Here is a 55,929-nt window from a genome sequence, read left to right as displayed (position 1 = left end):
GACCTGCACCACGCCCGCCATGCGCTGGCCAGTTTGCAGCACCTGGTGGTGCAAGACATTTTCTTGACCGAGACCGCCTGGCTGGCCGATGTGGTGCTGCCCGCCAGCGCCTGGCCTGAGAAAACCGGCACCGTCAGCAACACCGACCGCACGGTGCAGATGGGCCGCCAGGCCGTGTTGCCGCCGGGCGATGCGAAACCCGATTTGTGGATCATCCAACAGCTGGCCCAACGCATGGGGCTCGGCTGGGCCTATGCGGGGGAGCACGATGGCGTGGCCGCGGTGTACGAAGAAATGCGCCAAGCCATGGCCCCTGCGATTGGCGGTATCGACTGGGCGCGGCTCAATGCGGGCTCGGTCACTTACCCCTGTGTGAGCGCTGAGGACCCGGGCCAGCCCATCGTTTTCCACGACCAATTCCCGACCCAGGATGGCCGTGTGCGCTTGGTCACAGCGGGACTGATCCCGGCCAACGAGCAGCCCGATGCCGAGTACCCCTTGGTGCTCATCACAGGGCGTCAACTGGAGCACTGGCACACCGGCAGCATGACGCGCCGCGCCACCGTGCTCGATGCGCTGGAGCCCGCGGCCACCGCATCCATGCATCCCACGGACATGGATCGCTTGGGCTTGCAAGCTGGACAACGCATCCGAGTGGCCTCGCGCCGTGGCCACGTCGATCTGGTTTTGCGCCAAGACAACGGTACGCCATTGGGGACGGTGTTCATGCCTTTCGCCTATGTCGAGGCGGCAGCCAATGAGTTGACCAACGCCGCCCTCGATCCCTTTGGGAAGATCCCGGAGTTCAAATACTGTGCGGTGCGGGTGGAATCTGCGATCACCGCATAATGCGGCGCATGACTTTGCAGCCCCTTCCTACTGCCCGCCCCCAATTCGACGTTGCTGTGCTCATGCGCCGCGAGCCGGTGCAAGGCCCCATGTCGCGTTGGCAGACTTGGCGCTGGGTGCTCGCGGATGTCGTGCCCCATGAAGCCGGTTTTGGTGCTGAGCCGCGCTGCTTGCGCCAAACTGAGCATGAAATTCTTTGGCTTTACCCGAACTGGAACGTGGCGCTTTTTCAAGATGACGCCGAAGGTTATTGGCTCAATGCCACTTCACCGACGCCCTGTTACTTTGTGATGTGGCGCTTGATCGATGCGCAAGACGGTGGTGAGCCTGTGGCTGTTCCACAAGCCGTGAGTTTGAGCTACCACGACGCAGGCCGGTGGTTGGATGCCCAGGAAACCGTGGAAACCATTCCTGTTGCGGCAGAAGTGGTGACTTGGATACAGGTTTTTGCAGAGCAACATTTTGTGCCTGAAGAGAAAAAACGCCAGCGTCCCCAGAGTTTTCAGCGCCTGACCGATCGGTTTGGGCAGCCTGTGTCGGTCAGCACCGACAGCAAGCGCAAGGGCGGAAGGCCCACCCCATGAGTGAAAATTTTTTCAGCCGCTGGTCGAGGCGCAAGCAAGGCCTTGAAACGCAAGAGCTGAGCCCAGCCTCAGCCGCCCCTGATGTTGCTGCGCCCGTCCATGAGGCCACAGTCCCTGCCGGATCGGTGGACGTCGCGGCGTCGAAGCAAGCCAAGTCAGCCGAGTCAGAGCCTCAACAGCCAATGCCTACGATTGCCGATGTTGAGAACTTGACCCCTTCTTCCGAATATCAGGGTTTCATGCGCCAAGGCGTGCCCGGCGAGGTGCGCAACGCGGCCATGAAGAAATTGTTCACCGACCCCCACTTCAATGTGATGGATGGCTTGGACATTTACATTGGCGACTACAACACCCCAGACCCTTTGCCAGCGGGCATGCTCGAAAAAATGGTGGGGGCCCAAATGTTGGGTTTGTTCACGCCCAAAGACCCGGACATCGCAGAAGGCTCGCCACTTGTGGCACAGTCCCCGCAATCTCATAACGACCTCGCACCGACCATGCAGCCGCCACCGGTGCTGCCAGTTTCCGAATTGACAGAACATGACGACCCTGATTTGCAATTGCAACCAAACGATGCCCCTGCAAGCCCAAGCTCTGGGCCAAGCACTGGGTGAAGACCTGACCCTGCACACCACTTTGTGTCGCCGCGAGGCGGGGCAATTCCAAAAAGCCGTGAAAACCGGCGAGACCGTGACAGTGGCCTGCACCCAAGAAAAGCGTTTGTTCAGTGAACTCGCTGAGCAAACCGAAGGCGCGATTTCCCCGATCCGATTCGTCAACATCCGAGAAACAGGGGGTTGGAGCGGTGAAGCCGAGCATGCGACACCCAAGATCGCCGCTTTGTTGGCCGCCGCTCGCCTGCCCGAGCCCGAGCCAGTTCCCACCGTCACTTACAAAAGCGAAGGCCGAGTGCTCATCATTGGGGCCATCGACGCCGCAGAACGCGCCGCTGCTCTTTTGGCCGACGCGATGCAGGTCACGATTTTTGCCCAAGGCCCCGGCAATGCGGGGGGCCACCAAGAACGTCGATTTCCCGTGGTGGCCGGTCGTCTGCAAGGACTCAAGGGCTGGTTGGGTGCTTTTGAGGTGTCATGGGACGCCAGCAACCCGATTGACCTGGACCTGTGCACCCGTTGCAACGCCTGCGTGGCCGCCTGCCCCGAGCAGGCCATTGGCCTCGATTACCAGGTGGACCTGTCACGCTGCACTTCGCACCGCGACTGTGTCAAGGTCTGCGAAGCTGCTGGCGCCATCGATTTCAGCCGTGATGCCCGTCCGCAAACCGAGCGCTTCGATGTGGTGCTGGACTTGCGGGGCGACCAAGCCTCGCCCACCTTCTCATCGCACGCCTTGCCCCAGGGGTATTTCCGCTGGGACGGGCAAGACCTCCAAACGCTGCTGAAGGTGCGTGAGCTGGTGGGTGAATTCGAAAAGCCCCGCTTTTTTTCCTACAAGCAAAAGCTTTGCGCCCACAGCCGCAATGAGCAAGTCGGCTGCAGCGCCTGCATTGACATCTGCTCGGCCGAGGCCGTGCGATCTGACAAGAGCCGCCAACAAATCGTGGTCAACCCCAACCTGTGCGTGGGCTGCGGTGCCTGCACCACGGCTTGCCCCACGGGGGCCCTCACCTACGCTTACCCGCGCCCGGCAGAGCAGGGCGCCAAAATCCGCGCACTGCTCTCGGCCTACCAGGCTGCTGGTGGGCGTGACGCCGCGCTGCTGTTGCACAGCCAAGAAAAAGGCCAGGGCTTGATTGACGAGTTGGGCCGGGGTGCACAGCTGGGCGTCATGCAAGGCGTGCCTGCCCGCGTGATGCCTGTGGCGCTGTGGCACACCGCCAGTGTGGGCATGGAGCTGTGGCTCTCGGCCGTGGCCTACGGTGCGCGACAAGTCATGGTGCTGATCACCGCCGAGGAAGCGCCGCAATACCGCGCTGCGCTCATGGAACAAATGGCGGTGGCCCAAAGCCTGCTCAATGGGCTGGGCTACACCGGGGTACATTTTCAGCTGATTGAAGCCAAAACAGCATCTTCTTTGGACGCAGACCTGCAGCGCCTGTGCGCCCGCAGCCTCAAGGCCTCCAGCTTGCCCACAGGTCCAACCACCGCCGCCCGCCATGCAGTGCAGGCCGAAAAGCGCAGCAACTTGGAGCTGGTGATCGACCACCTGATGGCCCAGTCACCCGTGATGGCCATGGACGAGGCCAGTCGCCCCAAAGCGCTCGATTTGCCTGCGGCTGGCTCGCCCCTGGGCTCCATCGTGGTGGACGGCAGCAAATGCACCTTGTGCATCAGCTGCGTGGGCGCATGCCCTTCGTCGGCATTGCAAGACAACCCGCTGCAACCAGAGTTGCGTTTTGTTGAGAAAAACTGTGTGCAGTGTGGCCTGTGTGTCAAAACCTGCCCTGAAAACGCAATCACCTTGCAGCCGCGCTTGTCGCTGCTGCCAGAGCGCACGCAAACGCGTGTTTTGCACGGCAGCCCCCCATATGCCTGCATCCGCTGCAGCAAACCGTTCGGCACGCTCAAAGGCATCGAAGCCATGCTGGGCCGCTTGGCTGGACACAGCATGTTCCAGGGCGCAGCTCTGGAGCGCCTGAAGATGTGCGGCGACTGCCGTGTGGTGGACATGTTCACGGACGAGAATCAGACGCGCGTTTCTGGTGTCAGTCCTTCCAAACCCGAATAAGCAATTGCCATGAGCCAAGACCTGAACCCATCCGCCAGCAGCCATGCGCTGGACGAAGAAACAGCCCGCGCCGAAATTTACGGTTTGTTGTCCCAGCTGTATTACGCCGCACCCAGCGATGAATTGCTGGGCCAGCTGCAGGTGGCTGTGACCGAGGCGCCCGATGCAGGCGGTTTTTTGGAAGAGCCTTGGCGTGAGTTGGTGGCCAGCGCCCGCAGTTTGAATCAGGCCCAAATTGCCGCCGAATTTAACAGCCTGTTTGGCGGTGTGGGCAAGCCCGAGGTGTATTTGTTTGGCTCGCACTACCTCAGTGGTTTTTTGAACGAAAAGCCCTTGGTGCGGCTGCGTGACGACTTGGCCGAACTCGGCTTGGGCAGAAGCGAAGGCATGTCAGAAACCGAAGACCATGTGGCTTATGTCTTCGAAGTCATGCGTTTTCTGATCGCGGGCGACGATGTGGCGGTGTCGAACCTCACCCGCCAGCAGGCTTTTTTCACCCAACACGTCCAATCCTGGCTGCCCGCACTTTGCCAAGTGCTGCAAACGCAGCCGCGTGCCGTTTTCTACGCCCGAGTGGCAGCTTTTACAGAAGCGTTCATCAGCGTGGAGTCGCAGGGTTTCGATTTGGTGGTTTGATTGAAAAATTTTCCGACCCGAAGTGAAAAAAAATAGCAAAGTTTGTTCGGGTTTTCACTTAGTGGCTGGCGCTCCATAACTCCCATAATCGTAACTGAGCGGTAATTTTTTACGCTTGGAAGTTTTATAACCACTGGAGACTCCTTTGACCGAAGCCCAAACCCCACGCCGTCGTAACCTCCTGAAGGGCGCCGCTGTCGCCGCAGGTGCCATTTCTGCCCCCATGATCGCATCGGCCCAAACCGGCCCGATCAACATGCGCTGGCAGAGCACTTGGCCCGCCAAGGACATCTTCCATGAGTACGCCTTGGATTACGCCAAGAAGGTCAACGACATGACCGGTGGCGATCTGAAGATCGAAGTGTTGCCTGCTGGTGCCGTGGTGCCTGCGTTTGGTTTGCTCGAAGCGGTCTCCAAAGGCACTTTGGATGGCGGCCACGGCGTGTTGGGTTACCACTACGGCAAGCAAAACGCTTTGGCTTTGTGGAACTCTGGTCCCGCTTTCGGCATGGACGCCAACATGATTTTGTCTTGGCACAAGTACGGCGGTGGTGCTGAGTTGTTGGCCAAGTTGTACGCTTCCATTGGTGGCAACGTGCAGTCGTTCTTGTACGGCCCCATGTCCACACAGCCACTGGGTTGGTTCAAAAAGCCAATCACCAAGTCGTCTGACTTCAAAGGCTTGAAGTTCCGCACCAACGGCTTGGCCATTGACCTGTTCACCGCCATGGGCGCTGCTGTGAACGCCTTGCCAGGCGGCGAAATCGTTCCCGCCATGGACCGCGGCTTGCTGGACGGCGCTGAATTCAACAACGCCACTTCCGACCGCATTTTGGGTTTCCCCGACGTCTCCAAAGTCTGCATGCTGCAAAGCTACCACCAGAGCGCCGAGACTTTCGAGATCATGTTCAACAAGACCAAGTACGACGCTTTGCCAGCCAAGATGAAGTCGGTGATCGCCATTGCTACAGAAGCTTCTTCGGCCGACATGTCATGGAAAGCCATTGACCGTTACTCCAAGGACTACATCGAGTTGCAGACCAAGGACAAGGTCAAGTTCTACAAAACACCCGATGCGATTTTGCAAGACCAGTTGAAAATCTGGACTGAAATTGTCGAGAAGAAATCTGCAGAAAATCCATTGTTCAAGGAAATCGTGGCCTCCCAGCGCGCTTTTGCACAACGCGCAGTCAAGTGGGATCAGGACACCAACATCAGCCGTCGCATGGCTGTGAACCATTTCTTCGGAGCCAAAGCGGCACCCGCGAAAAAAGGTTGATTTTTATTTGACAGTTATGTCAGCCATCCAGGTCTCCTGGATGGCTGATTCATTTATGTGGTTCCCTTATGCAAACCCTCTTGCTCTTTATTGACAAAGTCAGCACATGGATTGGCCAGTTTTTTTCCTGGTTGATCGTGGCCTTGACACTGATGATTTCCTGGGAGGTGTTCTCCCGCTATGTTCTGGACAGCCCCCACGCCTGGGCCTTCGATGTCATGAGCATGATGTACGGTTCCCTCTTTATGATGGCAGGCGCATACACCTTGTCCAAGAACGGCCATGTGCGCGGTGATGTGCTGTATGGCTTTTTCCCGCCACGCCTGCAGGCCTGGCTGGACCTGATTCTTTACCTGGTGTTTTTTATTCCAGGTGTGGTGGCTTTGGCTTATGCAGGTTATGGTTTTGCGGCCGAATCCTGGGCCATCAACGAACACTCCAACATCACGGCCGATGGCCCACCCATCTATCCCTTCAAAACCATTTTGCCGATTGCGGGTGCCTTCTTGTTGGCGCAAGGCTTGGTTGAAATTGTCCGTTGCATCGTCTGCATCAAGCAGGGTGAGTGGCCCAAGCGCGGTGATGACGTGGACGAAGTCGATGTCGAGAAACTCAAAGAAATGGTCAACGTGAAAGACGAAGACATTGCCAAGCTGGGCGAGCTCGTGACTGCCAAGGGAACACAAAAATGAAAAAAGAAGTCTGGTTTGGCCTGACCATCATGGCCATGGTCGTGTTGGCGGCATTTGTTTTGCTGCCTGCTCCGGCCGATATGTCCAATGGGCATTTGGGTTTGTTGATGTTGGCCTTGGTGGTGGTGGCGATCATGTTGGGTTTCCCCACAGCGTTCACCCTCATGGGCATGGGCATGATCTTCGCCTGGATCGCTTACCGAAGCGCCAACCCTGATCTGGCGGTTCAGCAAACGCTTGACCTCATGGTTCAGCGAGCGTTTTCGGTGATGTCCAACGATGTGCTGATCTCGATTCCTTTGTTCGTGTTCATGGGTTACCTCATTGAACGCGCCAACCTGATCGAAAAGCTCTTCAAGAGCATGCACCTGGCCATGGCCCGCGTGCCCGGTTCTCTGGCTGTCGCCACCATCGTGACCTGTGCCATCTTCGCCACGGCCACGGGCATTGTGGGCGCAGTGGTCACGCTCATGGGTTTGCTGGCGCTGCCCGCCATGCTGCGCGCTGGTTACAGCGTTCAGTTGTCGGCCGGTGCCATCACCGCAGGCGGTTGTTTGGGCATCTTGATTCCGCCTTCGGTCATGTTGATCGTTTATGGTGCCACGGCCGGTGTGTCGGTGGTCAAGTTGTACGCAGGGGCATTTTTTCCTGGCATCATGCTGGCCACTTTGTATGTCCTTTACGTGGTCATCATTGCCAAAATCAAGCCCAGCATGGCCCCGCCCATGTCGGCTGAAGACCGCATCGTGCCCTTGCCTGCCTTCGCGCAGGTGGTGTCCAAAGACATCAGCACCAATGTGCTGCCGGGCTTGATCGGTGCGATCAAGGGCAAACGCAATGCGGCTGTGCCCATGCGTGACTTGCTCAACCACTTGTTCATTGCTTTGCTGCCGCTTTTGGCTGTTGCAGCGATCATGGGCACCATTTATTTCAAAGTCACAGCACCTCTGCCAGTCGAGGCCGTGGAGGGCGTTGTGGCCATGGGTGGCGAGTTGTCTGACTCCGCGGACAGTGCCGAAGAAGAGGGTGAAAGCATCAGCGGTTTGGCTGAGCCTGAAGAAGACGGCTTGAAGCAGCCACCCGGAACAGAAGCAACACCTGTTGCAGCCGCGCCCAGTACAGAAGCTTCTCAAGAAGCCACGCCAGCACCTGCTGCTGTGACGGCCGCCGCTGAGGCGCCTGCTGCTGAGCGTCAAGAAGCACCCATGTCTTTCTGGATCGGTTTGGCCAGTTGCGCTGTGGCCTTGGCCATCTTTTATGCGTACTTCAGCTTTGTGCGCCTTGAGATTTTCAAGATGCTGCTGGGTTCGTTCTTCCCGCTGGCCCTCATGATCTTGGCTGTGCTGGGCACCATCGTGTTTGGCTTGGCCACGCCCACCGAAGCGGCGGCCATGGGTTCGCTAGGCGGCTTGTTGCTGGCTGCGGCTTACCGCAGGCTCAACTATGTCGTGCTTCGTGAGTCGGTTTACCTCACGGCCAAAACCAGTGCCATGGTGTGCTGGTTGTTTGTGGGCTCCAGCATCTTCTCGGCCGCGTTTGCGCTGCTGGGCGGTCAAGAGATCATCAACACCTGGGTGCTGGGCATGGACCTCACACCGGTGCAGTTCATGATCTTGGCGCAGGTCGTCATTTTCTTGCTGGGCTGGCCTTTGGAGTGGACCGAGATCATCGTGATTTTCATGCCGATCTTCATTCCTTTGCTGCCTCACTTTGGCATCGATCCGCTGTTCTTCGGCTTGTTGGTGGCACTGAACCTGCAGACGGCATTCCTGAGCCCACCTGTGGCCATGGCTGCGTTCTACCTGAAGGGTGTGAGCCCACCGCACGTCACGCTGAACCAGATCTTCGCAGGCATGTTGCCCTTCATGGCGATTCAGGTTTTTGCGATTGTGCTGCTCTACATGTTCCCGGCCATCGGCATGTGGTTGCCTGAAGTTCTTTACAAATAAAAAGAACACCGTGCGCCCACGTACACAAAGCCCAAATGGCTGGTGTGCGTGGGCGTTTTTTCGATCTTTGATGGTGTTGGTTGTCACCTGCTTGACGAAAATGAATTTGAACTAAGGGTTTTTACATACAAAGCCTGACGGGCAGACAGTAAGATCACCTATGTACCTTTTTGCCTAGGCCAAAAGTTCTGCTGAACCAACAGCTTGCCCATTTTTCCAGGAGTCTTTGATGTCATCTAAAACTTCCTCTCTTTCCCGTCGCAGCCTGTTTTCGGGCGCTGCCACTGTGGGTGCTGTGGCTGCTGCCACGGCCGTTTTGCCAGGTGTTGTCAAACAGTCGGCACCCGTCGCCGCTGCACTGCCCAAGCCTACACGGGGTGGTGGTTACACGTTGAGCGAGCACGTTCAGCAGTACTACCAGACCACACGCGTCTGATTTTTCGTCTCTCTTTCCTGTTCTTCCCCAACTGGAGCCCTCCATGTTGCTGACCAAAAAACAAACTGGCACCACGGGTGCCGCTTCGTCCCCCTTCATCCACAGCCTGCGCCGTGGTTTGTCGCAGGCTTTGCCCACACTCGATCGCCGCAGCTTTTTGCGCCGCTCGGGTCTGGGTGTGGGCGTGGGCTTGGCTGCTTCTCAATTGAGCTTGGTGCAAAAAGCACAAGCCGCCACTGGCGCATCCATCGTGGGCGCTGGCAAGGTGGAAGTCAAACGCACCATTTGCACCCACTGCTCAGTGGGTTGCGCGGTCGATGCTGTGGTGGAAAACGGCGTTTGGGTGCGCCAAGAGGCCGTGTTCGATTCGCCTATCAACTTGGGTGCCCATTGCGCCAAAGGTGCTGCGCTGCGCGAGCACGGTCATGGTGAATACCGCCTGCGCTACCCGATGAAGCTGGTCAAGGGTAAGTACGAGCGCATCAGCTGGGACACGGCCCTCAACGAAATCAGCGCCAAGATGTTGGAGCTCAAAAAAGCCAGCGGCCCAGACAGCGTTTACTACATCGGTTCCTCCAAGCACAACAACGAGCAAGCCTATTTGCTGCGCAAGTTTGTGAGTTTCTGGGGCACCAACAACTGCGACCACCAGGCCCGTATTTGCCACTCCACCACGGTGGCCGGTGTGGCCAACACTTGGGGTTATGGCGCCATGACCAACTCGTACAACGACATGCAAAACAGCAAGGTCGCTCTGTACATCGGCTCCAACGCCGCCGAAGCCCACCCTGTGTCGATGTTGCACATGCTGCACGCCAAGGAAAACGGCTGCAAGATGATCGTGGTCGATCCACGCTTCACCCGAACCGCCGCCAAAGCCGACGAGTACGTGCGTATCCGCTCCGGCACGGACATTCCTTTCCTGTTTGGTGTGCTTCACCACATCTTCAAGAACGGCTGGGAAGACAAAAAATACATCAACGACCGTGTTTATGGCATGGACGCGATCAAGACCGAAGTGCTGGCCAAGTGGACACCCGACAAGGTGGAAGAGGCTTGTGGTGTGAAAGAAGACCAAGTCTTCAAGATCGCCAAGATGCTGCACGAGAACAACCCCGGCACCATCGTCTGGTGCATGGGCCAGACCCAGCACACCATCGGCAACGCCATCGTGCGTGCTTCTTGCATCTTGCAATTGGCATTGGGCAACGTCGGCAAGACCGGCGGTGGTACCAACATTTTCCGAGGCCATGACAACGTGCAAGGCGCGACCGACGTCGGTCCGAACCCCGACTCATTACCCGGCTACTATGGCTTGGCTGAAGGCTCCTGGAAGCACTTCGCCAACACCTGGGGTGTGGATTTCGAGTGGATCAAAAAGCAATTCGCCAGCCCCGCCATGATGGGCAAGAACGGCATCACCGTGTCCCGCTGGATTGATGGTGTGCTGGAGAACAACGAGCTGATCGACCAAGACAGCAACCTGCGCGGCGTGTTCTATTGGGGTCATGCCCCCAACTCGCAAACCCGTGGCCTTGACATGAAGCGTGCCATGGACAAGCTGGACTTGTTGGTGGTGGTCGATCCTTACCCATCGGCCACAGCCGCCATGGCCGCGATGCCAGGCAAGGCCGAAGACCTGAACCCCAACCGCGCGGTGTACCTGTTGCCCGCTGCGACCCAGTTCGAAACCAGCGGTTCATGCACCGCCTCTAACCGCTCTTTGCAGTGGCGCGAGAAAGTCATTGAACCTTTGTGGGAAAGCCGTTCCGATCACATGATCATGCACCAGCTGGCAGAGAAGCTGGGCTTTGCCAAAGAGCTGTCTAAAAATTACAAAATGCAAAAAGTCGGCGGCATGGACGAGCCCATGCCCGAAGACATCTTGCGCGAAATCAACAAGTGCGTCTGGACCATTGGCTACACCGGCCAAAGCCCTGAGCGCCTGAAGGCGCACATGAAGAACATGAACGTGTTCGATGTGAAGACCCTCAAGGCCAAGGGTGGCAAAGACAAGGAAACCGGCTACGACTTCACCGGTGACTACTTCGGTCTGCCATGGCCTTGCTACGGAACGCCCGAACTCAAGCACCCCGGTTCGCCCAACCTGTACGACACCTCCAAGCACGTCATGGACGGTGGCGGCAACTTCCGCGCCAACTTTGGTGTGGAGCGCGAGGGTAAGAGCCTGCTGGCCGAAGACGGTTCGCACTCTATGGGTGCGGACATCACCACCGGCTACCCTGAACTCGACCACATCTTGCTCAAGAAATTGGGTTGGTGGGACGAGTTGACCGAGGCTGAAAAAGCCAAGGCCGAAGGTAAAAACTGGAAGACCGATTCGTCGGGCGGCATGATCCGCGTCTTCATGCAAGGCCATGGTTGCCACCCGTTTGGAAACGCCAAGGCCCGTGCTGTGGTCTGGAACTTCCCCGATCCGATCCCGCAGCACCGCGAGCCTTTGTATGGTACCCGTCCGGACATGATGGCCAAGTACCCCACGCACGATGACCGAAAGGCTTTCTGGCGTCTGCCTACGCTGTACAAAACCGTGCAGGACAAAAACATCGCGGACAAAGTGCACGAGAAATACCCGCTGATCCTGACCTCTGGCCGCTTGGTCGAGTACGAAGGCGGCGGCGAAGAAACCCGTTCCAACCCTTGGTTGGCCGAGTTGCAGCAAGAAGCCTATGTCGAGATCAACCCCAAGACCGCCGCTGACCGTGGTATTCGGGATGGCGACCGTGTTTGGTTGCTCGGAGCCACGGGCGCACGCTTGAATGTGCAGGCCATGGTGACCGAGCGTGTCGATACCGGAACCGTGTGGATGCCTTTCCACTTTTCGGGCCGCTGGCAAGGTGCGGACATGTTGGCGCATTACCCCAAAGGCGCTGCGCCCATCGTGCGCGGCGAAGCGGTCAACACCGCCACCACCTATGGTTATGACAGCGTCACCATGATGCAAGAGACCAAGACCACCGTCTGCAACATCGAAAAAGCCTAAGCGCATCAGGAGAACACGATGGCACGAATGAAATTTATCTGCGATGCAGAGCGCTGCATCGAATGCAACGGTTGCGTGACCGCTTGCAAGAATGAGCACGAGGTTCCATGGGGCGTGAACCGCCGCCGCGTGGTCACTTTGAACGATGGCGTTCCCGGTGAGAAGTCGATCTCAGTCGCTTGCATGCACTGCTCGGATGCGCCTTGCATGGCCGTTTGTCCGGTCAATTGCTTCTACAAAACCGAAGAAGGTGTGGTGTTGCACGACAAGGACATTTGCATTGGCTGCGGCTACTGTTCATATGCCTGCCCCTTTGGTGCGCCTCAGTTCCCGTCCAACGGCACTTTCGGCTTGCGCGGCAAGATGGACAAGTGCACTTTCTGTGCCGGTGGCCCAGAAGAGCACGGCAGCCAGTCCGAGTTCGAAAAATACGGTCGCAACCGTTTGGCAGAAGGCAAGTTGCCGGCGTGCGCTGAGATGTGTTCCACAAAAGCTTTGCTGGCCGGCGATGGCGACGTCATCACCGACATCCTGCGTGGCCGCGTGATCAGCCGTGGCAAGGGCGCTGAAGTCTGGGGTTGGGGCACTGCTTACGGCAACCAAGCCCAACCTGCCAAACAAGGAGCCTGAACATGAAAGCAGCTTTCATCATTTGCAGCGCGGCTTTGTTGGTGGCTTGTGGCGAAAAGCCGCAAGAGGTCAAAGGCGTGCGCACCGACAAGCCCGCTTACAGTGGTACGGGTGTGGCTTCTTTCACAGAAGCTGGCTGGAAAGCCGGCGACAAAGACGGCTGGGCCAATCACCTCAAGGCCCGAGCCACTTATGGCCAAAACGACCACGTTCGCGCACCCAAGTGAGCGCCAAGGAGAAGTTCATGCGCCGCATGTTATTGACTTTAGGGCTGGCCTTTGCGGCGGTGGGCGTTTTGGCCCAAACGCAAGCACCTGCTGCGCCTGCACCAACGACCCAAGCTGAAACCAGTTTGGGTGTGAAAAGCGCCAATGTCTTTCAATTGGCCCCCGGCGCCGACGCCGATGCCAAATACAAAGACCAAACCAATGCCGAGCGTGGCCAAGTTCAACCTGGCAACAACGCGCCCATGTGGCGTGCGGTAGGCCAAGGCGTGACGGGCTACACCAGCCTGCCTAAGAGCCAAGCGCCTGAGGCAGGCAACCTGATTCAGCCCTTCGTGCAATACCCCGGCTCTCGATTGGCTTCGGCCGGTGAATCTTGGCGTCAGGTGCGCAACAAAATCATCATTCCTTATGGCGCGGCTTTGTTGCTGATCGCTGTGGGTTCGATGGCGCTGTTTTATGTCAGCAAAGGCACGATGGAATTGCACGGCCAAGAAACCGGTCGCAAGATCGAGCGTTTCACGCCGTTTGAGCGCTCGGCTCACTGGGCCAACGCCATCGCTTTCGTGTCTTTGGCCATCTCGGGCATCGTCATGGCCTACGGCAAGTTCTTTTTGTTGCCCATCATCGGCAGCACCTTGTTTGGCTGGTTGACGTTCGCTTTGAAAAACATCCACAACTTTGCTGGGCCTCTGTTCGCCGTGTCCTTGGTGATTGTGTTTGTGACTTTCCTCAAAGACAACTTGCCGAGCAAAGACGATTTGGTTTGGATCGCCAAGGGCGGTGGCTTGTTCTCGGGCACCGAAGTGCCTTCGCACCGCTTCAATGCCGGTGAAAAGGTGGTGTTCTGGGGTGGTGTTTTGTTCCTCGGCTTGATCGTGGTGGGTTCTGGTTTGGTGCTGGACATGCTCATCCCCGGTCTGATTTACGAACGCGGCACCATGCAGATCGCAGCCATGATCCACGGCGTGGCCGCCTTGTTCATGATGGCCATGTTCATTGGTCACATTTACATGGGCACGATTGGCATGCGCGGCGCTTACAAAGCCATGCGTGAAGGCTATGTGGACGAAACCTGGGCCAAGGAGCACCACGAGCTTTGGTACAACGACGTCAAGTCCGGCAAGATTCCTGCACAGCGATCAGTGCCTGCATCTTCTACAACAGCTACACCCGTTAAAACGGCTTCGGTTTGAGCGAGGAGAACACCATGAAAAAATACCTGCTTGTCTTGTCTGCCCTGGCCATCAGCTTTGGCGCCATGGCCAAATTGCCCGCATTGAGCGATGAAGCCAAAGCCAAAGCAGCCGAAGCCGCTGCCAAAACAGCGCACGGCAACAAAGTGGCCGACTTTCAGTTGTGCAAGTCCCGTGAAAAAGTGGCTGCCCACTATTACAAAACCAATGGCAAAGGCAAAGCTGCACCCACAGCCACACCCGCTTGCGTCGACCCAGGTGCCTACAAGCCCGCTGAAACCACAGCTGCTGCGCCTGCAGCACCTGCTGCTGCACCAGCCGGTGCCAAGCCCGCAGCTGCACCTGCCAAAAAAGGCTGATCTTTTTTCAGCGTCATTGCAAAATCCCCCGTCGGTAACGGCGGGGGATTTTTACGTTAGGCTCAAGCCATGTCTGTTGTTTTGAACGCCCCCGTGGCCGCATCGGCCCCGCCCAAGCCCCACATCACCCGAGCGCGTGCCCCCCTCACGCGCACTGTGCCCGTGCACAACGAATTTTGGGAAAGCTCCGAGACCCAAATTCCTGCCGAGCGGGCGCTCACCATTTACCTCGACAAAAAAGAGCTGGTGACCTTGATGACCCTGGGCGCCGAGCCCGAGTGGCTGGTGCTGGGCTTTTTGCGCAACCAGCGCCTGATTGACTCCGTGGACCAGATTGAATCCATCACAGTGGACTGGACCATTGGCGAAGGCGAAGTGGGCGAGCCGGGTGTGGCGGCGGTCAAAACCCGGGCCAACGCTCAAGTGGTGATCGAGCGAAGCGCCGACCGCGTGGTGACCACCGGCTGCGGCCAAGGCAGCGTGTTCGGCGACCTCATGGCACATATCGACGAGATCGAGTTGCCGCCCGCCCAGATCACGCAAGGCCAGCTCTATGGCTTGGTCAACGCCATCCGCTTGCAAGAAACCACCTACAAATCGTCCGGCTCGGTGCACGGCTGCGCCTTGTTTCAGGGCGAGGACATGCTCATGTTTGTCGAGGACGTGGGCCGCCACAACGCGGTGGACACCATCGCCGGCTGGATGTGGATGAACGACGTGAGCGGTCAAGACAAGGTGTTCTACACCACAGGCCGTTTGACCAGCGAGATGGTCATCAAATCCGCCCAAATGGGTGTGCCCGTGGTCGTGTCACGCAGCGGCATCACGCAAATGGGGTTGGACGTTTCCAAGCGCCTGGGCCTGTGCGCCATCGGCCGCGCCACCAACAAGCGCTTCTTGTGCTTCAGCGCCCCCGAGCGCCTGGTGTGGCAACCCGAGTTGGCCCGATAACCCTTCGCGAGCAGGGGCTCGCTCCCACAAAAAGCCAGCGCCCTGTCCCTGTAGGATGCCGCCCCTGCGGCCGAATGGTTGAACGCGCATAAAAAAATGCCTTGCCCCCCGCCGTGAATGGCATGTGCGGTAAGGTCGCGATATGAACAAACAAGGTTGGATGCACGGCTTGCGGCTGGGTGGGCGCAATTTGTGGCGCGATTTGCGTGCGGGTGAGTTGCGGCTGCTCATGGTATCGGTGGCGCTGGCGGTGGCTGCGCTCACGGCGGTGGGGTTTTTGGCTGACCGCATGCAGTCGGGTTTGTGGCGCGATGCGCGGCAGTTGTTGGGTGGCGATGCGGTGGTCGTCAGTGACCAAAGCACACCGATGGCTTTTGTGCAGCAGGCCCAAAACATGGGTTTGCAAACCAACACCAATGTGAGCTTTCCCACCATGGCTCGCGCCTTGGTTGAGCAGGGCGGTACCAGCCGCTTGGTGGCCCTCAAAGCGGTGGAGCCAGGTTACCCACTGCGCGGTAAATTGCTCCTCTTGCCTGATGTGGGTCAGCCATCCGCCTCCGGCTTGAAACCCACGATTCCCCCCGTAGGCGAAGTGTGGGTGGATCCTGCGCTGCTCGACAACTTGGGCCTGAAAACCGGGCAAATGCTGGGCCTCGGTGAACGCAGTTTTCGCATCTCGGCCGTCATCGAACGCGAACCTGATCGGGGTGCTGGTTTCATGACCTTTGCGCCCCGGGTCATGATGAATGCGGCCGATTTGGCATCGACCGGGTTGGTGCAGCCCGCCAGCCGCATCACTTGGCGCATGGCTGTGGCAGGCGATGCAGCAGCGGCCGAGCGATTTGTGCAGTGGGCACGGCCCGAGGTGGAGCTGGCCCATGTGCGTGGCGTGCAGATCGAGTCGCTCGACAGCGGACGCCCTGAAATGCGCCAGACGCTGGATCGGGCCTCGCAGTTTTTGAATTTGGTGGCCTTGTTGGCCGCTTTGCTCTGCGCTGTGGCGGTGGCCTTGGCAGCCCGCAGCTTCGCTGAGCGGCAGCTCGATGCCTGTGCACTGCTTCGCGTTTTGGGTCAAAGCCAGCGCACACTCACATTGAGTTACGGCCTGGAGTTTTTGGGCGCAGGCCTTCTGGCCAGCGCCGTGGGCGTGCTGGCAGGCTACGCCGTTCACTTGGGCTTTGTGGTCTTGTTGGCGGGTCTGGTCGACGCGCAACTGCCTGCCGCCACCCTGCAACCGGCCCTGATGGGCATGGCCATGGGTCTGACCCTGCTGGTCGCTTTCGGCTTGCCACCCGTGCTGCAGTTGGCTCAGGTGCCGCCTTTGCGCGTGATTCGGCGCGACTTGGGCAGCGTGCAAGTGCGCTCATGGTTGGTGCTGGCCATGGGCTTGGTGGGCTTTGCCCTGACGCTGCTCATGGTCAGCCGCAACCTGACTTTGGGCTTGATCACCGTTGGCGGTTTTGCTGTGGCCCTGCTCGTCTTTGCTGGGTTGGCTGCTGCCGCTTTGTGGCTGCTTCGCCGCGCCGTGCCGAGCGAGCAAGCACCGCGCTGGTTGCGCCTGGCCACACGCCAAGTGGCGGCACGCCCCGTATTTGCGGTGGTGCAGGTGAGTGCCTTGTCGGTGGGCTTGTTGGCGCTCGCGTTGCTGGTGCTGCTGCGCACCGATTTGATTGCCAGCTGGCGGCAGGCCACGCCCGCCAATGCGCCCGATCGTTTTGTCATCAATGTGCAGCCCGAGCAAGCCACCGAATTTTTGGCCAGCTTGAACAAAGCGGGCGTGCAGTCGCCCGACTGGTTCCCCATGATCCGTGGCCGTTTGGTCGCCATCAACGGCCGCGAGGTGAGCCCCACCGACTTTGAAGCCGACCGCGCCAAACGACTGATCGACCGCGAAATCAACCTGTCCCATTCGGCCACCTTGCCCGCACACAACCCCCTCACGGCGGGCCGCTGGGTGCCGGAAGAAGCCAATGGCGTGAGTGTGGAGCAAGGCATTGCCGACACCTTGGGCCTGAAGCTGGGCGACCAACTGCGCTTTGACATCGCCGGCCAGACGCGCGAAGCGCGCATCACCAGCTTGCGCAAAGTGGACTGGACCTCCATGCGGGCCAACTTCTTCATGATGTTCCCTGTCTCGCAAATGCCCGACCTGCCCATGACCTACATGGCGGCATTCCGCTCGCCACCGGGCCCTGAAGGTTTTGACAATGCGCTGGTCAACCAGTTCCCCAACATCACCAGCGTCGACATGCGCAGCACCTTGGCGCAGGTGCAACGTGTCATGGACCAAGTGATCCGGGCGGTGGAATATTTGTTCGCCTTCACTTTGGCAGCAGGCCTGATGGTGTTGCTGGCCGCAGTGGGGGCCAGCCGTCAGGCGCGTGAGCGCGAATACGCCATCATGCGGGCGCTCGGGGCAGGGCGCGGCTTGCTGGCCCAAGTGCAGCGCACAGAGCTTCTGGGCCTCGGTTGGCTGGCCGGCTTCATGGCCAGCAGCATGGCCTTGGTGGTCGGCTGGGCGCTGGCCCGCTTTGCATTTGAATTCGCATGGCAACCGCCGCTCTGGGCCCCCTTGGCAGGCGGCGCCTTGGGCGCTTTGCTGGCTTGGGCCGCTGGTAGCCTGAGCCTGTCCGGCGTTTTGCGCCAACCGGTCATGCAAACCCTTCGGCAATCCACCGAGTAAATGAATTGGGGTCAGATCTCAATTTTTCCGCGAGCGAGGGCTCGCCCCCACACCAAGTCAAGATCACTGCTTCCAGCAAAATACAAAACATGCACATCGAAGACAAACCCCCTTTTGATAGCCCGTTTGAATGGATGGGTGGTGAGGCCCGCGTCAAGGCGCTGGCCGAGCGCTTTTACGACCTGATGGACATAGAGCCCGGGTACAAAGAATTGCGTGCCGCACACGGCAGCACCTTGCAAGATGCGAGGCAAAAATTGTTTTGGTTTTTATGCGGCTGGTTGGGCGGGCCAGAGCACTACACCGAACGCTTTGGTCACCCACGTCTGCGCATGCGCCACATGCCGTTTTCTATTGGTGTGCAAGAACGTGACCAGTGGCTCGCTTGCATGGACCAAGCTATGCAGGAAACCCAGGTTGACCCGCTGCTGCGCGAACGCTTGAATGCCAGTTTCTTCAAAACCGCCGACTGGATGCGCAACCGCGGCGTTTAGAAATCCTTCTCGAGCAGGGTCTCCCTCCCAAAAAAACCGGATCAAGCAGTGAAAATCAACAACTTGCAAGACCTGAAACAGGTCAAAAAGAAACTGGCCGATGCGCATGAAAAAGCCCAAGCAGCCGAGGCCGCTCGCATGGCGGCTGCCCGCCTCAAAGAAGCCGAAGCCAACCTCTTTGCCCGTGCCGTCGGTGTTGTCAAGCGCCTGCCTTCCAACGACCAAGCCAGCATCAACCCCCCAGCACCAGCACCAGTCGCCGCACAACGTCAAAAAGACGAAGAGGCTGTGTTGCGCGATGCGCTCAGCGATGGGTTTGACGTGAGCACCTTGCTCGACACCGACGATGCATTGAGTTTCAGGCGCCCAGGCATCGGAATCGATGTGACCCAAAAACTCCGCAAAGGCGGTTGGTCCATTCAGCGCGAGATCGATTTGCACGGTCTGCGCAGCGACGAGGCGCGTGTGGCACTGGCTGAATTCATCCGAATTGCCCACAAACAAGGCTTACGCTGCCTGCGCGTGGTGCACGGCAAAGGTCTGGGCTCGCCCGGCAAAACTTCGGTTCTCAAGCCCAAAGTTCACAGCTGGCTGATTCAAAAAAACCAGGTCATGGCCTTCGTTCAAGCCAAAGCCACAGAGGGGGGCGCCGGCGCGCTGGTGGTACTCCTCAAGCCGGGTGGTTAAGCCTGCAAATACATTCGGCAGCGGGGCTGCCTCGTCCAAAATGAATTGGGGTCAGACCCCGTTTGTTATGTTTTTTCCTTGTTTAGCCCGGTTTTTGCGCCTGCTCGCACTTCGCCTGAATCATTTCGCGCTGGCCGTCGGCACCCAGTCGCATCGCGCTCAAGCAGCCTCCCCATACGCATCCAGTGTCCATGGCCCACACGTCATCGCGTTGCAGCTGACCCAAAGTCGACCAATGGCCAAAAGCCACTGTCACATCGGCGGTCTTTCTACCCGGCACATTAAACCAAGGCATAAAACCTGCCGGAGCTGCATCGGCGCCTTCTTTGGCTGCGAACTCCATCACGCCTTCGGCTGAGCAAAAGCGCAAACGCGTCAGTGCATTCACGACCACCCGCAAACGGTCCACACCCACCCATTCATCGCGCCAAGCCGCAGGCTCGTTGCCATACATCTGGTGCAAAAAGTCGCTCAAATCGGGCCCGCGTAAAACCGACTCCACCTCCGCGGACAAAGCCAAAGTCTGGGCCAGAGTCCAAGACGGCAGCACACCTGCATGCACCGACAGCACGCCATGGCTCCAAATCGCCATGCGTTGATGGCGCAGCCAGTCCAGCAGGGCAGGGCGATCGAGCGCCTGCAAGATGCCGTCCAGCGTATCCATCGGTTTGAGCCGACCTGCGCCGGCAGCTACCGCCAGCAAGTGCAGGTCATGGTTGCCCAGCACACACTGCACCGCGTTGCCCATCGCCATCAAGCGGCGCAGCACTTGTTCCGATTTCGGACCCCGGTTCACCAAGTCGCCCAGCACCACCAGCGTGTCGCGACTGGCTGAAAAATCAACCTTCTCCAACAAACGGCCCAACGGAGCATCGCAGCCCTGCACATCACCGACCCAATAAACAGCCATAAGCACCTCTTGTGTTCGATTGTCCCAAATCCAACACCCAAAACTTCAATGTCAATTGTCCTTGGCAATTCCTGAATGTCGTATGTCAGTTGCCACTCTTGGCACAATGGGGTTTATGGACTTTTTACTGATAGTTTTTCTGACCCTGCTCAATGGTGTATTTGCCATGTCCGAGTTGGCGCTGGCGTCTAGCCGCAAGGCGCGCTTGGCCGCCATGGATGAAGCGGGCGACAAAGGCGCCACTGCAGCGCTGAAGTTGCTGGAGGAGCCTACCCAATTTTTGTCGACTGTTCAGGTGGGCATCACTTCGATAGGTGTGCTCAATGGCATCGTGGGCGAGGCCGCTTTCAGTGGTGGTTTGGCTTTGAAACTGATGCAATGGGGGCTGACCGAACCTGTTGCCGCCATTTCAGCCACGGCCATTGTGGTCACGATCATCACCTTCACCACCATCATTTTTGGCGAACTGGTGCCCAAGCGCATTGGCCAGCTTTACCCCGAGGCTGTCGCTCGCATTGTGGCTCGCCCCATGGCGGGTTTGGCCAAAGCAGCTGGACCGTTTGTCAAATTGCTGTCTCTGTCCACCCAAGGCATGCTCAAACTCATGCGCATTGACAGCTCAGGCAGCCGCGCCGTTACGGAAGAAGAAATCACCGCCAGCTTGGTCGAGGGGGTGGATGCGGGTCTCATCGAAGAACACGAGCACCAAATGGTGCGCAACGTGTTTCACCTGGACGACCGCGCCCTCACGTCCATGATGACGCCACGCAGCGACATCCAATGGCTTGAAGCCAGCCTCACACCCCAAGAAGCCATGGACCGCATCAACCAGATGCGCGGCGAAGGCAACCACTCTTGGTACCCGGTTTGCCGTGACGGACTGGGGCACATCATGGGGGTTATCAGTCTGTCCCATTTGCTGGCGTTGCCTCAAAACGACGAGCGTTCCTTGGAAAGCCACGCACAAACTGCCCACTTTGTGCCCGAAACACTGACGGGCATGGAGTTGCTCGAGCAAATGCGTGACCAGTCCAGCCGCATGCTGTTTGTGGTGGATGAATACGGAGAAGTTCAGGGACTGCTGACCCCGCTGGATTTGCTGGAGGCCATCACCGGTGAGCTCAAGTCAGAGACCCAAACTGATGCGTGGGCCACTCAAAATGAAGATGGCACCTGGGTGTTGGATGGGATCATGCCCGTCAATGAACTCAAAGCCCGTTTGGACATCAAAGAGTTGCCTGCCGAAGACAAAAACCGCTACAACACCTTGGCTGGCTTGCTGATGTATGCGCTGGGCCAACTGCCTGTCAAAGGTCAAATTGTCGAAGTGGGGGAGTGGCACTTTCAAGTGCTTGACCTTGAAGGACGGCGCATTGACAAAGTGTCCGGGTCATTGAAACACAGACCACCCGATATTGAATCTTGAGATTTTGATATAAATCAGTAAAGATATAAAAAATATCAATCATTGATTAATCTAATTTCAAATAATAGATGCGCCAGTAATGGGGAATAAAAAATTGAATACGGATGATGATTTGGCGATAAATCATGTATATTCACCCCTTTTACCTTCTTGGAAATAAATATGACTGCAAGCTACAAAGAATTATTGGCTCAGCGTGAAGCCTTGGAGCAAGCCATTGCGCAAGCCCGTCAAAACGAAATTTCTGCCGCGGTTGCTAAAGTGCGTGAATTGGTCGCCGAATTTGGCTTGACCGCGCAAGACGTTTTCCCTGGCCGCAGTACCAAATCTGCTTCCACCAAAGTGGCAAGTAAAGTCGCCGCGAAATACCGCGACCCCGCAACAGGTCAAACCTGGACGGGTCGAGGCAAAGCCCCCAAGTGGATCGATGGCAAAGACCGCGCACCTTTCGTGATTGCCTGATTTTTATCAAACCGGAATGAGGCGAAGCGCTGATGTGCTTCGCCTTTTTTTGTGGTGTGATGAAATACCTGCCATTCAGCTTTTGCTGAAACGACCCAATTGGGAGCTCAGGTGGATGGTCAGGTCCTTTGCGGTTTTGAACCGCAAAAGCAATGATGGTTTATTTAGTCAATCGAATTGTCCAAGCTCATTTCTCCCAATCCTTTGCCGCAGCATATTGCCATCATCATGGATGGCAATCGTCGTTGGGCGAAAAATCGATTTTTGCCAACTTCTTTGGGTCATGCTGCAGGTGCCAAACAGGTCCGCGAAATCGTCAAAGCTTGTGCTGAGATGGGCGTGCCTTATTTGAGCTTGTTTGCATTCAGTACGGAAAACTGGAAACGGCCCGAAGACGAAGTGTCCAGCCTCATGGGTTTGTTCATGTCTTATTTGCAGAAGGAGGTGGACAACATGAATGGCAATGGTGTCCGCCTGAAGGTGGCAGGTGATACCAGCCGTTTTGCCCCCGCTTTGCAAGAACTCATTGCCAAAGCCGAGCGAGAAACAGCTTCCAATACCCGAATCACCCTGACGGTTTGCGCCAATTACGGCGGTCGGTGGGACATGGTTCAAGCGGTTAAGGCATGGCAGAAAGCGCATCCTGATCAGAGTCTTCAGTCCTTGAGTGAAGAGGGTTTGAGCGCTTATTTGAGTACCGATGGAGCGCCCGAGGTGGATCTATTGATTCGAACCGGGGGGGAGTCGAGGGTGAGTAACTTCATGCTTTGGCAAGCCGCTTATGCCGAATTGTTCTTCACGGATGACCTGTGGCCTGACTTTTCCAAAAAGCGTCTTCACCAAGCCGTGGAATGGTTTGCTGGACGAGACCGCCGGTTTGGCTCATCTGCCGCTTTGTAAAATGGTGATCGAATTCATACCCAACAGAGCCATCCACACATGACACATCGCAAAGGCATTATTCTCTCGGGCGGCTCGGGAACCCGTTTGTATCCTGTCACGCAGGCGGTGAGCAAGCAACTCATGCCGGTTTATGACAAACCCATGGTTTATTACCCGTTGACGACATTGATGTTGGCGGGTATCCGGGACGTATTGCTGATCAGCACCCCACAAGATACGCCCAGATTTGCTGATTTATTGAAAGACGGCAAGCAATGGGGCATGAACATTCAATATGCGGTTCAGCCTCAGCCTGATGGTCTGGCGCAAGCCTTCATCATTGGCAAAGATTTCATCAAAGAAGACCCCAGTGCATTGGTGCTGGGGGACAACCTTTTCTATGGGCATGACCTCGTCAAATTGCTGAGCAATGCCAATGCGCAAAGCACAGGGGCCAGTGTGTTCGCATATCACGTCCAAGATCCTGAACGATACGGTGTGGTGAATTTTGATGCGCAACAGCGCGCCCTGAGCATCGAAGAAAAACCCAAGGTCCCCAAAAGCAACTTCGCCGTGACAGGCTTGTACTTTTACGACAATCAAGTTTGTGACATCGCCCGAGACATCCAACCATCCGATCGGGGTGAACTGGAGATCACCGACGTCAATCAACGCTATCTGGCTCAGAATCAGCTCAATGTGGAGATCATGGGTCGTGGCTATGCTTGGCTGGACACGGGGACTCACGACAGTCTGCTGGAGGCCGCAGGTTTCATTGCCACCTTGCAAAAACGGCAAGGCTTGATGGTCGCTTGTCCTGAGGAAATCGCATTTCATCAAAGTTGGATAACGGCTGAAGATCTGCTTCGGCTGGCTCATCCATTGTCAAAAAATGGCTATGGGCAGTACTTGTTGAACTTGCTCAAAAAATAAAAACGACTTCAGTCTGCCCCTATTCCTATGCCTTACACAGTCACCCCCACGGCCCTGCCCGAAGTCATGATCCTGGAGCCCCAAGTCTTCGGTGATGCCAGAGGTTTCTTTTTTGAAAGCTTCAACGAATTGGACTTTCACAAAGCGACGGGTTTGAAAGTTCACTTTGTCCAAGACAACCACAGCAAATCTGCCAAAGGTGTATTGCGCGGCCTGCATTATCAAATTCAACATCCACAGGGCAAACTTGTGCGTGTCGTTCAAGGTGAAGTCTTCGATGTGGCCGTGGATTTGAGAAAGTCTTCCTCCCATTTTGGTCAATGGGTGGGCGTTCATTTGAGTGAAAAAAACCACCGGCAACTTTGGGTTCCGCCAGGCTTCGCCCATGGCTTTGTGGTGCTGAGTGACTCTGCAGAGTTTCTTTACAAAACCACCGATTATTGGTTTGCTGAACATGAGCGCAGCTTGGTCTGGAATGACCCCGATGTAGGCATCGACTGGCCGATTGACTTTTCGCCTCAACTTGCCGCAAAAGATCAAAATGGACGCTCATTGAAGAATGCAGATGTTTACCTGTGATTTGCGTCGACTGAATTAATTCAAAATGGCATCATCACTGGTCATCTTGCTATTTTCTTTGTATGCATTGTTTGATGCCATTGCGCTCTTGCCCAGGGTTGCGGGTTCTATACTGAATAAAAACGGACTGGGTTATACATTTTCCATCATGGTCCACACCTTGAAGAGGGTGTTTGTCGTGTCCTATCCCCCTTTGTTGGGTTGGATCGCGCTGCAAGGAGAAGGGTTGTACCCCACCATCTTCTGGTCTTATTTTTTTGGTGCTTTGATTGTGGCTTTGGTCTCGGTATTTAAGTACCCCATCATTGGATACTTTATCCATTTGATTCAAGGCTATGCCATCGGAGGTTCTGTTTTTTATGCTTTATTCAGGCACCCATACAAACCTCATGAATCCATGGCATCCAAAGGGCTGGTGGATTTTTCATTCAAGTTCGATAAATCTTTGATTTATTCTTCTTCTTGGGTTTATTTCATTTATGGGTCTTCCCTGTTTTTCATCAATATTTTTGGAGCCGAGTTTCAAGACCATTCGGCGGTGATTTATCAGCTCGTGGGCATCATCAATGCGTTGGGCACCTTGCTGATGTCTTTCTATCTGGACCCCAAAATTTCCAGAAATTTTGATCAAAAAGAGAACATCATGGAAAGCAATGATTCCGTTGTTGCCGGACAGCTCTTGGCCTTGATGGTTTGGGGGCCAGCCTCTTTGTTCATGTTCAGCTTGGTATTGTGAAAACCATCGCCCGTTTGTTTTTGGGGATGGAAGGCTCCTTCATGCCTGAAAGGAATCGTTGATGCGTGTGCTGCACGCCGTCAAGACTGTGGATGGCGCCCGATGGGCGATTGATCAAGTGCGCGAGTTGGTGGCGCATGGCATGGAGGTTCATGTTGTGCTGCCTGTTTTGTCAGGGCGCTTCATGCAAAGCTGGCGCGAAACAGGAGCGGTTTTGCATGAGTTGCCGCTTGATTTGCCTGTCAAATCGCCTTGGCGCTTGCCTGGCCTTCTCCATCAGGTCAGAGCGCTTGTCGAGCGAGTGAAGCCCGACCTCATCCACAGTCATTTTTTTGGAACCACCATCGTGCTGCGGATGGCGTTGGGCGCCCATCATCCAACGCCCCGAATTTTCCAAGTGCCTGGTCCGCTTCACCTAGAGCATGGCCTTTTCAGGCGCTGGGAGTTGCTGACTGCAGGTCCATCGGACCGTTGGATCGCTTCCAGCCGCCACATCGAGTCCCTTTACTTGGGGCAAGGTGTTGCACCTGACAGGATTTTCCTGAGTTACTACGGCAACCAGATGACCTTGCCAGCCATGTCGGATGGACAGCTGAAAAATGGTCAGTTGCGCAAGCGCCTAGGTATCCCCGCCCAACACTTGGTGGTGGGCAACATCAACCACATTTACCCACCCAAATGGTATTTGGGTCAAACCCGAGGCTTGAAGCGCCACGAGGATGTGATCGATGCGCTTGCACTGGTTTGCAAGTCACGAGAAGACGTGACCGGCGTGCTGGTGGGCAGTCAATGGGGTGATGGTGATCGGTATCAAAAAAGTTTGATGCAGAGGGCAGCCCATGTCGGTCAAGGCCGCATCTTGATGCCGGGGCATTTGGCTTCGGAGGAAGTGAGCACCGCTTGGCATGATTTCGATCTGGCTGTTCATGTCCCCTCATCTGAAAACTGTGGCGGTGTGGTGGAACCCTTGCAAGCCGGGGTGCCCGTCATCGCATCCCGTGTTGGTGGCCTGCCTGAGGTGGTGTTAGAGGGTGTGACGGGACAATTGGTGTCGCCAGGTCAAGTGAATGAGCTGGCAGAAGTCATTTCCAATGCATTGAAGGACATCGATGTGATGCGGCAAAGCGCTGAGCGAGGTGCGGCATTGGTGACCACCATGTTTGATGCGGCAAGGACCGCTCAAGAAGTGGCCGATGTTTATGCGCATGTCTTGACCGGTGCGTCTCGTCCATTGGCTTTTGACTCGCATGCTTTTTTAGCGAGCAAAGTGTCATGACCTTGAAAAGAATCATGGACTTGACGTTGTCGGTGGCCGCCTTGTTCCTGCTTGCGCCAGTGATGGGACTGGTTGCCGGTTTGATTTTTTTCAAAATGGGCTCTCCCGTCTTGTTCTCTCAGGAAAGACCGGGAATGGGCGGGCGTCCGTTCAGGGTCTACAAATTTCGCACCATGTCTGAGGCCTTTGATGCCAATGGCCAAAGCTTGCCCGACGCTCAAAGATTGACCGCCTTGGGTGTGCTGCTCAGGAAGTTGAGTGTGGATGAGCTGCCTCAGCTGTTGAACGTGTTGAGGGGTGATATGAGTTTGGTGGGTCCCCGACCATTGCTGATGGCGTACTTGCCCCTTTATTCACCCACGCAAGCGCGTCGACACGAAGTTCGTCCGGGCATCACAGGCTGGGCGCAGGTCAATGGGCGAAATGCAATCAGCTGGCCGGAGCGATTTGCGCTGGATGTCTGGTATGTTGACCACCAAAGCCTCGTGTTGGATGTGCGAATCCTTTGGATGACATTGCGCAAAGTGTTGTTGCGCGATGGCATCAGTGCAGAAGGGGAGGCCACCATGTCTCACTTTAAAGGCGAGGAGCCATGAAACGTTTTGCCATTTTTGGAGCCAGTGGTTGTGGTCGTGGTGTCTTGCCCCTGGTGCGGCAACAGCTGCAGGCCCGTTTGGACAGTGGCCTTTGCGATTTGGTGTTTGTCGACGACCACCCGCCAGCACCTGTACTCAATGGGCAGCGGGTCTTGACGTATGCACAGTGGCTGTCCGAGCCTGCCAGCTCCCGCCACATGACTGTGGCCATTGCCAATGGGCGTGTGCGTGAGCAGTTGGTTCAGCGCTGCGCGGCCGATGGGGTGCAGTTTTTTGAGGCCCGGGCGGCCAATGTGGTGCAGCTGGACGATGTGCAATTGGACGAAGGCGCGGTGTTGTGCCCCTTTGTCACACTGACCAGCAACATCCGCATTGGCAAGCATTTTCACGCCAATATTTACAGCTATGTCGAGCACGATTGTGTGGTGGGCGACTTTGTGACCTTTGCCCCGGGTGTCATGTGCAACGGCCATGTGCACATTGAAGACCATGCTTACATTGGTGCGGGTGCCGTCATCAAACAAGGCCTGCCCGGTGCGCCTTTGGTCATTGGCCGTGGCGCGGTGGTGGGCATGGGTGCGGTGGTCACCAAGAGCGTGCCACCGGGCGTGACGGTGGTCGGCAATCCGGCGCGACCATTGATCAAAAACTGAAGATACGCGATGCTCCACACACCCTTTTCCCCCTGGCCCAGTTTCACACCCGAAGAAGCCGATGCGGTGCGCCGCGTGGTGATGTCCAACAAGGTGAACTATTGGACGGGCACCGAGACCCGCGAATTTGAAAAAGAGTTTGCCGCCTGGTGCGGCACTTCGCATGCCGTGGCGCTGGCCAATGGGACCTTGGCGCTCGATGTGGCGCTGAAAGCCTTGGGTGTAGGGCCGGGCGATGAGGTGGTGGTGACGCCGCGCACCTTCATCGCGTCCATTTCTTGTGTGGTCAATGCGGGCGCCGTGCCTATTTTTGCCGATGTGGAGTCAGACAGCGGCAATCTGTCGGCCCGCACCATTGCGGCGGTGTTGTCTCCTCGGACCAAAGCGGTGGTGTGTGTGCATTTGGCGGGTTGGCCTTGCGACATGGATCCGATCATGGCGTTGGCGGCTGAGCATGGCCTGAAGGTGATTGAGGATTGCGCCCAAGCGCACGGAGCGCGATACAAGGGGCAAGCTGTAGGCAGCATCGGCCATGTGGGGGCCTGGAGTTTTTGCCAGGACAAGATCATGACCACAGGTGGCGAGGGCGGGATGGTCACAACCAACGACGAGGCTCTGTGGCGGGCGATGTGGTCTTTCAAAGACCACGGCAAGAGTTTCGAGGCAGTGTACGAGCGACAGCATCCACCTGGTTTCAGGTGGTTGCATGAAAGTTTTGGGACCAACTGGCGCATGCTGGAGATGCAGGCGGTGATCGGCCGAATCCAGTTGCGCCGCATGCAGGATTGGTCTGAGGCCCGCAGGCGCAATGCCCAAGCCATTTGGGCTGCTTGCGAAGCATCATCGGTCCTGCAAGTTCCTCAGATCCGCTGCGCGACCTGCACGGGGGGGGGTGACGCGGCAGGGGTGGCTTGTGAGCACGCTCATTACAAGTGTTATGCCTACGTTCGGCCTGAGCGCTTGGCGAGCGGCTGGACGCGTGACCGAATCGTTGAGGCCATCGTCGCCGAAGGCGTGCCCTGCTACCAAGGGTCCTGTTCTGAGGTGTACTTGGAAAAAGCGTTCGATGGAACGGGTTGGCGTCCAACGGTTCGATTGCCTGTGGCCAAAGCTTTGGGTGAAACATCCATCATGTTTTTGGTACACCCCACCCTGACACCGGATGAAATCGCGCAAACAGGTCGAGCGATTCGCAAAGTCACGGCTCAGGCGTGCCACTGAAACCAGCAGCACAGACATTTTTTCGCCATGAACATTTCTTTTTTGACGGATTTCTTTCTTCAGTTATCCAGGCCTGTGAAGCGTTCTTTGGCCTTGGGGGCGGACGCTTTTGTCTGCGGCATCACGGTCTGGATGGCTTTTAATTTGCGTCTTGAGACGTGGACGACTTGGTCTCCATCACATTTCACCGCATTTGTGGGCTCTGTGGCATTTGCTTTGCCTTTGTTCATCGTGTTCGGACTTTACCGAGCGATTTTTCGTTATTCAGGCTTGCCGGCTCTGATGACGGTGGTCAAGGCGGTGGCCATTTATGCGGCCCTTTATTGTTTCGCGTTCACGCTGATCAGTGTGCCCGGCGTGCCTCGGTCCGTGGGCATCATTCAGCCCTTGCTGCTGTTGGTGGGGGTCTTGATGTCCCGGGCGTTTGTCCGTTATTGGTTAGGGGGTATTTACCAAAACCTGGTGGGCCAAGAGCAATTGCCCAGAGTGCTCATTTATGGCGCGGGTTCAGCGGGTAGGCAATTGGCGGCGGCCCTTAAGACCAGTCCCGAGATGGTGCTGGTCGGCATGCTGGACGATGACACACGTTTGCACGGTCAGGTTCTGAATGGTTTGAAAATCCACGATCCTGCCGGCATGACGAGCTTGGTGGCCAAATTGCGGGTCACGCAGGTCTTTTTAGCCATACCGTCAGCGCCCCGGGCGCGGCGCAATGAAATTCTGGAGATGGTTCGATCGGCCCATGTTCAGGTGAGAACATTGCCGGGCGTATTGGCCCTGGTCCAAGGTGAGGTGCAGGTGTCTGACCTGAAAGAGTTGGACATTGAAGACTTGCTGGGCCGGGACCCGGTGCCTCCTGATCCAGAGTTGCTGGCTAAAAACATCAACAGCAAAGTGGTGATGGTGACGGGTGCTGGCGGCTCCATCGGATCAGAACTGTGTCGTCAGATTGTCCTGGCAGGTCCTTCTGTCTTGTTGCTGTTGGAAATCACCGAATTTGCTTTGTATGCGATCGAGCATGAATTGCAAAGCTTGGTGTCCAAAGGGGCGTATCCAAATGTTCGGGTGGTGTCCATACTCGCGAATGTGCGTGATTCATCTCGCATGGAACAAATTTTGCGAACCTGGAAACCGCACACGCTCTACCATGCAGCCGCCTACAAGCATGTGCCTCTGGTGGAACACAACCCGGCAGAAGGGGTGACGAACAACGTGCAGGGGACGTTGAACATAGCTCTATTGGCAGCAAAGTACGATGTGGCTGACTTTGTCTTGATCAGCACGGACAAGGCTGTGCGCCCGACCAATGTGATGGGGGCAAGCAAGCGCTTGGCCGAGATGGTGCTGCAAGCACAAGCTGCATTGCTGAAAGAACAAGGCGGCCCCACCCGTTTCAGTATGGTGCGCTTTGGCAATGTGTTGGGGTCATCCGGTTCGGTGGTGCCCTTGTTTCGCCAGCAGATCAAGGATGGTGGGCCCATCACCTTGACGGACGAGAGAATCACCCGTTATTTCATGACCATTCCCGAGGCCGCGCAGTTGGTGATTCAGGCGGGCGCCATGGCCAGGGGCGGCGATGTGTTCGTTTTGGACATGGGGGAGCCGGTCAAGATCATCGATTTGGCCAAACGCATGGTTGAACTGTCTGGCTTGGCTTCCAAGGATGCAGCGAACCCGAATGGTGACATTGCGATTGCCGTGACAGGTTTGCGACCGGGGGAAAAGCTGTACGAAGAGCTCTTGATTGGCGATAACGCCTTGCCCACCCTACACCCCCGCATCATGAAAGCCCACGAGGACTTCTTGCCTTGGCATGCACTCCAATCACAATTGTTTGATTTGGATTTGGCACTGCAAGCCAACAACGTTCAGATGATTCAGACCTTGTTGCAAAAATTGGTGCCGGGCTACCAACCCAGCGGCGAGTTGGTCGATTGGGTGTGGATGGAGAGGGTACGGGGGGAAGTGGTCAAACCACCACTTTGATTTTGCCCGCAGCATCACGCGCTCGCTGCAGAGCATTGGGGCCTTTGGCCAGCGCCACCGCCATGCGGCGGTAGGGACGGGTGGTGGGTTTGCCAAAGATGCGAACGTCCACACCGGGTTCGTTCAGCGCCGCTTCGACGCCGGTAAAGCGCGGGTCTTTGCCTTCTTGCTCGGCCAACACCACGGCGCTGGCGCCTTCCACGCATTCAATGCTCGGGATCGGCAGGCCCAAGATGGCGCGGGCGTGCAGGTCAAATTCGCTCAGGTTTTGGCTGATGAGGGTGACCATGCCTGTGTCGTGCGGACGGGGGCTCAGTTCGCTGAAGATCACTTCGTCTTTGGTGACGAAAAACTCCACGCCAAACAGGCCAGCGCCGCCTAAGTCGGTGGTGACTTTGTCGGCCATGTCTTGCGCGGCTTGGATTTGCGCGGGCGTCATGCCCTGGGGCTGCCAGCTGTATTGGTAGTCACCGCGCTCTTGCACATGGCCAATGGGCGGGCAAAACAGGGTGGAGCCCTTGCGCTGGCGCACCGTGAGCAGGGTGATTTCAAACTCGAAGTGGATGAACTCTTCGACGATGATTTTTTGGCGGTCGCCGCGCATGCCTGAACAGGCGTAGTCCCAGCTGGCTTGCACGTCTGCGGCCGTCTTGGCCACGCTCTGGCCTTTGCCTGACGAGCTCATGACCGGTTTGATGACGACCGGGAAACCGATCTCGGTGGCGCGGGCCAGCAATTCGGCGGCCGAGTCGGCGTAGCTGAACTTGGCGGTGCGCACGCCCAAGCCCACGGCCACGTCGCGGATGCGATCGCGGTTCATGGTCAGGTTGGCGGCGCGGGCGCTGGGGATGACTTCAAAGCCTTGCTTTTCGACGTCGAGCAGCACCTCGGTGCGGATGGCTTCGATCTCGGGGACGATCAGGTCGGGCTGGTGTTGGGCGATGGCGGCACGCAATGCCACTTCGTCGAGCATGCTGAACACTTCAGATTCATCGGCCACTTGCATGGCGGGCGCCCCCGCATAGCTGTCGCAGGCAATGACGTGGCAGCCGAGGCGCTTGGCGCTGATGACGAATTCTTTGCCGAGTTCACCAGAACCCAGAAGCAGGATTTTTTTCATGTTCAGGCCTTTTGGAAGTCTGTGCAGATCGCTTGCATGTGGGCTGCCGTCAAGCGGTTGCCGTGTTGGCTGACGACAGCGGCAGCTGTGCGGTTGGCCAAGGCCGCGGCTTGCGCGGCGGTGTGGCCGTGGGTGATGCCGTACAAAAAGGTGCCTGCAAACATGTCGCCTGCGCCGTTGGTGTCCACCGCTTGGGTGGGCACGGCGGGCACTTCGATGCGCTGCTGGCCTTGCACGACAATGCAGCCCTTGGGGCCCCGCGTCAAGCACACGGTTTTGGCCAAAGCCGACAGCTGACCGATGATGGCGTCCAGGTCGGTGGTGCCGCACCAGGTTTGCGCTTCTTCTTCGTTGGCAAACAAATAGTCGAGGCCGTCGCCGATCATGGCTTCGAGGCCAGCACGGCAGAAGTTGATCATGCTCACATCGCTGAGGGTCAACGCCGTGGCCACTTTGTGCTCGATGGCGATTTGGCGACCTTGCACAGCGGCCTCGAGGCCCGTGGGCGAGGCGGCCAGGTAGCCTTCCATGTAATAGATCTTGGACTTGGCGATATCTTGCGGGTGCAGGGCGCTGGCGTCCAGTTGCGATGTTGCACCCAGGAAGGTGCACATGCTGCGCTCGGCATCGGGGGTGACCAGCACCATGCAGCTTCCGGTTTGGCCTTCGCGGGCTTGGGTATGGGTGAGGTTGGTGGCCACGCCATTGGCTTGCAGGTCTTGGCTGTAGTAGGCGCCCAGCTCGTCGTCCGCCACGCGGCATGAATAAAACGCTTTGCCGCCCAATTGGGCCAGAGCCACCACCGTGTTGCCTGCTGAGCCGCCACCGGTGCGGCGGGCATGCAGGCCTTGCACGTGGCTGAGCAATTCAGCACGTTGCGTCGTGTCTATCAAGGTCATGTGGCCCTTGCTCACGCCCATGGCGCCCAGCAGTTCATCGGAGACTTCGTATTCGGTATCGACCAGGGCGTTGCCGATGGCATAGAGGTGGTAGTGGGACATGGACGGTCGTGACGGTGGAAAACCTACGAGTTTACCGGCCTCACATCAAGCCTTGCTCCGCCATCGACAGTGCCTGCCCTTGGCCGACGATGATGTGGTCCAGTACGCGCACGTCCACCAGCGCCAAAGCTGCCTTGAGGGTTTGCGTCAGATGTTCGTCGGCCCGGCTGGGCTGCACAGAGCCACTGGGATGGTTGTGAGAGAGCACCACAGCAGCCGCCTGGTGGTGCAGGGCGCGCAGAACGACTTCGCGTGGGTAGACGCTGGTCTGGCTGAGCGTGCCTCGAAAAAGCTCTTCCATGGCCAGCATGCGGTTTTGGTTGTCCAGAAACAGCACGGCGAAGACCTCGTGGTTTTTGTGGGCCAATTGCAGTTGCAGGTATTGCCTGACTGCGCCCGGCGTATGGAAGGCTTCTCGCTCTTTGAGGCGTTGGCTGAGGGCCCGGCGGGCCATCTCGAACACCGCCAACAGCTCTGCCTGTTTGGCGGGCCCCAAGCCTTTGACGCCCTTGAGAGACTGCACTGTGGCGTTCAGCAGACCAGCGATGCCGTCTGGCCCCAGTAGCTCTTCGGACAACTGAAACACGTTTTTGCCCGCCATGCCGGTGCGCAGCAAGATGGCCAAGAGCTCCACATCGCTCAGGGCCTGCGGGCCTCGGGTGAGCAGTTTTTCGCGCGGACGCGCATCCGTCGGCAAGTCTTTGATGCCCATGTGTTGCCCCTCCCTGGAGCGGCCTCGGTCCTTTTTATCCCCTTGTTCGGGACTGTTTGGCCGGGCTTTTTACAATAGTGGCTTCTTTATGCCCGTTTGCCCGCGTTTGCGGCATTCCAGAAAACCCTTATGTCCATTGTCGAACCCGGTTCCTTCTTGACGCTTCACTACCGCCTGGCCGGGCCGCAGGGGGACATCATCAACACCTTCAAAGAGAAACCTGCGACCTTGTCACTGGGTTCGGGCACCTTGTCGCCCGCCGTGGAGCAACGCTTGCTGGGCCTGGCCGAGGGCACGCGGGTGGTGATGGAAATTCCCGCAGGCGAGGCCTTCGGAGAGCGCATTGCCGACATGCAGCAATGGGTGGCCCGCAAGCTGCTCAATGAATTGGGGGACCCGACTGAAAAATACGCGGCGGGCGATGTGGTGCAGTTTCCGACACCTGACGGATTGGGCTCGTATGCTGGCACCGTGTTGCAAGTGAACGAGGAGGGCGCGGTGTTGTTTGACTTCAACCACCCGCTGGCCGGTCAGCCTGTGACCTTTGAAGTCGAACTGATTGGGGTGCTGTGATGACGTCTGAAGTTTTTTTGGCAGAACCTCGTGGTTTTTGCGCCGGGGTGGACCGTGCGATCGACATCGTGGAGCACGCGCTCACCAAGTTTGGCCGCCCGATTTATGTGCGCCACGAAATCGTGCACAACACCTATGTGGTCAATGACCTCAAGGAAAAAGGCGCGATCTTCATCGAAGAGCTGGCCGATGTGCCGCCCGGGGCCACGCTGATTTTCAGCGCCCACGGCGTGAGCCGGGCGATTCAGGACGAAGCTGAGCGCCGCGGTTTCCGGATTTTTGATGCCACTTGCCCACTGGTGAGCAAGGTGCATGTGGAGCTGGCCAAGCTGCACAAAGAGGGTTACGAGTTCATCATGATTGGCCACAAGGGTCACCCCGAGGTCGAAGGCACCATGGGCCAGCTCGACAGTGGCATCCACTTGGTCGAAGACGTCGAAGACGTTGCCAAAGTGCAACCTGCCCAGACCGACTTGCTGGCGGTGGTGACGCAAACCACCCTGAGCGTGGACGACGCTGCCGAAATTGTCGCGGCCGTGAAAGCCCGCTTTCCGCAGGTGCGCGAGCCCAAACAGCAAGACATTTGCTATGCCACGCAAAACCGCCAAGACGCCGTCAAGCTGATGAGCCCGCTGGTGGACGTGGTGATCGTGGTGGGCAGCCCCACCAGCTCGAACAGCAACCGCTTGCGCGAGCTGGCCGACCGCCTGGGCACGCCCGCTTACATGGTGGACTGCGCGGCCGACTTGCAGGAAGCCTGGTTTGAAGGATCGCAAAAGGTAGGCCTGACTGCGGGTGCCTCGGCCCCGGATGTGCTGGTGCAAGAGGTGATTGCCCGTTTGCGCGCCATGGGGGCGTTGTCGGTGCGCACCCTGGACGGCATTCAGGAAACCATCAAGTTCCCGTTGCCCAAGGGCTTGAAGATGGACCCTTTTGAAAACCCAGAACCCGGCTCACTACAATCGCCCCATGCTTGATATTGTTCTACTCCGCAAAGATCTGGACGCCGTTGTCGCGCGTTTGCAGACCCGTAAAAATCCCCAGTCCTTCCTGAATGTGGACGCCTTCCGGGCTTTGGAGGGTGAGCGCAAAACGCTGCAAACCCGCACCGAAGAGCTTCAAAGCCAACGCAACAGCCTGTCCAAGCAAATTGGCATGCTCAAGGGCAAGGGCCAGCATGCCGAGGCCGATGCGGTCATGGCCCAAGTGGGTGCCATCAAGGACGAGCTGGACGCTTCGGCCCAGCGGCTGGATGTGATCCAGGCCGAGCTGCAAAACTTGCTGTTGGCCGTGCCCAATTTGCCGCACGAATCGGTCCCTGTGGGCGCGGGCGAAGAGGGCAACATCGAGGTGCGCCGCTGGGGCACTGTGCCCACTTTTGACTTCGAGCTCAAGGACCATGTGGACATTGGCGAAAAGCTGGGTCTGGACTTTGAGACCGGCACCAAGCTGACTGGTTCGCGCTTCACCTTCATGCGTGGCCCGGTAGCGCGTTTGCACCGTGCGCTGGCGCAATTCATGCTGGATGTGCAGACCAGCGAGCACGGCTACACCGAGTGCTACACGCCTTACATCGTGAACGCCGACACCCTGCGCGGCACGGGTCAGTTGCCCAAGTTCGAAGCCGATCTGTTTGCGGCCAACAAAGGTGGCCAAGAGGGCGAAGAGAGCCAGGCGCTGTACCTCATCCCGACATCTGAGGTGACGCTGACCAACGTGGTGCGTGACGAGGTGCTGGCCGAAGCCGATTTGCCCATCAAGCTCACAGCGCACACCCCGTGCTTCCGGTCGGAGGCGGGCAGCGGTGGGCGCGATGTGCGCGGCCTGATTCGCCAGCACCAGTTTGACAAAGTTGAAATGGTGCAAATCGTGCACCCCGAGCAGAGTTACGCAGCGCTCGAAGCCATGACGGGCCATGCCGAAGCTATTTTGCAAAAGCTGCGCTTGCCCTACCGTGTGATGAGTTTGTGTACCGGTGACATGGGCTTTGGCGCGAGCAAAACTTATGACCTAGAGGTCTGGGTGCCCGCGCAAAACACCTACCGCGAGATCAGCTCAGTCTCCAACTGCGAGGCCTTCCAGGCCCGCCGCCTGCAGGCGCGTTTCAAAAACGCCCAAGGCAAGAACGAGTTGGTGCACACCTTGAACGGCTCGGGTCTGGCCGTTGGCCGTGCACTGGTGGCCGTTTTGGAGAATTACCAGAACGCTGACGGTTCGGTCACAGTGCCTGAGGTGCTGCGTCCCTACATGGGTGGTTTGGCTTTGCTCAGCGTTTGAGCCGTCGCCGCTCTGCTAGAATCTCCGCTTCGACAAATACTCAGGAGGGGTGGCAGAGTGGTCGAATGTACCTGACTCGAAATCAGGCGTAGTGGCAACACTACCGAGGGTTCGAATCCCTCCTCCTCCGCCAGTTAAAAACCCCGCAATGGTTCACCGTTGTGGGGTTTTTTTATGATTTCCCCATCTGGAATGAACGCCATGAAATCTCTTGTCTTGTGTGCTGCGGTGGTGTTGTTCCCATTGCTTTCGGGTTGCACCGTTTTGGCCGTTGCGGATGCGGCTGGTTCTGCAGTGGTGTATGGGGTCAAAAGCACCTTGAATGTTCTCGATGCGGTCACGCCTGACATCGTCAACAAAAAGAAATAATGCGGCGCAAGTCGCTGCGGTGTTGGGCAGCAGCGCTGTCTGTCAAGCCTTGCGGTGTTCGGCCAAATCGTTCCAGACATCTTGCTGGGTGATCAATCCGTCTTGAACGACCATGCGGTCAATGAAGCGAATGCCTTCAAAAGTTTGCCCATCGAGCCAAGTGCCTTGCAGAGTGCCATGGCAAAACACCACGGTGGCATCGCCTTGCCAGCTTTCTTCAAATTGGTCGTATTGTTTGGCGATGCGGGTGTAGCGTTGCTGTGCCCAAGTGGTCATTTCTTGCAGTGAGTGCATCACCACACCGCCCGGAAAGCACATGCGAAATTCGGGGTGCAGAAACGATTGGGCTTTTCCCAAGTCCCTTTCCTGCATGGCTTGCAGAAACGACTGCACCACCTCTGACGCTACCGGATGGGCAGCACGACCCTCACTGAACACTTTGCCGTCGCGACGGTAGGTGCTGACTTCGTTGACAAAAACCGTGGTGCCTGCTTCGGGCGTGGCGATCACCGAACGAACCGCGTTGGCCACGCGATTGACCATGCGGTGCTGGGTGGATGGTTCGTATCCGGGCAGTAATGTGATGGATACAACCGGCATGGCGGTGTTTAGATGCCCAACCAGCCGTTGGTGCGTGCAAAGTGCAGGGCTTGTGTACGGCTGTTGACGCCCAAGCGGCGGAAAAGGCGCCAGAAGTGCACCTTGACGGTGTGCTCGCTGATGTCGAGTTTTTCAGCGATTTCGCGGTTGGACAAACCTTGATCGAGCATCAAGATCAGTTGCTTTTGGCGCTTGGAGAGCTTGGTAGGACCTGCGGGAGCGGCGTCCTCTTGGGCTTCCTCTTCCTCCGTGATCAGCAAGCTGCGCAGAGCTGCAATGATTTGCGTGGGGCTGTTGGATTTTTCGATGAAGGCGTTGGCACCGGCTTCAAGGCAACGGGATTCGAATTCGCTGGCGCTGGCGCTGGTGACCACAGCCAAAGGCACATTCGGGAATTTTGATTTCAGGACCTGCACGCCAGACATGCCCAAGGTATCGGGCAGTTGAAGGTCGAGGCAGAACAGTTCCGGCAAGCCATTTTTCTCTACCGTCGACTCGACCACGTTCAATTTGTGAATGGGGATGATTTTCAGACCTGGCTTGACGCGGTGCACAAGCATGGTCAAAGCATCGCGCATCAGGGGGTGGTCATCAATGACGTAGACGGTCATGTTATTAAGTCTCGGCAGTAAACTGAAGGTTTAAGGATACACTTATTTGGTGATTTCCACAATAATAATTGGCAAATTTGTAAAAGTTATTTAATCGTTTTTTGCGAATTAAACAAATTTTCAAGTGTTTGCACCGCGATTTTGTCTTGCTCTGGGGATTGGGCTTCCAAGACATTGGCCCATTCGGTCAAGGCTTCTACCCCTCCGGCTTGCAACTGGGCGATGGTTTGCCCGGCGTCTTTGGGGGATGCAAAACCCAAACTTTGAAGCAAAACCTTGCCTTGTGCGTCGACCAGTTTGAAGTAAAACTGACCATCTTTTTCGCGGTATTGCTTGAAGCTGGCCACTGTGGTTTTGTTTTCCTTGGCGGCCTTTGTGGCGCTACCCGACGACAAGGGGCGCAGTCCCACGGCATTGCGCACTTCGCGCATGAAGGGCGTTGCCAATTGGCGTGCTTTGTCCGCGCCCGCCAACAAAATTTTGTCCATCTGCGCGGGGTTGTCGATGAGCGCCTGGTAGTGTTCGCGCATGGGGCTGATCTCGCGGTCAATGCGCTCAAACAGCATTTGCTTGGCATCCCCCCAGCCAATGCCTTCGGCATAAGCTTGGGCCATGGCGGCGGTCTCGTCGGCACTGGCAAATGCTTGGTAAATCTGGAACAGTGCAGAGCCTTCGGTACTCTTGGGTTCACCCGGGGCTTTGGAGTCGGTCACGATGCCCGCGATTTGCTTGCGCATTTGCGCGGCGGGTGCAAACAGCGGGATGGTGTTGTCGTAGCTTTTGCTCATCTTGCGACCGTCGAGGCCGGGCAGCAGGGCCACAGATTCTTCGATCACGGCTTCAGGCAAGACAAAATGTTCGCCGTAGAGGTGGTTGAAACTCGAGGCCATGTCGCGCGCCATTTCAATGTGCTGGATCTGGTCGCGACCCACCGGCACTTTGTGCGCTTTGAACATCAAGATATCGGCCCCCATGAGCACGGGGTACATGAAGAGGCCCGCCGTCACATCGCTGTCGGGGTCATGGCCTGCCAAGTTGTTTTTGTCGACAGCTGCTTTGTAGGCGTGGGCGCGGTTGAGAACGCCCTTGCCCGTGACGCAGGTCAAAAACCAAGTGAGTTCGGGAATTTCAGGGATGTCGGATTGGCGATAAAAAGTGACTTTTTCAGGATCCAGGCCCGAGGCGATCCAGCTGGCGGCAATCTCCAGTGTGGATCGCTGGATGCGAGCTGGTTCATCGCATTTGATGAGGGCGTGGTAATCGGCCAGAAAGTAAAAACCGTCGGTTTGGGTGTCACGGCTGGCCTGAACGGTGGGCCGAATGGCGCCCACATAGTTACCCAAGTGGGGTGTGCCTGTGGTGGTGATACCAGTGAGGACGCGGGTGCGGTTCTTGGAGGTCATGAAAAAAGCCAAAAGCAGAAATGAAAATCAGCGCCAAAAAATCAGCGTAACAAAGAGGCCAAGGGGCTGAGGGTGAGCTTCAAAAAGTCGAAAGTCACGCCCATCAAAGGTTGCATCCACCAAGCACTGATGACGCCTGTGAGCACCAGCGCCATCACGATGAAAAAGCCCCAAGGCTCGACCTTTGAGAAAAGCACCGCTTGGCGCCATGGCAAGAGCCCCACCAGAATGCGGCCACCGTCCAATGGAGGCAAGGGGAAGAGATTGAATGCAAACATGACCACATTGGTCAGCATGCCGGCTTTGCACATTTCGATGAAAAACCGCTCGGTGATGCCGCTGCCGGCCAGAACATAAAACAGCACGCCCCACAGCAAAGCCTGTACCAAGTTAGAACCAGGCCCTGCCAATGCCACCCAAATCATGTCGCGTTTGGGGTGGCGAAGTCGGTCAAAGCGCACAGGCACTGGCTTGGCGTAACCGAACAAGAATGCACCACTGGTGCTGAAATAAAGCAGCAAGGGCAGCAAGATGGTGCCCATCAGGTCGATGTGCGGCATGGGGTTCAAAGTCACGCGACCCATCAGGGCGGCGGTGTGGTCACCCAAGCGCAAAGCGGCGTAACCGTGTGCAGCCTCGTGCAAGGTGATGGCAAAAATCACCGGCAAGGCATAAATCAAAACGGTTTGTATGAGGTCGGACATGCAGAGATTGTCTCAGAGGCCCAAACGGGCAGGGTCACCCTGACCGTGCCGAAGGATCTCGGGTTCGTCGCCTGTCATGTCGATCACGGTGGTGGGCTCGAGCGAGCAGGCACCCGCATCGATCACGGCGCCCACTTGGTGCTCCAGTCGTTCCCGGATGTTTTCGGGGTCGTTCAGTGGCTGCTCTTCATCCGGCAGGATCAAGGTGGCCGCCAATAAAGGCGCGCCATGCAGGGCCAGCAGTTCTTGCAGAACTTTGTGGTCGGGGACCCGCAAGCCAATTGTTTTGCGCTGGGGGTGGCTGACTCGGCGCGGTATTTCCTTGGTGGCTTCCAAAATGAAGGTGAAGGCCCCAGGCGTGGCTTGTTTGATGGCGCGAAACTGCCGGTTGTCCACCTTGGCGTAGTTGGCCAGTTCACTCAGATCGCGACAAAGAACAGTCAGGTGGTGTTTCTCGTCTACACCGCGTATGCGGCGCAATTGGTCCACCGCATTCTTGTCATCCAGATGGCAAACCAGGGCATAGCTGGAATCGGTGGGCACTGCCAATACGCTGCCTTGGTTGAGCAGTTGAACCGCTTGCTTGAGCAAGCGTATTTGGGGATTGTCCGGGTGAACGCTGAAAAATTGAGCCATGAACAGAAAGCTTCGGTGCGGTCAGAGTTCAGCGCCCACTCACTGAATGCGATCGGTCAGCAGGCTCCACACGGTTGTCAGTTGTCCTGGCAAGTCAGGCAAGGTGCCGAGGTCAATGCGACTTTCTTCGGGGCTGTGGAAATCGCTGCCGCGCGAGGCGGCCAAATCGAACTCCAGCGCAGTCTCGGCATAGCGAACGGCTTCGGGTGAGGAGTGACTGCCCGTGATGACCTCCACGCCGCGCCCGCCATGGGCCTTGAATTCGCTGAACAGCGCGTATTCTTCGTTGGGCGTGAACCCGTAGCGAGCAGGGTGGGCAATCACGGCAATTCCCCCTGCATCGGAGATCCATTGAACCGCGTCTTGCAAGCGCGCCCAGCGATGGGGCACGTAGCCGGGTTTGCCTTCGGTGAGGTATTTGCGAAACACTTCAGACGTGTCGTTGCAGATCCCGGATTCCACCAGATGCCGCGCAAAGTGTGTGCGCGAAATCAACTCGGGGTTGCCCACATAACGCAGAGCGCCCTCGTAGGCATTCAAGATACCGACCTTTGCCAAACCATCCGACATTTCTTGGGCGCGTTCGCTGCGACCGCCGCGTGTGCGGCGCAAACCTTCGGTCAACGCGGTGTTGTCAGCATCGAAGCCCAAGCCCACGATGTGCACGGTTTGGTGGGCAAAGGTGACCGAAATTTCTGTCCCCGTCAGGAAGGGCAAGCCTTGAGCCCGGGCGGCTGCCAAGGCGCGTCCCAGACCCGATACCTCGTCGTGGTCGGTCAATGCCCAAAGCTCCACACCGTTGGCTTTGGCGCGTTCAGCCAAGGCTTCGGGGGTGAGGGTGCCGTCAGACATGACGGAGTGGCAGTGCAGGTCGGCGTTGATCATGCAAACATTTTAGGCCTTTGCTGATCTGGCACAGCGGGTTGTGGGGGGATGCTCTTGAAATTGCAGGCGTTCGAGAACAGCCCTTCGGCGCTTCGGGCTGATCGGCTTGGTCGATAATTCGTGATGACCTTGAAGCACTCTTTTGTGGATTCCACCCTATGGCACTGATGATCACTGACGAATGCATTAATTGCGACGTGTGCGAGCCCGAGTGCCCGAATCAAGCGATCTACCTGGGCGAGGAAATTTACGAAATTGACCCCTCCAAATGCACCGAGTGTGTCGGGCATTTTGACGAGCCTCAATGTGTCCAAGTCTGTCCTGTGGCGTGCATCCCTATTCACCCACAGCACGTTGAGAGCCAAGAGACACTCTGGGCCAAATACCGCAGGCTGCAAAGTCAGTGAGCCTGCGGGCCTGCATCACTCCGCTGTCGGTGGGGGCGCGTTTGGCACTGGCGCTTTGACAGGCCGGGGTGGTTTGGGACGTGGTGGCTTGCTGGTGTGGATTTGGGCCATGGCTTTTTCCATCTGACCCGCCAAAAGCAGCGGCAAAGCTGCAACCGACCGGTAGATGCTGTCATCGATCGCCTTGCGCTGCTCCAGCATCGGTTTCTTCAAGACCCAGCTGACCACTTCGGCCTTGTCACCCGGGTGGCCCACGCCAATGCGCAAGCGCCAGTAATCGGCCGTACCCAGTTGGGCATGGATGTCGCGCAGGCCGTTGTGCCCGGCGTGGCTGCCGCCCAATTTGAGCTTGGCTTCACCCGGCACGATGTCGAGTTCGTCGTGCGCCACCAGAATTTCTTGGGGATGGATTTTGAAGAACCTGGCCAGTGCGCTGACCGACTTGCCCGACAAGTTCATGAAGGTCTGGGGTTCAAGCAGCCAGAGGGTTTGTCCATTCACGGTGGTGCGGGCCATCAGGCCGTGGTAGCTGCGCTCGGGCACCAAGGACACCTTGAGTTCACGGGCGACGGCATCGATCCACCAGAACCCAGCGTTGTGGCGGGTGTCTTCGTATTCGTTGCCCGGGTTGCCCAGGCCGACAAGCAGTTTGATCATGGTGCGTGATTATCCTTGCAAGGTGCCATCCGAGGGTGCGTGGATTTTCCCAAAACAAAAGGCCCGCTTGCGCGGGCCTTGAAGGGGCAGGGCCGAAGCCCCAAGCCAGAAGATTACTTCTTGCCTTTGCCCTTTTTGGCGTCTGCAGGTGCAGCGGCCACGGGTGCGGCCACCACCTCTTCGACAGGAGCCACCACGGACACGAGGACCGGGTTTTTCTTGCCGTGCGTGATGGCTTTGCAGCCGGCTGGCAAGGTGATGTCGTTCAGGTGCAGGGATTTGCCCATGGTCAGGCCTTTCAAGTCCACCGCGATGAATTCGGGCAGGTTGGCAGGCAAGCAAGCCACTTCGAGTTCGGTGACGACGTGAGTGACTGTGCACTTGTCGGTCTTGACGGCTTCGGACTCTTCTTCGCCGCTGAAGTGCAATGGCACTTTCATGTGCAAAGTGGTGTTGGCGTCAACGCGCTGGAAGTCGATGTGTTGCACCAACTGCTTGTAGGGGTGCATCTGGTAGTCACGCAGCAAAACTTTGCTGGACTGACCATTGAGTTCCATGTCCAGAATCGAAGCGTGAAACGCTTCTTTTTTCAGGGCATGCCACAAAGCGTTGTGGTCCAGCTCAATCAGTTGGGGGGCCGATGTGGAACCGTAAACGATGCCAGGTGTGCGACCGGAATTGCGGAGACGGCGGCTCGCACCCGTGCCCTGCTTAGCGCGCTCAAAAGCGACAAATTTCATACATTTCTCCTTCTAGGGCCCACCGCGACCAGTGCGACCCTGACTCAAAAAAGCCAGCCAGTCCACAAGGACGGCTGGCCACTGTTGGCCCGTCACCGATCAGGCTTGATCGGAGAACAGGCTCATCACCGACTCACCATGCGCAATCCGGTTGATCGTTTCGGCGATCAGCGGTGCGACGGAAAGTTGGCGAATCTTGGAACACGCTGCAGCTTCAACCGACAGCGGGATGGTGTTGGTGACGACCACTTCGTCGAGGGCTTCGCCCTTGGCGATGCGGTCGATGGCTGGACCCGAAAAAATCGGGTGGGTGCAATAAGCGTAGACTTTTTTCGCGCCGCGCTCTTTGAGCACTTCGGCAGCTTTGACCAAGGTGCCTGCGGTGTCGATCATGTCGTCCATGATCACGCAGTTGCGACCTTCGATTTCGCCGATGACGTGCATGACTTCACTGACGTTGGCTTTGGGACGGCGTTTGTCGATGATGGCCAGATCACAGCCCAGTTGCTTGGCCAGAGCGCGCGCACGAACAACACCGCCCACATCGGGCGACACGACGATCAGGTCTTCGTAGTTTTTTTGGCGCAAATCACCCAGCAAAACGGGGGATGCATAGATGTTGTCAACCGGGATGTCAAAGAACCCCTGGATTTGGTCAGCGTGCAAATCCATGGTCAGCACGCTGTCGACGCCGACAGCTTCCAGCATGTTCGCCACCACTTTGGCCGAGATGGGTACACGGGTTGAGCGTGGGCGGCGGTCTTGGCGTGCGTAACCGAAGTAAGGGATGACTGCGCTGATGCGGCCAGCCGAGGCGCGTTTGAGCGCATCGACCATGATCAGCAGTTCCATCAGGTTTTCGTTGGTGGGGGCGCAGGTGGACTGCACAATGAACACTTCGCGTGCCCGAACGTTTTGCTTGAGTTCGACAGTGACTTCGCCGTCAGAGAAGCGGCCCACATCAACAGCACCGAGCTGCGTGCCCAGGTGTTTGGCGATCTCGGCGGCCAAAACGGGATTGGCGTTACCAGTAAACAGGAGGGGGAGTGAAGCAGGCTGCATGTGCATTCCAGCGATCAGAAAAAAGGGCCTGTACGATTGAACGTATTTGGCAGGGGAAGAAGGACTCGAACCTTCGAATGCCGGAATCAAAATCCGGTGCCTTAACCAACTTGGCGACTCCCCTACACGGGTTGACCGCTGAAACAGCGACCGACCGATCAACTTTCGCTGGATGCCCAACCCTGTAAAGGGTGAACCTCCAAATTGCTGCACTTGCGCACTTGCCAGTGGCCAGGGACCACCAAAGACTGAGTGCTTGACGTGCAATGTGCAAACACTGCACTGCCAGAACCTGTCATTCTTCCGTTCATGCCAGCCAATTTCAGCACTTGGAGTGCCTCGGTGACTTCGGTGCATAAAGTCTGCGCAACAGGCTGCAAATCATTGTGACCGAAGTCATATGGCTGTGCAGCGAAGACGGAAATTGTAGCAGGCTTTGTGGCGCGGTGAAGGTCTGGATGCTTAAAAATTTGTGGTGTTTCGACGCCCGCCGAGGGTTTGATGACCCAAAAATTCGCTGGGGGTAGTGCAATAGGAGTAATTTCTTCACCCACGCCCTCCACCCATGCATTGCGGCCACGCAAAAAGAAGGGGACATCTGCGCCCAGTTGCAAGCCCAGTTTTTCAAGGGTTTCAAGGCCCAGTCGAAGGTCCCAAAGCTGGTTAAGGGCCAGCAAACAGCTGGCGGCGTCAGACGATCCGCCGCCCATGCCCGCTTGCGCCGGGATTTGTTTGTCCACAGCGATGTGAACGCCTTGCGTGCAGCCCGTTTGCTGTTGCAGCAATTTGGCCGCGCGGGTGATCAGGTCGTCGGCGGGCAAGGGCACCGTCAGGTCTTCACGGCTGACAGCGCCCCCGGGGCGTAATTCAAAGTGCAACTTGTCGCACCAGTCGATGAGCATGAACACCGATTGCAGCAGGTGATAGCCGTCGGGGCGGCGACCTGTGATGTGCAAAAAAAGGTTGAGTTTGGCCGGGGCTGGGACGTCGAGCAGCTGTTTCATGTGTCAGATTATCGCGAGTGGCCCAGCTGAGGGTGGGTGCAAGCCATCAGCGGTCGAGCACGATGCGCAAAACAGCTTCTGGCGCGGGCTCGTGGCGCTGGGCAGTCAGACGACCTTGCGGGTGGGCAGACAAGTCCACATGCCACCCCGGCACAGCGGTGGCTTGACCTGCAAGCCAGTCGAACAATGCGGCGATGGGCAGGTTTGTACCGGTCAACCGTTGACTCAAGCTTTGCAAACTGGAACTCTCTGTTTTCTCCTGACCTTGTTCCAGTTGGGCGGATTGGGGGGTCCAGCTCAGCCGTGCCAAAGTGGTCCCGATGGGGCTGAGCAGCAGCATTTCCCCCTGAGCCGCCGAGCCTTGCAATTCAAAACTAGTGCTCCAGTTTTGAGGGGGGAGGCTTTGTAATTGAAGAGCCAGACGTCCTGACCAAAAAGCTGCGGGGTTGGCAGGAGGGGGGCGCTGGGTTGCGCAACCGGCCAAGACCGACACAAGCCAGATACCAGCGCCCAACCCTGCAAGCCTTTTGAAGGGATGCTTGACGGGTTCTTGGCTTGCTTTCATGGTTTGAAGTTGAAGCGCTTGAGTGTTTCGAGCAAAGTTTCGTTGTCGGCTTTGAGCAGCAAACCTTCGCGCCAGAGGGTGCCAGCTTCTTTTTGTTGGCCCATGACCCAAAGCACTTCACCCAAATGGGCTGCGATTTCAGCATCGGGTTTGGCTTTGTAGGCAGCCTTCAGTATGGCCAATGCCTCGGCTTTTTCGCCTCGGCGAAACTTCACCCAACCCAGACTGTCTTGAATGTAGGCATCTTGCGGCGCCAATTGCACCGCTTTTTCGATCAGTTGCAGCGCTTCATCCAAGCGGATGTTGCGGTCCGCCAAGGAATAACCCAAGGCATTGAAGGCGTGGGCTTCTTGGGGGGCCAATGCCATCAACTGACGCAGCAAGGCCTCCATTTCGTCAAAACGTTTGAGCTTTTCGCAAACAAGGGACAACTCCGTCATCAGTTCGGTGTTGTTGGGTTGCTTGTCCAAGGCGGCTTTGACCAAAACATAGGCGGCTGGCGTGTCTTGATGTTCACGCAGCCAAAAGGATTGCGCCAGTACTTTTCGCAGGGCTTGTTCTGCGGTGGTGGGTTTGATCTGTGCCAGCAATTGCCGTGCTTCATCCAGACGACCTTGTTGGGCCAGCACATCGGCTTGTCGGCTGGCCAGTTTGATGGGGTCCGCCCCAGTGGGCATTTGGGCCAACCATTGGTTGGCGCGGTCCAATTGCTTGTTTTTTTGCGCTATTTGGGCCAGGGACATCAAAGCTTCAGCCAAGCCAGCTTGATGTTCAGGCGTCTTGATGTCGCCCACCAAGCGCACATACTGCTCGAGGCGCTTTTCGGCTTCCGGCAGTTGACCATTTTCTTGGAGGACCAATCCGTGAATGAGCCAGCCATCTGCAAACGCGGGGTGTTTGTCATTGAGCAGCACCAACTGCGCCAAAGCATCAGGTCGTATCGCCAGTGCGACCAGGCTGCGTGCGTAAGCCAAGCGCAGTTCGGGCGTGACGTCTGTTTTCATGGCCGCATCGACCATGGGTTTGAGACTGCTGTTGACGTTGTCCAGCAAGCTCAGGGCCAACACCAAGGGGCCAGTGGCCTTGGGGTCTGCAGCATGGCCTTGGCGTGCAGCCTCGGTTGCTCGCGAAACTTGTCCTGCATCTCGGCGCATGCGGCCAACGGTGGTCCAGGCTGCTGCCACCGTGGCTTTTTGGGTGAAAGCTTTGGTCAATGCTTTCTCAACGGCATCGGCCGCAAGGGCTTTGTCTTTCACCAAACCAAAGATGCGCGGGGCTGACGCGATCGCGCCCGCTTGTTCATCCAAAGGCAATTCGTTGATGGACACCGCCAGGGCTTTGCCGGATTCTTCGATTCGGTTGAGAGCCAGCAAAATCTGGAGCACATAACGGTTGGCTTCGGTGGCAGATGGAATTTCCCTTTTCCAGGTTTGAGCTGCTTGCAGAGCAGCTTCGCCAGACCGGGCTTGCAAGGCCATGTCCACCGAACGCTGGAACAAAGCAGGGTCCCGGGTTTTGCGGGCAGCATCGAGCATGATGGAAAAACCACTGCCGGGTGAGCCTTGTCGGGTGTTCAGTTCACCCAGCAAAATTTGGTAAAAAAGAGCCGCATCCAGTGCCGACGATTTGGGCGTGGACTCTGCTTTGGGCGCGGAAGACTGAGCCCAAGCACCGACGGCAAGCGAGGACAAAACGGCAAGTCGGAACCAAAATTTCATGCTGGACATCATAATCCAGCCACCTTTTAAACAAGCGCGGGGCAGCCCAATAGCCGCCCTGACCGCCAGACCCTTGCATGCCCGAACTCCCAGAAGTTGAAGTCACCCGCCGCAGTTTTGTCGACCGCATCGCCTCGGCCCACATTCTGGCGCTCCACTTGGGCAAGCCCTTGCGCTGGCCGCTGGGCGTGCCCGCTGCCAGCCTGGTGGGCCGGCAAATCTGGGGCGTTCGGCGGCGGGGCAAATACCTGTTGCTGGACTTGGACCAAGGTCTGCTGTTGGTGCACTTGGGCATGTCGGGAAGTCTGAACTTTGCACCCACCCAACCCGAGGCTGGGCCACATGATCACATGGACTTGGTGACCGATCGGGGTGTGCTGCGCCTGCACGACCCGCGACGATTCGGCGCGGTGGTCTGGGCCCCGGGTGAGGATTCGCCCCAAGCGCAAAAGCTGCTGGGGCGCTTGGGTGTGGAGCCTTTGAGCGCCCAGTTTGATGCGACCGCCTTTGCCCATGCCCTCAAAAAACGACAAACGGCCATCAAGCAGGTTTTGCTGGCGGGCGACGAAGTCGTGGGCGTGGGCAATATTTATGCATCAGAAGCCTTGTTCATGGCGGGCATCCGTCCCACCACCAAAGCTGCACGTTTGTCCAAACCCCGTGTGGCCCGGCTGCACGCGGCCATCGTGCAGGTGCTGACCCGAGCGGTAGAGCAGGGCGGCAGTTCGCTCAAGGATTTTGTGAACGCCGAAGGTCGCACCGGGTATTTCCAGCTGGAGGCTGCGGTTTATGGTCGCGCGGGCGAGCCTTGCCGGGTGTGCGCCACACCCATCAAGTCCATGTTGCAAGGCCAACGCACCACCTTTTACTGCCCGTCATGCCAGAAACCGTGATGACTTTGCCCGATGGCTTTGCCCGCCGCATGGTGGACTGGCAGCGCTTGCACGGCCGCCAAAGCCTGCCTTGGCAAAACACCCAAGACCCGTACCGCGTTTGGTTGTCCGAAATCATGCTGCAGCAAACGCAGGTGAGCACGGTGCTGGACTACTTTCCAAGGTTTTTGGGTCGATTCCCGGATGTGGCGGCGTTGGCGGCTGCGCCGCAAGACGATGTGCTGGCTTTGTGGAGCGGACTGGGCTATTACAGCCGCGCCCGAAACCTGCACAAATGCGCCCAAGAAGTGATGGGGCGTTTTGGCGGGGCCTTTCCGCGCCGGGCCGAAGACCTGCAAACCCTGCCAGGCATTGGGCGATCCACGGCTGCTGCCATCGCGGCGTTTTGCTTTGGCGAGCGCGCCGCCATTTTGGATGGCAACGTCAAGCGCGTGCTGACCCGGGTGCTGGGCTTCGGCGCCGACTTGGCCGTATCCAAAAATGAAAAAGCCCTGTGGGCGCTTGCGCAAGACCTCTTGCCTGCGCAAGCTGCCGACATGCCGCGCTACACCCAGGCCTTGATGGACTTAGGTGCCACCGTTTGCTTGCCGCGCAAGGCGCAGTGCGAAGCCTGCCCGGTCAGCACCCTGTGCCAGGCTCAAGCGCAGGGTGAGCCGCTGGCCTACCCTGTCAAAACCCGCAAGCTCAAACGCAGCAGCGCCACGCTCTGGTTGCTGTGGGCGGTCAATGCGCAAGGCCAAGTGTGGTTGCAAAAGCGGCCTGACACGGGCATCTGGGCGGGCTTGTTCAGCTTGCCCGTGTTTGATTCGGAATCGGATTTGCTGGCCGCCTGGTTCACTGGGCAGGAGCCGCAATTCATCACGCCTTGGAAGCATGTGCTGACCCACCGCGATTTGCACCTGCACCCGGTGCGCATGCACGGGGTCGGAAGAAGCGCCCCGTCTTGTGATGGGCAGTGGGTGAATGCCGATGTGTGGCCTGGGATGGGACTGCCCGCCCCGATTCGGACATTGCTGACTTCTTGAACCGGGCAGGCCTGCGGCGAAGCTGCAGCATGGAAGATGGGCAGCCTCAGAGCGCGTCCAGCTCCCGGTGTCGCTTGAGCGTAAGCCAACGTGTCCCAAAGCTTTGCGCCAGCTGCTCGACCATGAACACCGAGCGGTGCTGACCCCCGGTGCAGCCGATGGCCACGGTCACGTAGCTGCGGTGATCGCGTTCGATGGCTGGAATCCAATGCTTCAAAAAACCTTCGATTTGCAGCTGCATCTGCACGAATTCCTCCGATTGCCGAAGGTAGGCTTGCACAGGCTCATCTCTGCCCGTCAGTGGGCGCAAAGCGCTTTCGTAGTGGGGGTTAGGCAGCATGCGCACGTCAAACACATAGTCGGCATCGGTGGGGATGCCGCGCTTGAAGCCAAAAGACTCAAACACCAAAGTCAGTTGCGCAGAAGGTGCGCTGACCAAAGTCTTGATATAGGTTTGCAGCTGGGCTGAGCGCAGCAAGCTGGTGTCGATGACATGGGCGCGATCACGCAAATCTGCGAGCAATTCACGCTCGAAACCGATGGTCTCCATCAAGGCTTTGTCACTTTGCGGCTTATCGCCCCCCGACAAAGGATGTTTGCGCCGCGATTCTGAGTAACGCCTTTGCAGGGTGTCGGAGTTTGCGTCCAGAAACACCGACTTCACCGTCATGCCCATGTCGCGCAGCAAATTCATTTGCTCGGGCATCAGATGCAGCGAGTTGGCGCTGCGCACATCGATGGCAATTGCCAAGCGTTGTTCTTGGTGCTGTTCTTCGAGTTTGACAAAGGGGATCAGCAACTCCGGAGGCAGGTTGTCCACGCAGTAATATCCCGCGTCTTCCAGCGCATGCAGCGCCACCGATTTGCCAGAGCCGGACATGCCGGTGATGAGGATGATGTCCATGCTCAGCTTTGAGTGGCTTTGCGGCCAGTAGTTGGGGAGGGGGTGCCCAGCATTTCGCGGGCATGGGCCAAGGTGGTGGCAGACAACTTCTCGCCGCCCAGCATGCGGGCGATTTCGCTCACGCGTTCTTCACCGTTCACGCCGCGCACTTGACTGCTGACTTGGCCTTTGACGGCCGCCTTGCTCACAAGCAGGTGGTGGTCGGCGCAGGCAGCCACTTGGGGAAGGTGGGTCACTGCCAACACTTGGCGGTGTTGTCCCAGCTGTTTCATGAGGCGCCCAACGGTCTCGGCCACGGCACCGCCAACACCCGAGTCGACCTCGTCAAAGATCAAGGTTCCGGCTTCACCCAGTTCGCTGGTGGTCACGGCGATGGCCAGCGCAATGCGCGAGAGCTCACCCCCCGAGGCTACTTTGCCCACGGGGCGTGGGGTGCTGCCCTCGTGTCCGGCCACCAGAAAACTGACTTCTTCCAGGCCGTGTTGTGCAGGTGCGTCCAGGGTTTGCAGTTGAACCTCAAAGCGGCCACCTTGCATGCCCAGTTGTTGCATGGCGCTGCTGACCGCCTGGGCCAGCGGTTTGGCGGCTTTCTGGCGCTCTCGGGATACAGCTTTGGCCGCGAGACTGCAGGCAGTTTGGGCCACATCTGCAGCTTTCTGCAAGGCCTCTAAATCGGCGGCGGCATCGAGCTGTGCCAACTCTTTGCGCCAGCCCTGCAAGGCCAGTGGGAGTTCGTCGGGTGTTTTTTTGTAGCGCCGAGCGAGCGACAACCACAGGCCCATGCGCTCGTCCAGGTGTGCCAGCTGGGCCGGGTCCAGGTCGGTTTTACGCAAATAAGTGTGCAGGCTGTGGGCCACGTCTTCGGCTTGGGCTTGTGCCGAAGTGAGCACGTCGGCCAGGGCGATGAATTCCGGTTCAAATTGACCGAGCGACTGCAGGGTTTGAATGGCGCGGGACAGCTGGCGCAGGGCGCCGCCTTCGCTGTCGCTCTCACCGCCTTCAAGCAGAAGAGTGCCTTCGTTGGCCCCATCGATCAGGGCCTGAGCATTGGCCAATCGGCTGTGCTGCGTGCTCAGCTCTTGCCATTCGTCCACTTGCGGATGGAGTTTTTCCAACTCGCCAATTTGCCAAGCCAGCCGCTCGCGTTCGTTGGCCAGCGTGCTTTGAGATTGTTGCGCGTCTGCCAAGGCTTGCTGCGCTTGTCGCCAGGTTTGCCAAGATGCTTTGAGGGGGCGGGTGTCGATGCCCGCGTAGGCGTCAAGCAGTCCGCGCACCGCGTCAGGCCGCGTCAGACTTTGCCAGGCGTGCTGACCGTGAATGTCCAAGAGTTGTTCACCCAGCTCGCGCAGCTGCGTGGCCGTCGCCGGGCTGCCGTTGATCCAGGCGCGGCTCTTTCCGCTGGTGTCCACCGTTCGGCGCAAAAGTAAAGAAGCGTTCATTTCAAAACCAGCTGCTTCCAGCCAAGCCCCAATGGCGGGCGTGGGTTCGAATTCGGCGCAGACCTCGCAGCGGCTGGCACCTTCACGCACCACACCCGATTCGGCGCGTGCCCCCAAAGCCAGTTGCAAAGCATCGATCAAAATGGATTTGCCGGCACCCGTTTCGCCCGTCAAGACACTGAAACCTTGGGTCAGGTCCAGTTCCAGGGTTTGCACGATCACAAAGTCGCGCAGGGTGATGTGCGTCAACGCCATGGCTCAATCGCCCCCATTCCAGTGCATCTTTTTGCGCAAAGTGTCGAAGTAATTCCAGCCCGACGGGTGCAAAAACTTCACCGTGTGCTCTGACCGATTGACCACGATCCGGTCACCCAAAATCAGGTCGGCCAGGGATTGCATGTCAAAGTTGGCGCTGACATAACGCCCCGCGACGATTTCGATGCTGATTTCTGACGATTCGGGCAGCACGATGGGCCGGTTAGACAAGGTGTGGGGCGCAATGGGCGCCATGACCCAGCCGCCAATGGCTGGGTGCATCAGCGGGCCTCCCACCGAGAGCGAATAGGCGGTGGAGCCTGTGGGCGTCGCGATGATCAAGCCATCGGCCCTTTGGTTCGACACAAAGCGGCCATCGACCTCGACCCGCAGCTCCACCATGCCCGAGGTGCCGCCGCGGTTGACCACCACGTCGTTCATGGCCAGTGCGTTGAACACGCTGCGTTGGTCCCGCATGACGTGGGCTTGCAACAAACTGCGGTCTTCTGTTTGGTAATGGCCCTGCAGCATGGGCAACAACACATCTTGGTAACTTTGAAGCGGGATGTCGGTGATGAAGCCCAGCCGCCCTTGGTTGATGCCCATGAGTGGCAGATTGAAGCGGGCCATCTGCCGGCCAATGCCCAGCATGGTGCCGTCGCCGCCAATCACCAAACCCAGATCGCATTGGCTGCCAATGTCGTCCATGTCCAGCATGGGGTACTGGCTCAACCCCGTGTGCATGGCGGTTTCTCGGTCCAGCACCACGTCGCAGCCTTTTCGCGTCAAGAACTGGGCCACATCGTCCAGAGCGCGGCGAGAGCTCTCCAGCGCCCCACCATGCGCGGTGGTGTGGTACTTGCCAAAGAGTGCAACGTGACGGAACTTTGATCTCATCGGTAAATTACATCATTAAAATGACCGCATGCTAGATGATCGTGCCAAGTTATTGCTCAAAGCGCTGGTTGAACGCTATATCGCGGATGGCCAGCCTGTGGGTTCTCGCACGCTCTCAAAAGCCTCGGGTCTGGATTTGTCACCCGCCACCATCCGCAATGTGATGTCTGATCTGGAAGAACTGGGTCTGATTGCGAGCCCCCACACCTCTGCCGGACGCATTCCCACCAGCCGGGGTTACCGTTTGTTTGTGGACACCATGCTCACGGTCCAGCGCGATGGTCTGGAAACCCCCGCTCTTATCCCTGACCAGCCGCAAAAAGTGATCGCCAGCGCGGCCAACTTGCTCTCCAACCTGTCGCATTTTGTGGGCGTGGTCATGACGCCCCGAAGGCCCTCGGTTTTTCGGCACATCGAATTCTTGCGCCTGTCTGAGCGGCGTTTGCTGGTCATCATCGTCTCGCCCGAGGGGGATGTTCAAAACCGCATCTTGTTCACCGAGACCGATTACTCGCAAAGCCAGCTGATTGAAACTTCCAATTTCTTGAACACCCATTACGCGGGCATGGCCATCGAGCAGGTGCGCAGTCGGGTGCAACAAGAATTGGTCAGCTTGCAAAGCGAAATCGCCACGCTCATGCAAGCGGCTGTGCAGGTCAGCACCGAGGCCTTGGCCGAAGACCAGAACGAGGTGGTGATTGCGGGTGAGCGCAATCTCTTGTCGGTGAGCGATTTCTCCAGCGACATGGGCCATTTACGCCGGGCGTTTGACCTGTTCGAGCAAAAAACCCAGCTCATGCGCTTGCTCGATGTGTCCAGCCAAGCCGAAGGTGTGCGCATCTACATTGGCGGTGAGAGTCAAATGGTGCCCATGCAGGAACTGTCCGTCGTCAGCTCCCCGTATGAGGTGGATGGCCAGATTGTGGGCACCTTGGGTGTGATTGGTCCCACCCGCATGCCCTACGACCGGATGATCCAGATCGTGAACATCACATCCCGCTTGGTCAGCAACGCGCTGAGCCAGTCCAAATAAGCGCTGTCCGGGCCACTACAATCAGCCCTTCGGTTGGGGCGTTAGCTCAGTTGGTTAGAGCAGAGGACTCATAATCCTTTGGTCGACAGTTCAAGTCTGTCACGCCCTACCATTTAAATTTTGACAAAGCCCACTTTTCATCAGGTGGGCTTTTTCGTTTATGGCTTTAATTTGCCATGTCTGTAGCTGCAGGCACATCTCCCCAACCCGTGGTGATACCCCGCGCCTGACGAATGGCATCGACCGTGGCCAACGCTGTGGCCTCGGCCGCCATCACAGTGAGCAGCATCAAATCGACCGGGCCGGTCTCGGTGCCTGTGGCCAAGGCAAAAAGGGTGTCGCCGTCCAAGGTCGTGTGGGCCGGGCGGATGCTGCGGGCCAGGCCGTCGTGGGCACTCATGGCCAGGCGTTTAGCCTGAGCTTTGGTCAGGGTGGCGTTGCTGGCGACTACGCCAATGGTGGTGTTGGTCCCGGGCAGGGGGCGGCTGCCGCGCTCACCCGCCAGCAAGGCCCGTTGGGTGTCCAGCAAGTTTTTTCCATCGGCCGTGCGGGCCCCGGCCAGCACCTGACCTGTTGCTGGGTCAACCACATCACCCACCGCGTTGCAGGCGACCAAGGCGCCCACGACCCATGGTCCCACGCGCACGCTGGCGTTGCCGATGCCACCTTTCATGCAGCGATCCAGGCCAAAGAGTTTGCCCACGCAGGCACCTGCGGCTGCGCCGACATTGCCTGCGGCGGGCGAGTCTGCGGACGCCGCTTGACAGGCGGCGTAGCCGGCTTGTGCGCCGGGTCGGGCTTGGGGGGCATCGCCCGGTCGCACCACGGGCAAGTCAAACAAGACGGCCGCAGGCACGATAGGCACGCGGCCGTAGCCTGTTTCAAAGCCGATGCCCTGCTCATCAAGCCAGCGCACCACGCCCGTGGCGGCGTCGAGGCCAAATGCGCTGCCGCCGCTCAGCACCACCGCATGCACTTTGTCGACCAAATTGGCCGGGTCCAACAAATCAGTCTCGCGTGTCCCGGGGGCGGCACCGCGTACGTCCACTGCACCCACGGCCCCACCGGTGGCCAGCACCACCGAGCAGCCTGTGAGGCGTTCCTTCAGCGTGAAGTGGCCCACCAGAAGGCCTGGTACATCCACGATGGATCCCATGGTCATTGAGCTCGGCATGTTCCTGATTCCTCCAGTTGGGATGACACTTGTGGTGAGACTTGAGAATAACGCTTGCAAAAGGCCATTGGCATCGTCCATTCTGGACAGCCATTTAATTGAGGTCTGTTCTGAGATGCCCTCAAAAGCTTGCTATAATTCGATGCATGATGCGGCTGTAGCTCAGCTGGATAGAGTACTTGGCTACGAACCAAGGGGTCGTGGGTTCGATTCCTGCCAGCCGCACCAAAAATTAGAAAGCCCACAACGAAAGTTGTGGGCTTT

57 protein-coding genes and 4 tRNA genes (1 of these 61 only partly in view) are annotated in these 55,929 nt (G+C 57.7%); 40 read left to right on the top strand and 21 right to left on the bottom strand.

Features of this window, described 5'->3' with window-relative positions:
- The 18 genes from fdhF to SWE17_RS12655 form a co-directional block, all read left to right on the top strand.
- Positions 1-849 carry the 3' portion of a formate dehydrogenase subunit alpha gene (fdhF, locus tag SWE17_RS12740; RefSeq protein ID WP_322993460.1) on the top strand. It extends 1,938 nt beyond the left edge of the window, so 849 of the gene's 2,787 nt are visible here — the last part of the coding sequence; its start codon lies off the left edge, out of view; its stop codon occupies positions 847-849.
- Between the two features lie 8 nt (positions 850-857).
- Complete coding sequence (locus SWE17_RS12735) at positions 858-1,433, top strand: DUF3305 domain-containing protein (protein ID WP_322993459.1); 576 nt, start codon at positions 858-860, stop codon at positions 1,431-1,433.
- Positions 1,430-2,047, top strand: a complete 618-nt coding sequence (locus SWE17_RS12730; RefSeq protein ID WP_322993458.1) for a DUF3306 domain-containing protein — start codon at positions 1,430-1,432, stop codon at positions 2,045-2,047. Before SWE17_RS12735 ends, SWE17_RS12730 begins: the two co-directional genes overlap by 4 nt.
- A complete protein-coding gene (locus SWE17_RS12725) occupies positions 2,007-4,121 on the top strand; it encodes a 4Fe-4S dicluster domain-containing protein (protein WP_322993504.1) in 2,115 nt (704 codons plus the stop codon). Before SWE17_RS12730 ends, SWE17_RS12725 begins: the two co-directional genes overlap by 41 nt.
- A gap of 9 nt (positions 4,122-4,130) precedes the next feature.
- Complete coding sequence (locus SWE17_RS12720) at positions 4,131-4,757, top strand: TorD/DmsD family molecular chaperone (RefSeq protein ID WP_322993457.1); 627 nt, start codon at positions 4,131-4,133, stop codon at positions 4,755-4,757.
- A 223-nt stretch (positions 4,758-4,980) separates the two neighbouring features.
- The gene (locus SWE17_RS12715; RefSeq protein ID WP_416235014.1) at positions 4,981-6,036 is read left to right on the top strand and encodes a TRAP transporter substrate-binding protein; all 1,056 of its coding nucleotides are present in this window, start codon (positions 4,981-4,983) and stop codon (positions 6,034-6,036) included.
- 68 nt (positions 6,037-6,104) lie between these two features.
- A complete protein-coding gene (locus tag SWE17_RS12710) occupies positions 6,105-6,728 on the top strand; it encodes a TRAP transporter small permease subunit (protein WP_322993455.1) in 624 nt (207 codons plus the stop codon).
- Complete coding sequence (locus SWE17_RS12705; protein WP_322993454.1) at positions 6,725-8,677, top strand: TRAP transporter large permease; 1,953 nt, start codon at positions 6,725-6,727, stop codon at positions 8,675-8,677. The genes SWE17_RS12710 and SWE17_RS12705 overlap by 4 nt, the downstream gene beginning before the upstream one ends.
- Before the next feature lie 229 nt (positions 8,678-8,906).
- Positions 8,907-9,113, top strand: coding sequence for a formate dehydrogenase (locus SWE17_RS12700; RefSeq protein WP_322993453.1), 207 nt, complete (start codon positions 8,907-8,909; stop codon positions 9,111-9,113).
- A gap of 43 nt (positions 9,114-9,156) precedes the next feature.
- A complete protein-coding gene (locus tag SWE17_RS12695) occupies positions 9,157-12,117 on the top strand; it encodes a formate dehydrogenase subunit alpha (protein ID WP_322993452.1) in 2,961 nt (986 codons plus the stop codon).
- Positions 12,118-12,135: 18 nt separating this feature from the next.
- Positions 12,136-12,747, top strand: coding sequence for a formate dehydrogenase FDH3 subunit beta (fdh3B, locus tag SWE17_RS12690; RefSeq protein WP_322993451.1), 612 nt, complete (start codon positions 12,136-12,138; stop codon positions 12,745-12,747).
- 2 nt (positions 12,748-12,749) lie between these two features.
- Positions 12,750-12,974 carry a hypothetical protein gene (locus SWE17_RS12685; RefSeq protein ID WP_322993450.1) on the top strand — a complete coding sequence of 75 codons (225 nt, stop codon included), beginning with the start codon at positions 12,750-12,752 and terminating at the stop codon, positions 12,972-12,974.
- 17 nt (positions 12,975-12,991) lie between these two features.
- On the top strand, positions 12,992-14,167 hold the full coding sequence (locus tag SWE17_RS12680; protein ID WP_322993449.1) for a formate dehydrogenase subunit gamma: 1,176 nt from the start codon (positions 12,992-12,994) through the stop codon (positions 14,165-14,167).
- Between the two features lie 14 nt (positions 14,168-14,181).
- Complete coding sequence (locus SWE17_RS12675; protein ID WP_100119191.1) at positions 14,182-14,526, top strand: hypothetical protein; 345 nt, start codon at positions 14,182-14,184, stop codon at positions 14,524-14,526.
- 69 nt (positions 14,527-14,595) lie between these two features.
- Positions 14,596-15,477 (top strand): formate dehydrogenase accessory sulfurtransferase FdhD, encoded by an 882-nt coding sequence (locus tag SWE17_RS12670; protein ID WP_322993448.1) that lies wholly within the window; start codon positions 14,596-14,598, stop codon positions 15,475-15,477.
- A gap of 142 nt (positions 15,478-15,619) precedes the next feature.
- Positions 15,620-18,160, top strand: a complete 2,541-nt coding sequence (locus tag SWE17_RS12665; RefSeq protein ID WP_322993447.1) for an ABC transporter permease — start codon at positions 15,620-15,622, stop codon at positions 18,158-18,160.
- An 89-nt stretch (positions 18,161-18,249) separates the two neighbouring features.
- Entirely contained in the window at positions 18,250-18,654 is a 405-nt protein-coding gene (locus SWE17_RS12660) for a group II truncated hemoglobin (RefSeq protein ID WP_322993446.1), read from the top strand.
- 48 nt (positions 18,655-18,702) lie between these two features.
- Complete coding sequence (locus SWE17_RS12655) at positions 18,703-19,341, top strand: Smr/MutS family protein (RefSeq protein WP_322993445.1); 639 nt, start codon at positions 18,703-18,705, stop codon at positions 19,339-19,341.
- An 82-nt stretch (positions 19,342-19,423) separates the two neighbouring features.
- On the opposite strand, the gene SWE17_RS12650 is transcribed toward SWE17_RS12655, so the two are convergent.
- Positions 19,424-20,251, bottom strand: coding sequence for a symmetrical bis(5'-nucleosyl)-tetraphosphatase (locus SWE17_RS12650; protein ID WP_322993444.1), 828 nt, complete (start codon positions 20,249-20,251; stop codon positions 19,424-19,426).
- 115 nt (positions 20,252-20,366) lie between these two features.
- Here SWE17_RS12650 and SWE17_RS12645 point away from each other — a divergent pair, with 115 nt between their 5' ends.
- From SWE17_RS12645 to SWE17_RS12595, 11 genes are all read left to right on the top strand, one after another.
- Entirely contained in the window at positions 20,367-21,677 is a 1,311-nt protein-coding gene (locus SWE17_RS12645; RefSeq protein ID WP_322993443.1) for a hemolysin family protein, read from the top strand.
- A gap of 162 nt (positions 21,678-21,839) precedes the next feature.
- A complete protein-coding gene (locus SWE17_RS12640) occupies positions 21,840-22,139 on the top strand; it encodes an H-NS histone family protein (protein WP_322993442.1) in 300 nt (99 codons plus the stop codon).
- 204 nt (positions 22,140-22,343) lie between these two features.
- Positions 22,344-23,039, top strand: a complete 696-nt coding sequence (gene uppS / locus SWE17_RS12635) for a polyprenyl diphosphate synthase (protein ID WP_322993503.1) — start codon at positions 22,344-22,346, stop codon at positions 23,037-23,039.
- Between the two features lie 39 nt (positions 23,040-23,078).
- Complete coding sequence (gene rfbA, locus SWE17_RS12630; protein WP_322993441.1) at positions 23,079-23,954, top strand: glucose-1-phosphate thymidylyltransferase RfbA; 876 nt, start codon at positions 23,079-23,081, stop codon at positions 23,952-23,954.
- Between the two features lie 27 nt (positions 23,955-23,981).
- On the top strand, positions 23,982-24,533 hold the full coding sequence (gene rfbC / locus SWE17_RS12625) for a dTDP-4-dehydrorhamnose 3,5-epimerase (protein WP_322993440.1): 552 nt from the start codon (positions 23,982-23,984) through the stop codon (positions 24,531-24,533).
- A 25-nt stretch (positions 24,534-24,558) separates the two neighbouring features.
- Positions 24,559-25,269, top strand: coding sequence for a hypothetical protein (locus SWE17_RS12620; RefSeq protein WP_322993439.1), 711 nt, complete (start codon positions 24,559-24,561; stop codon positions 25,267-25,269).
- A gap of 61 nt (positions 25,270-25,330) precedes the next feature.
- On the top strand, positions 25,331-26,545 hold the full coding sequence (locus SWE17_RS12615) for a glycosyltransferase family 4 protein (RefSeq protein ID WP_322993438.1): 1,215 nt from the start codon (positions 25,331-25,333) through the stop codon (positions 26,543-26,545).
- A complete protein-coding gene (locus SWE17_RS12610) occupies positions 26,542-27,141 on the top strand; it encodes a sugar transferase (protein WP_322993437.1) in 600 nt (199 codons plus the stop codon). Before SWE17_RS12615 ends, SWE17_RS12610 begins: the two co-directional genes overlap by 4 nt.
- Complete coding sequence (locus tag SWE17_RS12605) at positions 27,138-27,794, top strand: acetyltransferase (RefSeq protein WP_322993436.1); 657 nt, start codon at positions 27,138-27,140, stop codon at positions 27,792-27,794. The genes SWE17_RS12610 and SWE17_RS12605 overlap by 4 nt, the downstream gene beginning before the upstream one ends.
- A 9-nt stretch (positions 27,795-27,803) precedes the next feature.
- Positions 27,804-29,015 carry a DegT/DnrJ/EryC1/StrS aminotransferase family protein gene (locus tag SWE17_RS12600; RefSeq protein WP_322993435.1) on the top strand — a complete coding sequence of 404 codons (1,212 nt, stop codon included), beginning with the start codon at positions 27,804-27,806 and terminating at the stop codon, positions 29,013-29,015.
- Between the two features lie 27 nt (positions 29,016-29,042).
- A complete protein-coding gene (locus SWE17_RS12595; RefSeq protein WP_322993434.1) occupies positions 29,043-31,001 on the top strand; it encodes a nucleoside-diphosphate sugar epimerase/dehydratase in 1,959 nt (652 codons plus the stop codon).
- On the opposite strand, the gene purT is transcribed toward SWE17_RS12595, so the two are convergent.
- The 3 genes from purT to radC are packed head-to-tail and all read right to left on the bottom strand — an operon-like array spanning position 30,985 to position 33,834.
- Complete coding sequence (purT, locus tag SWE17_RS12590) at positions 30,985-32,121, bottom strand: formate-dependent phosphoribosylglycinamide formyltransferase (RefSeq protein ID WP_322993433.1); 1,137 nt, start codon at positions 32,119-32,121, stop codon at positions 30,985-30,987. The genes SWE17_RS12595 and purT overlap by 17 nt on opposite strands.
- 2 nt (positions 32,122-32,123) lie before the next feature.
- The gene (locus tag SWE17_RS12585; protein WP_322993432.1) at positions 32,124-33,122 is read right to left on the bottom strand and encodes an adenosine kinase; all 999 of its coding nucleotides are present in this window, start codon (positions 33,120-33,122) and stop codon (positions 32,124-32,126) included.
- Positions 33,123-33,162: 40 nt separating this feature from the next.
- Positions 33,163-33,834, bottom strand: coding sequence for a RadC family protein (gene radC, locus SWE17_RS12580; RefSeq protein WP_322993431.1), 672 nt, complete (start codon positions 33,832-33,834; stop codon positions 33,163-33,165).
- Between the two features lie 129 nt (positions 33,835-33,963).
- Between radC and SWE17_RS12575 the strand changes: the two genes are divergently transcribed.
- The 5 genes from SWE17_RS12575 to SWE17_RS12555 all read left to right on the top strand — a co-directional run bounded on the left by SWE17_RS12575 (position 33,964) and on the right by SWE17_RS12555 (position 37,053).
- Positions 33,964-34,407: an FKBP-type peptidyl-prolyl cis-trans isomerase gene (locus SWE17_RS12575; protein WP_322993430.1), complete on the top strand. Its 444-nt coding sequence runs from the start codon at positions 33,964-33,966 to the stop codon at positions 34,405-34,407.
- On the top strand, positions 34,407-35,384 hold the full coding sequence (gene ispH / locus SWE17_RS12570) for a 4-hydroxy-3-methylbut-2-enyl diphosphate reductase (RefSeq protein ID WP_322993429.1): 978 nt from the start codon (positions 34,407-34,409) through the stop codon (positions 35,382-35,384). Before SWE17_RS12575 ends, ispH begins: the two co-directional genes overlap by 1 nt.
- Complete coding sequence (gene serS / locus SWE17_RS12565; protein WP_322993428.1) at positions 35,377-36,684, top strand: serine--tRNA ligase; 1,308 nt, start codon at positions 35,377-35,379, stop codon at positions 36,682-36,684. The genes ispH and serS overlap by 8 nt, the downstream gene beginning before the upstream one ends.
- A gap of 43 nt (positions 36,685-36,727) precedes the next feature.
- Positions 36,728-36,817 (top strand) — tRNA-Ser (locus tag SWE17_RS12560).
- 68 nt (positions 36,818-36,885) lie between these two features.
- Entirely contained in the window at positions 36,886-37,053 is a 168-nt protein-coding gene (locus SWE17_RS12555) for a hypothetical protein (protein WP_322993427.1), read from the top strand.
- Between the two features lie 42 nt (positions 37,054-37,095).
- Here SWE17_RS12555 and SWE17_RS12550 read toward each other — a convergent pair whose 3' ends face one another.
- The 6 genes from SWE17_RS12550 to SWE17_RS12525 form a co-directional block, all read right to left on the bottom strand.
- A complete protein-coding gene (locus SWE17_RS12550; protein ID WP_322993426.1) occupies positions 37,096-37,653 on the bottom strand; it encodes a nuclear transport factor 2 family protein in 558 nt (185 codons plus the stop codon).
- Positions 37,654-37,661: 8 nt separating this feature from the next.
- Complete coding sequence (locus tag SWE17_RS12545) at positions 37,662-38,264, bottom strand: response regulator transcription factor (protein WP_322993425.1); 603 nt, start codon at positions 38,262-38,264, stop codon at positions 37,662-37,664.
- Between the two features lie 86 nt (positions 38,265-38,350).
- Positions 38,351-39,667, bottom strand: coding sequence for a tryptophan--tRNA ligase (locus SWE17_RS12540; protein ID WP_322993424.1), 1,317 nt, complete (start codon positions 39,665-39,667; stop codon positions 38,351-38,353).
- Positions 39,668-39,708: 41 nt separating this feature from the next.
- A complete protein-coding gene (locus SWE17_RS12535) occupies positions 39,709-40,371 on the bottom strand; it encodes a site-2 protease family protein (protein ID WP_322993423.1) in 663 nt (220 codons plus the stop codon).
- A 12-nt stretch (positions 40,372-40,383) separates the two neighbouring features.
- Positions 40,384-41,007: an L-threonylcarbamoyladenylate synthase gene (locus SWE17_RS12530; RefSeq protein WP_322993422.1), complete on the bottom strand. Its 624-nt coding sequence runs from the start codon at positions 41,005-41,007 to the stop codon at positions 40,384-40,386.
- A 39-nt stretch (positions 41,008-41,046) separates the two neighbouring features.
- Positions 41,047-41,892, bottom strand: coding sequence for a 3',5'-nucleoside bisphosphate phosphatase (locus tag SWE17_RS12525; protein ID WP_322993421.1), 846 nt, complete (start codon positions 41,890-41,892; stop codon positions 41,047-41,049).
- Positions 41,893-42,050: 158 nt separating this feature from the next.
- Between SWE17_RS12525 and SWE17_RS12520 the strand changes: the two genes are divergently transcribed.
- Positions 42,051-42,299, top strand: a complete 249-nt coding sequence (locus SWE17_RS12520) for a YfhL family 4Fe-4S dicluster ferredoxin (protein WP_322993420.1) — start codon at positions 42,051-42,053, stop codon at positions 42,297-42,299.
- A 15-nt stretch (positions 42,300-42,314) separates the two neighbouring features.
- Here SWE17_RS12520 and pth read toward each other — a convergent pair whose 3' ends face one another.
- The 7 genes from pth to SWE17_RS12485 all read right to left on the bottom strand — a co-directional run bounded on the left by pth (position 42,315) and on the right by SWE17_RS12485 (position 48,045).
- Entirely contained in the window at positions 42,315-42,956 is a 642-nt protein-coding gene (gene pth / locus SWE17_RS12515; RefSeq protein ID WP_322993419.1) for an aminoacyl-tRNA hydrolase, read from the bottom strand.
- Between the two features lie 113 nt (positions 42,957-43,069).
- Positions 43,070-43,696 (bottom strand): 50S ribosomal protein L25/general stress protein Ctc, encoded by a 627-nt coding sequence (locus SWE17_RS12510; protein WP_100117876.1) that lies wholly within the window; start codon positions 43,694-43,696, stop codon positions 43,070-43,072.
- Between the two features lie 99 nt (positions 43,697-43,795).
- Positions 43,796-44,764, bottom strand: coding sequence for a ribose-phosphate pyrophosphokinase (locus SWE17_RS12505; RefSeq protein ID WP_322993418.1), 969 nt, complete (start codon positions 44,762-44,764; stop codon positions 43,796-43,798).
- Positions 44,765-44,805: 41 nt separating this feature from the next.
- A tRNA-Gln gene (locus SWE17_RS12500) sits at positions 44,806-44,882 on the bottom strand.
- A gap of 34 nt (positions 44,883-44,916) precedes the next feature.
- Positions 44,917-45,762, bottom strand: coding sequence for a 4-(cytidine 5'-diphospho)-2-C-methyl-D-erythritol kinase (ispE, locus tag SWE17_RS12495; RefSeq protein WP_322993417.1), 846 nt, complete (start codon positions 45,760-45,762; stop codon positions 44,917-44,919).
- Positions 45,763-45,808: 46 nt separating this feature from the next.
- Entirely contained in the window at positions 45,809-46,327 is a 519-nt protein-coding gene (locus SWE17_RS12490) for a lipoprotein insertase outer membrane protein LolB (protein ID WP_322993416.1), read from the bottom strand.
- Entirely contained in the window at positions 46,324-48,045 is a 1,722-nt protein-coding gene (locus tag SWE17_RS12485; protein ID WP_322993415.1) for a tetratricopeptide repeat protein, read from the bottom strand. The genes SWE17_RS12490 and SWE17_RS12485 overlap by 4 nt, the downstream gene beginning before the upstream one ends.
- A 77-nt stretch (positions 48,046-48,122) precedes the next feature.
- Between SWE17_RS12485 and mutM the strand changes: the two genes are divergently transcribed.
- Both mutM and mutY read left to right on the top strand, forming a co-directional pair.
- Complete coding sequence (gene mutM, locus SWE17_RS12480) at positions 48,123-48,938, top strand: bifunctional DNA-formamidopyrimidine glycosylase/DNA-(apurinic or apyrimidinic site) lyase (RefSeq protein ID WP_322993414.1); 816 nt, start codon at positions 48,123-48,125, stop codon at positions 48,936-48,938.
- Positions 48,923-49,963 (top strand): A/G-specific adenine glycosylase, encoded by a 1,041-nt coding sequence (mutY, locus tag SWE17_RS12475; RefSeq protein ID WP_322993413.1) that lies wholly within the window; start codon positions 48,923-48,925, stop codon positions 49,961-49,963. The genes mutM and mutY overlap by 16 nt, the downstream gene beginning before the upstream one ends.
- 46 nt (positions 49,964-50,009) lie before the next feature.
- Here the strand turns inward: mutY and rapZ are convergent, their stop codons facing one another.
- The 3 genes from rapZ to SWE17_RS12460 are packed head-to-tail and all read right to left on the bottom strand — an operon-like array spanning position 50,010 to position 53,458.
- A complete protein-coding gene (gene rapZ, locus SWE17_RS12470; RefSeq protein ID WP_322993502.1) occupies positions 50,010-50,873 on the bottom strand; it encodes an RNase adapter RapZ in 864 nt (287 codons plus the stop codon).
- A complete protein-coding gene (gene recN / locus SWE17_RS12465) occupies positions 50,870-52,561 on the bottom strand; it encodes a DNA repair protein RecN (RefSeq protein ID WP_322993412.1) in 1,692 nt (563 codons plus the stop codon). Before recN ends, rapZ begins: the two co-directional genes overlap by 4 nt.
- Positions 52,562-52,564: 3 nt before the next feature.
- The gene (locus SWE17_RS12460) at positions 52,565-53,458 is read right to left on the bottom strand and encodes an NAD kinase (protein ID WP_322993411.1); all 894 of its coding nucleotides are present in this window, start codon (positions 53,456-53,458) and stop codon (positions 52,565-52,567) included.
- Positions 53,459-53,486: 28 nt separating this feature from the next.
- Between SWE17_RS12460 and hrcA the strand changes: the two genes are divergently transcribed.
- Both hrcA and SWE17_RS12450 read left to right on the top strand, forming a co-directional pair.
- A complete protein-coding gene (hrcA, locus tag SWE17_RS12455; protein WP_322993410.1) occupies positions 53,487-54,491 on the top strand; it encodes a heat-inducible transcriptional repressor HrcA in 1,005 nt (334 codons plus the stop codon).
- A gap of 35 nt (positions 54,492-54,526) precedes the next feature.
- Positions 54,527-54,603 (top strand) — tRNA-Ile (locus SWE17_RS12450).
- Positions 54,604-54,657: 54 nt separating this feature from the next.
- On the opposite strand, the gene SWE17_RS12445 is transcribed toward SWE17_RS12450, so the two are convergent.
- A complete protein-coding gene (locus tag SWE17_RS12445) occupies positions 54,658-55,665 on the bottom strand; it encodes a P1 family peptidase (protein ID WP_322993409.1) in 1,008 nt (335 codons plus the stop codon).
- Positions 55,666-55,816: 151 nt separating this feature from the next.
- Here SWE17_RS12445 and SWE17_RS12440 point away from each other — a divergent pair.
- Positions 55,817-55,893, top strand: a tRNA-Arg gene (locus SWE17_RS12440).
- Positions 55,894-55,929 lie beyond the last annotated feature (36 nt).

The organism is Limnohabitans sp. (genome assembly GCF_034680285.1).
Classification (GTDB): Bacteria; Pseudomonadota; Gammaproteobacteria; order Burkholderiales; family Burkholderiaceae_C; genus Limnohabitans_A.
Note: the sequence above shows the minus strand (reverse complement) of the source record. Positions and strands in the feature narration are given on the sequence as shown.

Coding starts and splice junctions, on each gene's coding strand:
- SWE17_RS12735 (WP_322993459.1), top strand. CDS start 858: ATGACTTTGCAGCCCCTTCCTACTGCCCGCCCCCAATTCGACGTTGCT.
- SWE17_RS12730 (WP_322993458.1), top strand. CDS start 1,430: ATGAGTGAAAATTTTTTCAGCCGCTGGTCGAGGCGCAAGCAAGGCCTT.
- SWE17_RS12725 (WP_322993504.1), top strand. CDS start 2,007: ATGCCCCTGCAAGCCCAAGCTCTGGGCCAAGCACTGGGTGAAGACCTG.
- SWE17_RS12720 (WP_322993457.1), top strand. CDS start 4,131: ATGAGCCAAGACCTGAACCCATCCGCCAGCAGCCATGCGCTGGACGAA.
- SWE17_RS12715 (WP_416235014.1), top strand. CDS start 4,981: ATGATCGCATCGGCCCAAACCGGCCCGATCAACATGCGCTGGCAGAGC.
- SWE17_RS12710 (WP_322993455.1), top strand. CDS start 6,105: ATGCAAACCCTCTTGCTCTTTATTGACAAAGTCAGCACATGGATTGGC.
- SWE17_RS12705 (WP_322993454.1), top strand. CDS start 6,725: ATGAAAAAAGAAGTCTGGTTTGGCCTGACCATCATGGCCATGGTCGTG.
- SWE17_RS12700 (WP_322993453.1), top strand. CDS start 8,907: ATGTCATCTAAAACTTCCTCTCTTTCCCGTCGCAGCCTGTTTTCGGGC.
- SWE17_RS12695 (WP_322993452.1), top strand. CDS start 9,157: ATGTTGCTGACCAAAAAACAAACTGGCACCACGGGTGCCGCTTCGTCC.
- fdh3B (WP_322993451.1), top strand. CDS start 12,136: ATGGCACGAATGAAATTTATCTGCGATGCAGAGCGCTGCATCGAATGC.
- SWE17_RS12685 (WP_322993450.1), top strand. CDS start 12,750: ATGAAAGCAGCTTTCATCATTTGCAGCGCGGCTTTGTTGGTGGCTTGT.
- SWE17_RS12680 (WP_322993449.1), top strand. CDS start 12,992: ATGCGCCGCATGTTATTGACTTTAGGGCTGGCCTTTGCGGCGGTGGGC.
- SWE17_RS12675 (WP_100119191.1), top strand. CDS start 14,182: ATGAAAAAATACCTGCTTGTCTTGTCTGCCCTGGCCATCAGCTTTGGC.
- SWE17_RS12670 (WP_322993448.1), top strand. CDS start 14,596: ATGTCTGTTGTTTTGAACGCCCCCGTGGCCGCATCGGCCCCGCCCAAG.
- SWE17_RS12665 (WP_322993447.1), top strand. CDS start 15,620: ATGAACAAACAAGGTTGGATGCACGGCTTGCGGCTGGGTGGGCGCAAT.
- SWE17_RS12660 (WP_322993446.1), top strand. CDS start 18,250: ATGCACATCGAAGACAAACCCCCTTTTGATAGCCCGTTTGAATGGATG.
- SWE17_RS12650 (WP_322993444.1), bottom strand. CDS start 20,251: ATGGCTGTTTATTGGGTCGGTGATGTGCAGGGCTGCGATGCTCCGTTG.
- SWE17_RS12645 (WP_322993443.1), top strand. CDS start 20,367: ATGGACTTTTTACTGATAGTTTTTCTGACCCTGCTCAATGGTGTATTT.
- SWE17_RS12640 (WP_322993442.1), top strand. CDS start 21,840: ATGACTGCAAGCTACAAAGAATTATTGGCTCAGCGTGAAGCCTTGGAG.
- rfbA (WP_322993441.1), top strand. CDS start 23,079: ATGACACATCGCAAAGGCATTATTCTCTCGGGCGGCTCGGGAACCCGT.
- rfbC (WP_322993440.1), top strand. CDS start 23,982: ATGCCTTACACAGTCACCCCCACGGCCCTGCCCGAAGTCATGATCCTG.
- SWE17_RS12620 (WP_322993439.1), top strand. CDS start 24,559: ATGGCATCATCACTGGTCATCTTGCTATTTTCTTTGTATGCATTGTTT.
- SWE17_RS12615 (WP_322993438.1), top strand. CDS start 25,331: ATGCGTGTGCTGCACGCCGTCAAGACTGTGGATGGCGCCCGATGGGCG.
- SWE17_RS12610 (WP_322993437.1), top strand. CDS start 26,542: ATGACCTTGAAAAGAATCATGGACTTGACGTTGTCGGTGGCCGCCTTG.
- SWE17_RS12605 (WP_322993436.1), top strand. CDS start 27,138: ATGAAACGTTTTGCCATTTTTGGAGCCAGTGGTTGTGGTCGTGGTGTC.
- SWE17_RS12600 (WP_322993435.1), top strand. CDS start 27,804: ATGCTCCACACACCCTTTTCCCCCTGGCCCAGTTTCACACCCGAAGAA.
- SWE17_RS12595 (WP_322993434.1), top strand. CDS start 29,043: ATGAACATTTCTTTTTTGACGGATTTCTTTCTTCAGTTATCCAGGCCT.
- purT (WP_322993433.1), bottom strand. CDS start 32,121: ATGAAAAAAATCCTGCTTCTGGGTTCTGGTGAACTCGGCAAAGAATTC.
- SWE17_RS12585 (WP_322993432.1), bottom strand. CDS start 33,122: ATGTCCCACTACCACCTCTATGCCATCGGCAACGCCCTGGTCGATACC.
- radC (WP_322993431.1), bottom strand. CDS start 33,834: ATGGGCATCAAAGACTTGCCGACGGATGCGCGTCCGCGCGAAAAACTG.
- SWE17_RS12575 (WP_322993430.1), top strand. CDS start 33,964: ATGTCCATTGTCGAACCCGGTTCCTTCTTGACGCTTCACTACCGCCTG.
- ispH (WP_322993429.1), top strand. CDS start 34,407: ATGACGTCTGAAGTTTTTTTGGCAGAACCTCGTGGTTTTTGCGCCGGG.
- serS (WP_322993428.1), top strand. CDS start 35,377: ATGCTTGATATTGTTCTACTCCGCAAAGATCTGGACGCCGTTGTCGCG.
- SWE17_RS12555 (WP_322993427.1), top strand. CDS start 36,886: ATGAAATCTCTTGTCTTGTGTGCTGCGGTGGTGTTGTTCCCATTGCTT.
- SWE17_RS12550 (WP_322993426.1), bottom strand. CDS start 37,653: ATGCCGGTTGTATCCATCACATTACTGCCCGGATACGAACCATCCACC.
- SWE17_RS12545 (WP_322993425.1), bottom strand. CDS start 38,264: ATGACCGTCTACGTCATTGATGACCACCCCCTGATGCGCGATGCTTTG.
- SWE17_RS12540 (WP_322993424.1), bottom strand. CDS start 39,667: ATGACCTCCAAGAACCGCACCCGCGTCCTCACTGGTATCACCACCACA.
- SWE17_RS12535 (WP_322993423.1), bottom strand. CDS start 40,371: ATGTCCGACCTCATACAAACCGTTTTGATTTATGCCTTGCCGGTGATT.
- SWE17_RS12530 (WP_322993422.1), bottom strand. CDS start 41,007: ATGGCTCAATTTTTCAGCGTTCACCCGGACAATCCCCAAATACGCTTG.
- SWE17_RS12525 (WP_322993421.1), bottom strand. CDS start 41,892: ATGATCAACGCCGACCTGCACTGCCACTCCGTCATGTCTGACGGCACC.
- SWE17_RS12520 (WP_322993420.1), top strand. CDS start 42,051: ATGGCACTGATGATCACTGACGAATGCATTAATTGCGACGTGTGCGAG.
- pth (WP_322993419.1), bottom strand. CDS start 42,956: ATGATCAAACTGCTTGTCGGCCTGGGCAACCCGGGCAACGAATACGAA.
- SWE17_RS12510 (WP_100117876.1), bottom strand. CDS start 43,696: ATGAAATTTGTCGCTTTTGAGCGCGCTAAGCAGGGCACGGGTGCGAGC.
- SWE17_RS12505 (WP_322993418.1), bottom strand. CDS start 44,764: ATGCACATGCAGCCTGCTTCACTCCCCCTCCTGTTTACTGGTAACGCC.
- ispE (WP_322993417.1), bottom strand. CDS start 45,762: ATGAAACAGCTGCTCGACGTCCCAGCCCCGGCCAAACTCAACCTTTTT.
- SWE17_RS12490 (WP_322993416.1), bottom strand. CDS start 46,327: ATGAAAGCAAGCCAAGAACCCGTCAAGCATCCCTTCAAAAGGCTTGCA.
- SWE17_RS12485 (WP_322993415.1), bottom strand. CDS start 48,045: ATGAAATTTTGGTTCCGACTTGCCGTTTTGTCCTCGCTTGCCGTCGGT.
- mutM (WP_322993414.1), top strand. CDS start 48,123: ATGCCCGAACTCCCAGAAGTTGAAGTCACCCGCCGCAGTTTTGTCGAC.
- mutY (WP_322993413.1), top strand. CDS start 48,923: ATGCCAGAAACCGTGATGACTTTGCCCGATGGCTTTGCCCGCCGCATG.
- recN (WP_322993412.1), bottom strand. CDS start 52,561: ATGGCGTTGACGCACATCACCCTGCGCGACTTTGTGATCGTGCAAACC.
- SWE17_RS12460 (WP_322993411.1), bottom strand. CDS start 53,458: ATGAGATCAAAGTTCCGTCACGTTGCACTCTTTGGCAAGTACCACACC.
- hrcA (WP_322993410.1), top strand. CDS start 53,487: ATGCTAGATGATCGTGCCAAGTTATTGCTCAAAGCGCTGGTTGAACGC.
- SWE17_RS12445 (WP_322993409.1), bottom strand. CDS start 55,665: ATGCCGAGCTCAATGACCATGGGATCCATCGTGGATGTACCAGGCCTT.